The 57,671-nt window shown below is 43.8% G+C and carries 53 protein-coding genes and 1 tRNA gene (1 of these 54 running past the window's edge); 30 read left to right on the top strand and 24 right to left on the bottom strand.

The genetic code is table 11. The features are described from left to right. The 3 genes from E8M12_RS10450 to E8M12_RS10440 all read left to right on the top strand — a co-directional run. On the top strand, positions 1-211 hold the end of the coding sequence (locus E8M12_RS10450) for a hypothetical protein (RefSeq protein ID WP_136736101.1). Its footprint begins 227 nt before the window's first position; the window shows 211 of its 438 coding nt (coding positions 228-438); the start codon falls outside the window, past its left edge; it ends in the stop codon at positions 209-211. A 484-nt stretch (positions 212-695) separates the two neighbouring features. Then, positions 696-1,880 (top strand): tetratricopeptide repeat protein, encoded by a 1,185-nt coding sequence (locus E8M12_RS10445; protein ID WP_169303118.1) that lies wholly within the window; start codon positions 696-698, stop codon positions 1,878-1,880. A 10-nt stretch (positions 1,881-1,890) separates the two neighbouring features. After that, complete coding sequence (locus E8M12_RS10440) at positions 1,891-2,796, top strand: M20/M25/M40 family metallo-hydrolase (protein ID WP_136736099.1); 906 nt, start codon at positions 1,891-1,893, stop codon at positions 2,794-2,796. 53 nt (positions 2,797-2,849) lie between these two features. Here E8M12_RS10440 and E8M12_RS10435 read toward each other — a convergent pair whose 3' ends face one another. Beyond that, the gene (locus tag E8M12_RS10435; protein WP_246034103.1) at positions 2,850-4,799 is read right to left on the bottom strand and encodes a DUF3604 domain-containing protein; all 1,950 of its coding nucleotides are present in this window, start codon (positions 4,797-4,799) and stop codon (positions 2,850-2,852) included. 691 nt (positions 4,800-5,490) lie between these two features. Here E8M12_RS10435 and E8M12_RS10430 point away from each other — a divergent pair. From E8M12_RS10430 to E8M12_RS10395, 8 genes are all read left to right on the top strand, one after another. Further along, the gene (locus tag E8M12_RS10430; protein ID WP_136736098.1) at positions 5,491-7,932 is read left to right on the top strand and encodes a TonB-dependent receptor; all 2,442 of its coding nucleotides are present in this window, start codon (positions 5,491-5,493) and stop codon (positions 7,930-7,932) included. A gap of 157 nt (positions 7,933-8,089) precedes the next feature. Further along, the gene (locus E8M12_RS10425; protein ID WP_136736097.1) at positions 8,090-9,673 is read left to right on the top strand and encodes a tetratricopeptide repeat-containing sulfotransferase family protein; all 1,584 of its coding nucleotides are present in this window, start codon (positions 8,090-8,092) and stop codon (positions 9,671-9,673) included. A 294-nt stretch (positions 9,674-9,967) separates the two neighbouring features. After that, positions 9,968-10,537, top strand: coding sequence for a phosphoribosyltransferase (locus E8M12_RS10420; protein WP_136736096.1), 570 nt, complete (start codon positions 9,968-9,970; stop codon positions 10,535-10,537). Positions 10,538-11,047: 510 nt separating this feature from the next. Continuing rightward, positions 11,048-11,698 (top strand): class I SAM-dependent methyltransferase, encoded by a 651-nt coding sequence (locus tag E8M12_RS10415; protein ID WP_136736095.1) that lies wholly within the window; start codon positions 11,048-11,050, stop codon positions 11,696-11,698. A 161-nt stretch (positions 11,699-11,859) separates the two neighbouring features. After that, entirely contained in the window at positions 11,860-12,486 is a 627-nt protein-coding gene (locus tag E8M12_RS10410; RefSeq protein WP_136736094.1) for a paraquat-inducible protein A, read from the top strand. Beyond that, positions 12,479-13,123, top strand: coding sequence for a paraquat-inducible protein A (locus tag E8M12_RS10405; protein ID WP_136736093.1), 645 nt, complete (start codon positions 12,479-12,481; stop codon positions 13,121-13,123). Before E8M12_RS10410 ends, E8M12_RS10405 begins: the two co-directional genes overlap by 8 nt. Further along, a complete protein-coding gene (locus E8M12_RS10400) occupies positions 13,113-16,079 on the top strand; it encodes an MlaD family protein (RefSeq protein ID WP_169303117.1) in 2,967 nt (988 codons plus the stop codon). Before E8M12_RS10405 ends, E8M12_RS10400 begins: the two co-directional genes overlap by 11 nt. 498 nt (positions 16,080-16,577) lie before the next feature. Beyond that, positions 16,578-17,861 carry a tyrosine-type recombinase/integrase gene (locus tag E8M12_RS10395; RefSeq protein WP_136736091.1) on the top strand — a complete coding sequence of 428 codons (1,284 nt, stop codon included), beginning with the start codon at positions 16,578-16,580 and terminating at the stop codon, positions 17,859-17,861. A 115-nt stretch (positions 17,862-17,976) separates the two neighbouring features. Here the strand turns inward: E8M12_RS10395 and E8M12_RS10390 are convergent, their stop codons facing one another. The 4 genes from E8M12_RS10390 to yejK all read right to left on the bottom strand — a co-directional run bounded on the left by E8M12_RS10390 (position 17,977) and on the right by yejK (position 21,958). Then, positions 17,977-18,858: a M23 family metallopeptidase gene (locus tag E8M12_RS10390; RefSeq protein WP_136736090.1), complete on the bottom strand. Its 882-nt coding sequence runs from the start codon at positions 18,856-18,858 to the stop codon at positions 17,977-17,979. Beyond that, positions 18,851-19,729, bottom strand: a complete 879-nt coding sequence (locus tag E8M12_RS10385; RefSeq protein WP_136736103.1) for a 6-pyruvoyl trahydropterin synthase family protein — start codon at positions 19,727-19,729, stop codon at positions 18,851-18,853. The genes E8M12_RS10390 and E8M12_RS10385 overlap by 8 nt, the downstream gene beginning before the upstream one ends. A 34-nt stretch (positions 19,730-19,763) precedes the next feature. Next, positions 19,764-20,795 carry a dihydroorotase gene (pyrC, locus tag E8M12_RS10380; RefSeq protein ID WP_136736089.1) on the bottom strand — a complete coding sequence of 344 codons (1,032 nt, stop codon included), beginning with the start codon at positions 20,793-20,795 and terminating at the stop codon, positions 19,764-19,766. A gap of 125 nt (positions 20,796-20,920) precedes the next feature. Then, positions 20,921-21,958: a nucleoid-associated protein YejK gene (gene yejK / locus E8M12_RS10375; RefSeq protein WP_136736088.1), complete on the bottom strand. Its 1,038-nt coding sequence runs from the start codon at positions 21,956-21,958 to the stop codon at positions 20,921-20,923. Positions 21,959-22,036: 78 nt separating this feature from the next. Here yejK and E8M12_RS10370 point away from each other — a divergent pair, with 78 nt between their 5' ends. The 10 genes from E8M12_RS10370 (at position 22,037) to E8M12_RS10325 (ending at position 30,799) form a co-directional block, all read left to right on the top strand. Beyond that, the gene (locus tag E8M12_RS10370) at positions 22,037-22,252 is read left to right on the top strand and encodes a YejL family protein (protein ID WP_136736087.1); all 216 of its coding nucleotides are present in this window, start codon (positions 22,037-22,039) and stop codon (positions 22,250-22,252) included. A gap of 27 nt (positions 22,253-22,279) precedes the next feature. Further along, the gene (locus E8M12_RS10365; protein WP_136736086.1) at positions 22,280-23,956 is read left to right on the top strand and encodes a DUF3413 domain-containing protein; all 1,677 of its coding nucleotides are present in this window, start codon (positions 22,280-22,282) and stop codon (positions 23,954-23,956) included. 98 nt (positions 23,957-24,054) lie between these two features. Beyond that, a tRNA-Pro gene (locus tag E8M12_RS10360) sits at positions 24,055-24,131 on the top strand. 226 nt (positions 24,132-24,357) lie between these two features. Further along, entirely contained in the window at positions 24,358-24,915 is a 558-nt protein-coding gene (locus E8M12_RS10355) for an NAD/FAD-utilizing enzyme (RefSeq protein WP_136736085.1), read from the top strand. A 187-nt stretch (positions 24,916-25,102) separates the two neighbouring features. Beyond that, the gene (gene coxB, locus E8M12_RS10350; protein WP_136736084.1) at positions 25,103-26,536 is read left to right on the top strand and encodes a cytochrome c oxidase subunit II; all 1,434 of its coding nucleotides are present in this window, start codon (positions 25,103-25,105) and stop codon (positions 26,534-26,536) included. Then, a complete protein-coding gene (locus E8M12_RS10345) occupies positions 26,533-28,302 on the top strand; it encodes a cytochrome c oxidase subunit I (RefSeq protein ID WP_136736083.1) in 1,770 nt (589 codons plus the stop codon). Before coxB ends, E8M12_RS10345 begins: the two co-directional genes overlap by 4 nt. Then, positions 28,299-28,973: a cytochrome c oxidase subunit 3 gene (locus E8M12_RS10340; protein ID WP_136736082.1), complete on the top strand. Its 675-nt coding sequence runs from the start codon at positions 28,299-28,301 to the stop codon at positions 28,971-28,973. The genes E8M12_RS10345 and E8M12_RS10340 overlap by 4 nt, the downstream gene beginning before the upstream one ends. 53 nt (positions 28,974-29,026) lie before the next feature. Further along, entirely contained in the window at positions 29,027-29,716 is a 690-nt protein-coding gene (locus E8M12_RS10335) for a heme-copper oxidase subunit III family protein (RefSeq protein WP_136736081.1), read from the top strand. A 23-nt stretch (positions 29,717-29,739) separates the two neighbouring features. After that, positions 29,740-30,054 carry a cytochrome C oxidase subunit IV family protein gene (locus E8M12_RS10330; protein WP_136736080.1) on the top strand — a complete coding sequence of 105 codons (315 nt, stop codon included), beginning with the start codon at positions 29,740-29,742 and terminating at the stop codon, positions 30,052-30,054. A gap of 46 nt (positions 30,055-30,100) precedes the next feature. After that, complete coding sequence (locus E8M12_RS10325; RefSeq protein WP_169303116.1) at positions 30,101-30,799, top strand: SCO family protein; 699 nt, start codon at positions 30,101-30,103, stop codon at positions 30,797-30,799. Between the two features lie 119 nt (positions 30,800-30,918). Here the strand turns inward: E8M12_RS10325 and E8M12_RS10320 are convergent, their stop codons facing one another. Further along, on the bottom strand, positions 30,919-31,866 hold the full coding sequence (locus tag E8M12_RS10320; protein ID WP_136736078.1) for an alpha/beta hydrolase: 948 nt from the start codon (positions 31,864-31,866) through the stop codon (positions 30,919-30,921). After that, positions 31,863-32,801, bottom strand: a complete 939-nt coding sequence (locus E8M12_RS10315; protein WP_136736077.1) for an alpha/beta fold hydrolase — start codon at positions 32,799-32,801, stop codon at positions 31,863-31,865. The genes E8M12_RS10320 and E8M12_RS10315 overlap by 4 nt, the downstream gene beginning before the upstream one ends. 336 nt (positions 32,802-33,137) lie before the next feature. Here E8M12_RS10315 and E8M12_RS10310 point away from each other — a divergent pair, with 336 nt between their 5' ends. Beyond that, positions 33,138-33,545: a type II toxin-antitoxin system HicB family antitoxin gene (locus E8M12_RS10310; protein ID WP_136736076.1), complete on the top strand. Its 408-nt coding sequence runs from the start codon at positions 33,138-33,140 to the stop codon at positions 33,543-33,545. Between the two features lie 8 nt (positions 33,546-33,553). Beyond that, positions 33,554-34,252 (top strand): dipeptidase PepE, encoded by a 699-nt coding sequence (pepE, locus tag E8M12_RS10305; RefSeq protein WP_136736075.1) that lies wholly within the window; start codon positions 33,554-33,556, stop codon positions 34,250-34,252. 57 nt (positions 34,253-34,309) lie between these two features. Here the strand turns inward: pepE and soxR are convergent, their stop codons facing one another. Beyond that, positions 34,310-34,771 (bottom strand): redox-sensitive transcriptional activator SoxR, encoded by a 462-nt coding sequence (gene soxR, locus E8M12_RS10300; RefSeq protein ID WP_136736074.1) that lies wholly within the window; start codon positions 34,769-34,771, stop codon positions 34,310-34,312. 85 nt (positions 34,772-34,856) lie between these two features. On the opposite strand from soxR, the gene E8M12_RS10295 reads away from it, so the two are divergent. After that, entirely contained in the window at positions 34,857-35,282 is a 426-nt protein-coding gene (locus E8M12_RS10295; RefSeq protein WP_136736073.1) for a VOC family protein, read from the top strand. Then, positions 35,282-35,779: a flavodoxin family protein gene (locus E8M12_RS10290; RefSeq protein ID WP_136736072.1), complete on the top strand. Its 498-nt coding sequence runs from the start codon at positions 35,282-35,284 to the stop codon at positions 35,777-35,779. Before E8M12_RS10295 ends, E8M12_RS10290 begins: the two co-directional genes overlap by 1 nt. Positions 35,780-35,839: 60 nt before the next feature. On the opposite strand, the gene bioD is transcribed toward E8M12_RS10290, so the two are convergent. The 4 genes from bioD to bioB all read right to left on the bottom strand — a co-directional run bounded on the left by bioD (position 35,840) and on the right by bioB (position 39,688). Beyond that, positions 35,840-36,556: a dethiobiotin synthase gene (bioD, locus tag E8M12_RS10285; protein WP_136736071.1), complete on the bottom strand. Its 717-nt coding sequence runs from the start codon at positions 36,554-36,556 to the stop codon at positions 35,840-35,842. 5 nt (positions 36,557-36,561) lie between these two features. Next, positions 36,562-37,395: a malonyl-ACP O-methyltransferase BioC gene (gene bioC, locus E8M12_RS10280; RefSeq protein ID WP_169303115.1), complete on the bottom strand. Its 834-nt coding sequence runs from the start codon at positions 37,393-37,395 to the stop codon at positions 36,562-36,564. After that, a complete protein-coding gene (locus E8M12_RS10275) occupies positions 37,389-38,531 on the bottom strand; it encodes an aminotransferase class I/II-fold pyridoxal phosphate-dependent enzyme (protein ID WP_136736069.1) in 1,143 nt (380 codons plus the stop codon). The genes bioC and E8M12_RS10275 overlap by 7 nt, the downstream gene beginning before the upstream one ends. 98 nt (positions 38,532-38,629) lie before the next feature. After that, entirely contained in the window at positions 38,630-39,688 is a 1,059-nt protein-coding gene (bioB, locus tag E8M12_RS10270) for a biotin synthase BioB (RefSeq protein WP_136736068.1), read from the bottom strand. Positions 39,689-39,806: 118 nt separating this feature from the next. On the opposite strand from bioB, the gene bioA reads away from it, so the two are divergent. Together bioA and asnS are read left to right on the top strand one after the other, a co-directional pair. Continuing rightward, a complete protein-coding gene (gene bioA, locus E8M12_RS10265) occupies positions 39,807-41,105 on the top strand; it encodes an adenosylmethionine--8-amino-7-oxononanoate transaminase (RefSeq protein WP_136736067.1) in 1,299 nt (432 codons plus the stop codon). 277 nt (positions 41,106-41,382) lie between these two features. Next, positions 41,383-42,783, top strand: a complete 1,401-nt coding sequence (asnS, locus tag E8M12_RS10260) for an asparagine--tRNA ligase (protein ID WP_136736066.1) — start codon at positions 41,383-41,385, stop codon at positions 42,781-42,783. A gap of 91 nt (positions 42,784-42,874) precedes the next feature. Here the strand turns inward: asnS and E8M12_RS10255 are convergent, their stop codons facing one another. Then, positions 42,875-43,426, bottom strand: coding sequence for an NAD(P)H nitroreductase (locus E8M12_RS10255; RefSeq protein ID WP_136736065.1), 552 nt, complete (start codon positions 43,424-43,426; stop codon positions 42,875-42,877). Between the two features lie 233 nt (positions 43,427-43,659). On the opposite strand from E8M12_RS10255, the gene E8M12_RS10250 reads away from it, so the two are divergent. Beyond that, complete coding sequence (locus tag E8M12_RS10250; RefSeq protein WP_136736064.1) at positions 43,660-43,938, top strand: hypothetical protein; 279 nt, start codon at positions 43,660-43,662, stop codon at positions 43,936-43,938. A gap of 156 nt (positions 43,939-44,094) precedes the next feature. Here the strand turns inward: E8M12_RS10250 and E8M12_RS10245 are convergent, their stop codons facing one another. After that, complete coding sequence (locus tag E8M12_RS10245; RefSeq protein WP_136736063.1) at positions 44,095-44,781, bottom strand: HvfX family Cu-binding RiPP maturation protein; 687 nt, start codon at positions 44,779-44,781, stop codon at positions 44,095-44,097. 261 nt (positions 44,782-45,042) lie between these two features. Here E8M12_RS10245 and sppA point away from each other — a divergent pair, with 261 nt between their 5' ends. Further along, positions 45,043-46,911: a signal peptide peptidase SppA gene (gene sppA / locus E8M12_RS10240; RefSeq protein WP_169303114.1), complete on the top strand. Its 1,869-nt coding sequence runs from the start codon at positions 45,043-45,045 to the stop codon at positions 46,909-46,911. A 35-nt stretch (positions 46,912-46,946) separates the two neighbouring features. After that, positions 46,947-47,981 (top strand): asparaginase, encoded by a 1,035-nt coding sequence (ansA, locus tag E8M12_RS10235; RefSeq protein WP_136736062.1) that lies wholly within the window; start codon positions 46,947-46,949, stop codon positions 47,979-47,981. A 75-nt stretch (positions 47,982-48,056) separates the two neighbouring features. On the opposite strand, the gene E8M12_RS10230 is transcribed toward ansA, so the two are convergent. From E8M12_RS10230 to E8M12_RS10185, 10 genes are all read right to left on the bottom strand, one after another. Then, complete coding sequence (locus tag E8M12_RS10230) at positions 48,057-48,713, bottom strand: biosynthetic peptidoglycan transglycosylase (RefSeq protein ID WP_169303113.1); 657 nt, start codon at positions 48,711-48,713, stop codon at positions 48,057-48,059. 279 nt (positions 48,714-48,992) lie between these two features. Then, positions 48,993-50,345, bottom strand: coding sequence for an amidohydrolase family protein (locus E8M12_RS10225; protein ID WP_136736060.1), 1,353 nt, complete (start codon positions 50,343-50,345; stop codon positions 48,993-48,995). 127 nt (positions 50,346-50,472) lie between these two features. Further along, entirely contained in the window at positions 50,473-50,811 is a 339-nt protein-coding gene (locus E8M12_RS10220) for a zinc ribbon domain-containing protein YjdM (RefSeq protein WP_136736059.1), read from the bottom strand. 440 nt (positions 50,812-51,251) lie between these two features. After that, the gene (locus tag E8M12_RS10215; protein ID WP_136736058.1) at positions 51,252-51,680 is read right to left on the bottom strand and encodes a hypothetical protein; all 429 of its coding nucleotides are present in this window, start codon (positions 51,678-51,680) and stop codon (positions 51,252-51,254) included. 143 nt (positions 51,681-51,823) lie between these two features. Then, the gene (locus tag E8M12_RS10210) at positions 51,824-52,438 is read right to left on the bottom strand and encodes a hypothetical protein (protein WP_136736057.1); all 615 of its coding nucleotides are present in this window, start codon (positions 52,436-52,438) and stop codon (positions 51,824-51,826) included. Between the two features lie 126 nt (positions 52,439-52,564). Next, positions 52,565-54,196: a WG repeat-containing protein gene (locus tag E8M12_RS10205; RefSeq protein WP_136736056.1), complete on the bottom strand. Its 1,632-nt coding sequence runs from the start codon at positions 54,194-54,196 to the stop codon at positions 52,565-52,567. A gap of 5 nt (positions 54,197-54,201) precedes the next feature. After that, the gene (locus E8M12_RS10200) at positions 54,202-55,137 is read right to left on the bottom strand and encodes a hypothetical protein (RefSeq protein ID WP_136736055.1); all 936 of its coding nucleotides are present in this window, start codon (positions 55,135-55,137) and stop codon (positions 54,202-54,204) included. 265 nt (positions 55,138-55,402) lie between these two features. Beyond that, positions 55,403-55,894: an arsinothricin resistance N-acetyltransferase ArsN1 family B gene (locus E8M12_RS10195; RefSeq protein ID WP_136736054.1), complete on the bottom strand. Its 492-nt coding sequence runs from the start codon at positions 55,892-55,894 to the stop codon at positions 55,403-55,405. A 152-nt stretch (positions 55,895-56,046) separates the two neighbouring features. Then, positions 56,047-56,643 (bottom strand): hypothetical protein, encoded by a 597-nt coding sequence (locus E8M12_RS10190; protein ID WP_136736053.1) that lies wholly within the window; start codon positions 56,641-56,643, stop codon positions 56,047-56,049. A 471-nt stretch (positions 56,644-57,114) separates the two neighbouring features. Then, positions 57,115-57,426 carry a hypothetical protein gene (locus E8M12_RS10185; protein ID WP_136736052.1) on the bottom strand — a complete coding sequence of 104 codons (312 nt, stop codon included), beginning with the start codon at positions 57,424-57,426 and terminating at the stop codon, positions 57,115-57,117. Positions 57,427-57,671: the final 245 nt, after the last annotated feature.

The raw sequence follows: 57,671 nt of genomic DNA, 5'->3' as shown, positions 1-57,671 counted from the left end.
ACCGTTTTTTAAGAATCGTCACTTATCTAAAGCGTTAACCTGCTTCCTGCTCACCATTGTATTTGGCAGCGTTGCCATCAATACGGTTACCTCATCCGCACATATTGTGTTTAAAGGGGTGTCTATCGTTTTGGCGTTATATTTCACCTTAAGTACGCTCGCCTTTGCTGCCTATTTCACCAATGATGTTTGTGATACCGCTGATCACTAGGCGCATCCATCGTGAGATCGACTCCGGGTCCTATCGAACAAATGCAGATACCTGGAGTCGTTTCAGTCTTCTTATGTAACTCTTTCCATAAATCGCTTTGAGTGGATATTCATGTAAATATGCGGGTAACCGCCTTAAAGATTGTTTGACACTCAAACTCGAGCGTATCCGCCAGGTAAATTTGCCGACAATTTAATCAATATTGCGTAACGCGTAACCATCCTGTCTGAACTATCGGCGGTTACGTTTGTCAAAGCATACAACAATCAGCAAACCTAACCTTCTGTCATAACTAGTAATTTAAGCTGGCTTGGTGATTCTGAGTAAGCAATTAGCTTTTTGTATCAGAGGTGGAAGCCGTGCCGGCATCAAAGATACTTTTCCCGGCTTAAATCTGATTGAAATGTAAACAGTTATTTCTGGAGGCGGGTCATATAGGTAAAAGCATCGATCATTAGTTATGCTTATAGAAGGAGGTAGCGACATGGTGAATCGTTATATTGATTGTCTCGTTCGGACGACGTTTATATTATTGCTGACCGGATTGTCAGCCTGCACAGTTGTGCCAGAAGTAGAGTCGAATCGAATGCCCACCTCGCTGTTGATCCACGAATCCTCCTTCCCCAAACACAAATCCCTACAACTCGTTAATGAACAGGACATCTTTGCGCTGAATAAAGAGATGCGCGATTTTGTGCATTTTAACCTGCTTCGCATTGAGGACCCGAAAAAACGGGCAGAGGTGTTACTTGAGAAGCTTCTGAATCGCTCCGAATCTATGATGGTGTACAATCAGGGAGCTAATCTTACCGCTCAGCAAACGTTTGAGCAGCGGGCTGCCAATTGCCTGTCATTGACGATTTTAGCCTATGCTTTGGCTCAGGAAGCGAATTTAAAAATAAACTTTCAGGAAGTAAAGATACCTGAATATTGGGTGCGCCAGGGGGATTACAATATGCTGAGCCGGCATGTTAACCTAGTGGTCGTCGGTGACAGCAAGACCCAGTTTCAAACCATTTGGGGTAATCGTGAGACCACCATTGATTTTGACCCCTATATCGTCAAAAAACATTTCACCCGTGAAGTAATCAGTAAACAACGGGTCACATCGATGTTTTACAATAACCTTGGTGCAACGGCCCTTACTCAGGCAGATTTTCCTCTTGCTTACGCATATTTCAAAAAGGCGATTCAAATTGATCCTGAATACAGTGCGGTGTGGGGCAATCTCGGTTTTCTGTACAAAATTCACCAGTACGAAAATCTGGCTCGGGAAAGTTATTTAAGGGCCATCAAGTTTGATGCAGGCAATTATAATGCCTGGAATAATCTGGCGATCTTGTTAAAAGATCAGGGCGAACTTAAAAAATCTGAAGAAATTAGTGAATTCATCGCCAATATCAGGGCTAGCAACCCATATTATTATGCGGTGCTAGCGGATGAAGCTTATCATCAGGGAAACTATCAGGAAGCGATTTCGCAATACAACAAAGCCAGTAAGATGCAACCTAATGAGGACCAGTTTTACTTTGGTTTAGCCAAGACCTACATGAAACTAGGAGATTATGAGTTGGGAGAAAAGTATCTCAACAAAGCGAAAGAGGTTGCTGACTTTCCCGATGTACAGCAAAGATATGCTCAGAAGCTTCGCTTGTTAAGTAAAATTTAATGGCTTAACCATGACCGTTCGACAGTCTTTGTCTGCTCTTATTTTGCTGCTAGCGCTTAACGCCTGGAGTTGTGAAAATATCGGCCGTAATGCCTGGCAGCACTTAACCCAATTGACTTCACCGGATTGGGCAGGGCGGGGACCTGATCAACCCGGGCATTTATTGGCGCAATCCTATATTTTTAACACTTTGAATTTACTCTACTCAACGTCGGTTAGCAGGCAGGAGTTTTATTTTAGTAGCGGTTTTAGTGAAAAAGCTGGGATTAACTGGGTAGCCGAGCGTACCGGCACTGACCCAAAGCTTGGCTATATTGCCATTACCGCACATTACGATCATCTTAAAAGTAAAGGTAATAAACACTACCCGGGTGCTGACGATAATGCCTCTGGGGTTGCTGCTATTCTGGCGTTAGCGGCGTGTTTTGACTTGCATCAACCCCGACACAATATGCTAATCATTGCTACCGATCGTGAAGAACAGGGTTTATATGGGGCGAAAAGCTTTTTAAAAGATAACCCGAAGCTCGTTAAACAGATCAGGCTAAATATCAATCTCGACATGGTAGCTCACGGAAACGCCAATAAGCATTATTGGGTTACCGGTAAACAGCCATCAGATTCGATCGTTGCAATTATTCATGAGACTAACAAAAAGGTTATCGTTCCATTTAAATATGGACGCAAACTCAGAGGCGAGGGTCGAGAGTTAAGGCGAGGAAAAATTGACCTGCATCGAGCCAGCGACCATTACGAATTCTACAAAGCTGGCATTCCATATGTATTCATTACCGGTGAAAATCATCGCCACTACCACCAAACTCATGATTCCGTCGACACCATTAACCAACCGTTTTACCAGACTGGTATCGCTTCTATTGCCAGTCTAATTCAGGAAATCGACAAAACGCTATAATTGTACACCGCAAACGGCCTGGATAAGGCACATGATGCTGGTTATCCATTGATTTAATTTGCAGAATACCAAATCGGAGATGTGTAGCCTCGCTCCTGATGAACTAATGTTGCTTCTTTAGGTATGTCCGTGCCAAAGCGCACTCGGTCGTATAGTACCCAGCGCGGTGTTGGAATTTCAATAACGCGGGCATAATAGAATGCGTTTTGCTCAGCATCAAAGTCCGGGTCGGTCCAGACCGTAGCCAATTCGGATGCACCTATGGTGTTAAGCCAATTGGCCGCCTCTTCATCAACCGTGTTGCCCACGGACGGCAATTTACCATTTGAATCTGGTTGGCGATCACCGGACCAGACCACGTCGTAAACCTTCTCGTGGGTTTTTCCTTTGCTATCCATCCAGCCTTTTACAATTTGAATACGATCGAGGTTAGCGCCAATCGGATCACGCAATGCGTACACCATAAACGTAGGCGCATCACTGGTAGCGGCGCGCAGATCACCTCCCATAGGAACGCCTTTCTCATAACCAACAAAAGCCGGGGCACGACTACGTAAATCATCCTCAGTGTATTCCCAACCACCAAAAAAGCGGATCATCATGCGTGGACCGGTGGTGGCGTAGGTTTCCTTGCGCATCATCGCATCAAAGATAGCTTCGCGAGTATTTTCATAAGCCCACACCGCCTGGTAACCCGAAGCTGCTAATTCATAGCCCTGAATGGAACCAAGTTTAGATTCAATAAAAGGGTGGTTGATACGCTCTTTAGAAGGCTCAACAGACGTGGATTTACCAAAATAGTTTTCTTCTTCAGCCGTCGATAATCCAGTATGACTATCAGTAGCACCCACCATGCCAAACTTGTACGGATTGGTGCCAAGTTCTTTTTCTAAAACCAGGCCATTTTTTAACGCTTCCCGTGCGTATTCTCGTTGCAGCATGTCATCTTTTTTTAGTTCGGTTAAATCGAGATTCCCCTTATCTAATGTTTCATAATCGGCAAATTCATCGCTTGGCGATAAAAACGGGTGCGTTTCACCATCGCCTTTAATTTGCGTGACTTCATACAAGGGTTCCCACTTAGCGCGCAATTGCACGTAATTTCGGTTTACGCGACCACCAGCATAAGTCTTGTCGATGGGAAACATCCAACCATTGGAAAGGTTGCCGTTGTGGGCGAGTGCCAATGCACGACCTCCGGTTTTGGTTTCATAATCTTCAAGCCATTTGTATAAATCCAGTGGGTCGGTTGTTCCTAAAGGGGGGAGAGTCGTAAGTGGAATTACCTGCCTTGCTTTTTCTCCGCCATCGCGCAATACCACATTGCGGTGGAGGTTGAATCCTTTTGGTACCGAAGTCCATTCAAATCCAATCAGCGCCGTAAAGGTGCCGGGGTCGTTAAACTGGTCGGCAGTTTTGGTAATGTCTTCCCATACATTATTGTAGATTGACGAGCCAGGAGAATATTGTTCCATTAATTCTTCCGGTACTTTGTTTTGGGCAAAATGAGTGATTAGGTCAAATGCCGCTTCGCCCGCTTTCTGGCCACCAGCCTGAAAGCCTTCCGCCCATTCTTTACCTTTCGGGTTGGCCATAACGTTTGGTGCAGCGTTTTGAATGTCGGTGGCAATACCCATCATATCGCTGTGATCAGTAATTACAATCCAATCGAGAGGGCGGCTAAGTTTCACTGGTAAACCGGATGACGACTTTATTTCTTCGCCCCTGGCTAATCGATAGGCATCGGCATGACCGAGTACATTACCAAATAAGCCCGCGTCTAAAGATAAACCGGTGTGCAAATGAGTTTCACCCCAGTAGAGATTTGACGGAAACGATCGTTGGGCGTAGGGCGAATAAGCCTTACCTGGGTATAAACCCCCAAGAATTTTGGCATCAGGCGTACCAATATCATTGGCCATTGACGTCATCGAGAAAGTGACTAATGCTACGACTATAGTGGCATTGATATGTTGACAGGGTCGGTTATTGCTAATTGCCATTAGTTAACTCCACTTCGATCGCTATATCTATATTTCTAACATTTTGAATCTATTTGTATTGCAAATGGTAAGTTGATGCAGACTTTGAATAACCACAAATTATAGATGGTTATTTCAGTTTGGGTGGCAATAAACGAGAGAAATACTTCGCCCTGGCTGATAAATTTCTACCAATTCAAATTCTTCAACTCGTTGCTGCTATTACTTTTTTCTAATCGTGTTGAAACAATCACCCAGTGGTCACATCAGACGCTGTTTAATCGATTTAAGTGATAGTTAACCTGCTTTCAAATCTAAATGAAGATGCATAAATATACATAATTTACGAATTGTTATTATTTTTTACTTTAAAAGTGATAAAAACTTATGCTATTCTCCGCGGCCGTTGTTGGTAGGTCTAATCCCTTCCTGCATATGTAGTTGTTATCTGAACGCTCACGTATCAATTCCAACAAACTCAAAAATATGCATGAGAGCTTTTGCGTACTTATGCGCTGGGTAGTGGTTTGGAACCTGATTGGCTTGATACATACGGGTGCTCACCTGCTAAGCACTATGTGCCTGTGATGAAGACAATCTAATTATCCATAGCTGTTTCGGGCATTGGCACCAGTGAACTGAGTAGTGAACAGATAACCGGTTAACAGCCGCTTATTAATAGAAATTTGTAAAATCCTGGAGAAGTACCGTCATGACGGAAAAGCATTTACCGTTATTTAAAAAAACTGCTGTGTGTATTGCACTTAGCAGCGCATTGACAACACCAAGTTTGGTATTGGCAGAAGAGCAAACACAAATATCGCTCGCTGGTATTGAACGCATCGAAGTCAGTGCATCCCGACGTACCTCAACCATTCAGGAAGCGCCGATGAATATTTCAGCATTGGATGCTGATGTAATGAAAAACCAGAATATTTCCGCTGCAGAAGATGTTGCCCGTTGGGTGCCTGGCTTAACCATCGCCGATCAGGGGGGTCGAGAAGGTGCGTCTATCATCGTGCGTGGCTTGAATACCAATACCTCAGATCGAATTGCTGATGGTGGTACGGTTGCGACCTACGTTGGTGAAATCCCAATGACGGTAGATTTACGCTTAACCGATGTAAAGCGAGTAGAAGTACTAATAGGCCCACAGGGTACGCTTTATGGTTCAGGTACTTTAGGTGGCGCAGTCCGTTATTTATTGAATAAACCAGAACTAGATTTTGCGGAAGCGTCAATCTCTGGCGATATTTTCAGTGTGAGTCAAAGCGAAGATTTAGGTGGCGAAGCAGGGCTGATTTTTAACACGCCATTGATTGAAGACGAATTAGCGGTTCGGGTGAATGTAAATCACTATGATACCCCAGGCTTTGTTGATTATCGTTTTGCCGTATGTAAACCAGGGGAATCATTACCGGATCCGGATTGGTCGGATGCAGCCGCTGTTGATGCCAATATCTGTGGTCAGAATGATGTAAACGATGAGCAAATTACAACGTCAAGAGTTGCCTTGCGTTGGCAGCCAAATGACTGGTTCGATGGGACTTTGAGCTACTTTTATCAGACGCAGCATAATGGCGGAAACTCGATTGTTCAATATAATGCGATGGCGGCAGAAAACCCGTTAGGTGAGTACATTGGTAAGTACGATTCAGCCTATCGGGTGGTTGAGCCTAATGACAAAACCGATGAATTACTAAGTCTGGAAATGGAGCTAGATCTTGGATTTGCAGAGCTAGTTTCAGCGACTGGGGTGTCGGAATATGAACAAGAAGGGCAACGGGATCAGACGGATTTGTTATTTGGTTCTATTTGGAGCGGTTACGCCGATTTCCCTGCTTTTACCGCTTACACTAAGGATACCGGTAGCGAACAATCATTCACTCAGGAACTTAGATTAGTCTCGCAACTTGACTCGCCGTGGTCGTGGATTGTTGGCTTCTACTATAACAAATTAGAAGCAAGCTCTGATGATCGAGAGTACACGCCAGGCCTGACTGAATATTGGTTTGATAATGATTACCAGAATATTGAATATGATCTGGAATACATCGCATTAAATGAGCAGGAACTGGAAGAGTCGGCGCTTTTTGGTGAAGTGTCTTATCAATTTACTGATAACTGGCAAGTCACGGTTGGGGCGCGGGTTTATCAATATAAAGTCGATTCTCTTTCTGGGAACTGGGCGCCATTTTGGAACGGTGAAATAAATTCGGTTACGGATATCGAACTACAGGCATCGAGTGCAAAAGATGACGGACAGTTATTGAAATTCAATACGAGTTATCAGTTCACTTCCGATGTGATGGCCTATGTAACGTTAAGTGAAGGTTATCGGATTGGCGGCTCTAATGGTATTACACCATGCGCTGAAGATGGCTCGATTCAGGTTTGTGCGCTGCCTGATGAAATGAATTATGAACCGGATTTGACGACCAACTATGAACTTGGTTTGAAGAGTTCCTGGTTCAATAATCGGTTACATGTTAATGCTTCGCTGTTTAATGTTGACTGGGACGACGCGCAAATTCAGACGGCGACACAAAATGGCCAGGAATTAATTACTGCCAATGTAGGCACCGCAAATTCCAAAGGTCTGGAGTTAGCGATACGTGGAGTTTTAACAGAAAGCATCACGAGTTACGCAACCTATGGTTATGCCAAGGCCGAGTTAACGTCGGATGTGCCTTACTTATTCGGTACGTTTGATGACTTAGGTTCCGAGGTACAAGATTATTACAACGGTGCCGCAGGAGACCGTTTGCCTGGTGCTCCACAGCATCAGTTTTCCATGGGCTTAGATTATCAAACGGAGATACTGGACGACAAGTTACTCAACGTGTATTACGGCATTACTGCGCAAAGCGATGTGATGACAAAAGTTGGTTTAAAAGCGGACGGTGAATCTTTACCAGGCTATGCGCTAAGTAATATCTCTGCGAAGATATCCGGTGATCTGTGGTCAGCAACCTTATATGTTGACAATTTGTTTGACGAGTATGCGTTTACCTCTACGCGTCGAGATAAATCCTGGGCGGGTATGGGCGAGTATGTCAATAAAGATCTTCCCGAAATTGAACGGGTATACGGTCATTTTATTACCAAGCCACGTACTATAGGTATTCGCTTTAACTACTTGTTTGAACTTTAATTTTAAGTTGTGATTTCATAGCAAAGTTTAGGAAGAAGTTATCTTATAAACATAAGTGCAAATTGGCGGCAACGATTATCTGGCAGTAACGATTCGTGGTAACGTTAGCTTTCATGTTGTGAACAAAGATGATGCATTATACAGGTGTCGAGTTGTAATGAGTGATATCAAACAACTTTATGAGCAGGCAGAGCAAGCCTTGCGAAATAAAGCTTACCAACAGGCACACCATTGCCTGTTGCGCATTTTGCAGCAAGACAGACATTATGCCGATGCCTATTATTTGTTGGCGACAATTGCCACTGAGCACAATAATGTTCGCAAAGGCCTGGAACTTATCCAAAAGGCACGAACGTTGCAAAATCGTCCATGTTATGGTGTTTTGTCAGCCAAACTTCAACTCAGTGTGCTTAACCATGTTGCCGCCAGGCAAATAGCCGAGCAAACATTAAACCTTATACAAGCAATGCCTGCTTCATCTTCCCTTACCGCGCAGCAGTGGGATGACTTAGGCGTTATCTTCAATCAAGTTGGAAAACAACGGATGGCGCTGCGCTGTTTTCATAGCGCCATTGACTTCTATGATTGTCAGCACTCCGTGCCATGGCAGTTACACAATCATCTCGGCGCCACTCAAAAATATTGCGGTGAGTTTACGGCTGCCAAAGACAGTTATTTACGCGCCCTGGATTGTAATCCCGATGCTTATGAGGTTCACTGGGCGTTGTCAGCGCTGGCACCAGAGGCAGGCGAAACAATCGAATACCTGAAACTGAAACTCGCTGGCTGTCACAACCCTGATCAACAATTGTTTTTGGCCCACGCAATAGCCCGCAAGCTCGAACATAAAGGGCACTTTGAAGAGGCCATGGCGATATTGGCACAGCCTAAACTGGCGAAAAAGACCCGGCTCGGTTATCGTGTTGACGATGATATAAAGCTATTCGATACCAGCAAAGCGGTAAGTGAAAATCTCGTTGGGCAAGTGTCTGGAACGGTTGATGACGCTCCCATTTTTATTGTCGGCATGCCTCGTACGGGAACTACACTGGTTGAGCGTTTGCTATCCCAGGCGCCGCAGGTAATATCGGCGGGGGAGTTGCCACATTTTGCCCTAGCATTTAAACAACAGAGTCACGTGCCATCACCAGCAATACTTGATACCGATACGATTCTTGCGGCAAATCATATTGATTGGACCGCACTAGGGAGAACGTATCTCGCTAAGACTCGAGAACTGGCTTCTCCAGCCAAGCGTTTTATCGATAAAATGCCCATTAACTTTTTCTATATCAGTTATATTACCCGGGCATTACCAAACGCGAAAATTATTTGTCTCGATCGCGATTATAAAGACACGATTGTCAGCAATTACCGGCAACTGTTTGCGGGCGATTTTGCCTTTTACAATTACAGTTACGATTTAGTTGACTGCGCTCTCTATCACCAGGCTTATCAAAAGTGGCTCGACTACTGCGAACAGGCCTTTGCTGGTAATGTATATCGGTTAAAATATGAAACTCTGGTGAATTATCCGGAGCAACAAGCTAAGGCGTTGTTCGACTTCATCGGTGAGCCCTGGCAGCCGGATTATCTGGATTTACGGCTTAATAGTACGCCCGTTGCTACAGCCAGTGCAGCGCAAGTCAGGGAGGCTATTAATAACCGTTCGGTTGGAAGTTGGCGTCGTTATCAACACACCCTTAATGTCGCATTACAATCGGTCTCAACGCCGCGTTGAAATAGATTCAGCTTCTATATTTTTACAATCAATGTATTAGTGCCGACGCTGTCACCATGAAGTTAGCTTCACTTTTCGATCGAAACTTGCTGTATAAGTCGCACAGAAACCTAAACCTTAGTTTTTAAATCCGTTATAATTGTCAGTTAATTCACATGGTCGAATCACCGTAAATGGTCAAAAGCAGGAGGTTAACAGGCTTCCGAGCCGATCTAAGGTGTCATTATCGCCAGTGGAGTTCTATTAAAAAAACATATAACCGAATCCTTCCGGTTATTATCCAAGAGGCAAGTAATGGATAAAAAATTTATTAGCGCTCAGGATCTGTTAGAAGATTCTTTTCGTGTTGCGGCTAAAGTCTATGAAGATGGTTTTCGTCCCCAGTTTATCGTTGGTATCTGGCGTGGCGGTGCGCCTATCGGTATTGCAGTGCAAGAGTATTTTGACTTTAAAAAAGTAGAAACGGATCACATTGCGGTACGCACTTCATCGTATTATGGCATCAATCAACAATCCAAAGAAATTAAAGTCCACGGCTTGCATTACCTGATTGAAAACGCCAATGCCGATGATGGACTGTTGATTGTTGATGATGTATTTGATTCGGGCCGGAGTATTGACGCATTAATCAAGCAGATTCGCGAATTAATGCGATTAAATACGCCGAAAGACATTCGCATTGCTTGTCCCTGGTACAAACCCAAAAATTCAAAAGTCGATTTGGTTCCAGATTACTATGTCCATGACTCTGACGAATGGTTGGTATTTCCACATGAATTATCGGGTCTGACTGCCGATGAAATCAGAAACGGCAAGACCGATCTGGTTAATATCATGGATATTCTGGTAGACGACCAGGAATAACAAAAATTACGTTAAACTAAGGGAAAACCACTTTCACCTGAGTTATGCCCGATCATCAGAATCATTGCACAGCCTGGCTGTCAGGTACAATAACACCCGGCTACCAAATTGCTTCGGGGCGCTGCAATGATTCTCCGTTCGGGCAGGGGAGTCTGTTATTACAACTCCCCTTGTTCATTCAACAGCGACTTCCGTTTGAAAATATTTACCCGGGAACCATTAATTTAGACATCGCGCCCAATAAGCTGCAATGGTTACGGCCGTGGAAAATCATTAAAAACCTCAGGTGGCACCCGGAATTTCATCGTGAGACCTTTTCTTTTTGTCCTTGTTTATTGAAAATTTCAGGAAAAGAACATCGAGCATTCGTCTATTTTCCGCATCCGGAAAGTAAAATAGGGCATCATCACAAAGACACGACGATAGAAATCATTAGCGAATTTATCCCCGAAATAAAATATCATGATAGGATACAAGTACGATTCCCCGGTCAGTATCTAAAAATCAAACGTGGATAAGCAACAACATTGGCAACAGGTATTTGTTGATAAAAACGCTAAGCAAATGAGTTGGTCACAAGATTGCCAGGACACAAGTTACCGTCAACTCAACGCATTACAACTGCCCAATAGCGCAACCATTCTGGAGGCTGGCTGTGGTATTTCAGATTTTTCTATTGAAGCGCTAACGGCCGGTTATGGTAATTTGGCATTACTGGATATTTCACAACAGGCATTAGCCATACAGCAACAAAAACATATTGATAAAAAACTAGATAGCAGCAACTGTCAGTATATTTGCCAGGACCTGGGCGAACAAAACCAACCGCTGATGACGAAAATTGAAAATCGTATCGATTGTTGGATAGATCGCGCTGTATTTCATTTTCTCATTGACGAAAAGCAACGGCAGCAATATTTCAATTACCTGTTATGCGCTCTTAAAAGTCAGGGATATTGGTTACTAGCAACGTTTTCTGAACGGGGACCTGACAAATGTTCAAATTTACCGGTGCAGCGATACAGTCATATACAACTAACCGATTATCTACAAACCATTGCTAAAGATGAGTTTACTTGTCGGCAGCAATGGCAGCAAACCCATGTCACCCCTTGGGGAGCCGAACAGCATTTCAACTGGTGGCTATTACAGCGTCGCTAGTCTGACTTTACGCTATATTACTGGAAATTATCTGAATTACTTGTATGTTTAACTAGAGGTTGTTGGTTACAGCTTCTGGCAGACAGATAATGATATGAGTTCAGGACGTCCATTTATTATTTGCAGTTTTTTGTAAACTTTATCAATGAATTACAATAATAATGACAGTAACTCTCTCATCACAACCGAAAGTTCTGGCTTGTCGCGAGTGCGACAACCTGATGTATTATCCGCTGTTACAGGAAGGGCAGCAGGCTCGCTGTAAACGGTGCCGTCATGTCATTTTATACCGAAAGCCGAACCCAATTGATCGTAGTATTGCCATTGCGTTGGCGGGTTTAATTCTCGCCATTCCCGCCATTTTTCTGCCAATCATGTCGATGAAGCTGTTTAGTATTAATAGTACCGTCAGCTTATCATCGGCGATTGTGGCTTTATGGCAAAACCAGCTTTATTTCGTTGCCCTGGTGACGAGTTTTTTCTGCATACTCGCGCCTTTGAGCAAACTATTCGTCACTCTAATCCTCAGTTTTCAGGTGAAACTGGATCGTATTCATCATCAAAGCTACGTGCCATTGATTAAATTTTATCAGCGCATCGATAGCTGGGAAATGCTGGAAGTATTCATGATTGGCATATTAGTCTCAATATTTAAACTTAGGGATGATGCTGATTTGTTCTTTGATTTCGGATTGGTTAGCTACATCCTGTTTATGATCTGCATCGTTGCGCTAAAGCTGAGTTTTGATAATGAGCTTTTATGGAACAAGGTAGAAATCGATGATTAACCCTGATGCCATAGACTTTTCAAAAAACGGTCAGCAAAATCATTTAGCCAGCTGCGATACCTGTCATTGGGTCAGTCCTTATATTGTTGGTCAAAACAATCGCTGCCAGCGGTGTCATGATGCATTGGTGCAAAGAAAACCCTTTGCGTTTCAAAAAACGCTGGCGTTAACTATCTGCTCGGTTATCGCATTTTTCCCTGCTAACCTCTATCCCATAATGACCATTTTGCAATTCGGTAAAGGCCAGGGCGATACCATATTGTCCGGTACTCTTTATATGTTCCAAAATGGTATGGTACCCATTGCGTTAATCGTGTTTATCGCAAGTTTTATATTTCCTCTGGCGAAAATATTAGGTTTACTTTACCTCCTTTATTCCATTCGTTACTCGTCAAAATTGTCGCGTCGCAAGCGCACCCATATGTATCGATATATCGAACTATTTGGCCCCTGGTCAATGTTGGACGTATTTGTAGTTGCATTACTGGTTTCGCTGGTTGAAATTGGCAATGTGCTTGAAGTGGTTGCAGGACCGGGCGCAACTGCGTTTGGGGTAATGGTGATTCTCAGTATATTCGCGGCGTCTAGCTTTGATTCTAAGTTACTCTGGGATGAACGGGTTGACGATGAGCGATAATACCTTTGAGCAAACGGTTATAGAACCTAAACCCAGGTTTTCCTTCATCTGGATTTTGCCCATTCTTGCTGCGTGTATCGCCACTTATCTGTTGGTGCAAGCCTATTATCAATCTGGCGTTAATATTGATATTTTCGTTACCGATGCAGAAGGTATCGTCGAACAGAAAACCGAAGTCCGTTTTAAAGGCCTGCCCGTTGGATTAGTGCGCGAACTGACCATTAATGAAGGTTTAGATGTGATTTCCGTCAGAGTGGAAATGGATCGAAAAACCAAAGATTATCTAAATAGTAATACTCAGTTTTGGCTGGTAAAGCCTGAGATCAGTCTATCCGGTGTATCAGGGCTGGAAACCGTAATTACCGGTAACTATTTTGAAATGCTGCCGGCCTTAGAAGGTCAGAGACAAAGACAATTTTACTCGCTCGACACGCCACCTGCCATCCCCGATGATTCTCCGGGATTGCATTTGACCTTACATGCTCAGTCACTTGGTTCGTTAAACCGCGGAAGCGGGGTCTATTTTAAACAAATTCAGGTCGGAGAAGTTTATGACTATCAATTAGTTAAGGATAATGGCTACGTTGCAATTAAATTGTTAATTGATGACAAATATAAAGACCTGGTGAAATTCAATAGCCGTTTTTATAACGCCAGCGGTGTTGAAATCAGCGGTGATTTATCTGGATTTAAGCTAAGAACCGAATCTCTGTCGTCAATTATAGGCGGTGGCATCGCGTTTCATACCCCGAAATCAAACAAACAGTATCCAGATGTAGAAAATCATACCAAATTTAATCTTTATGATGACTTTGATGCTGCCCAGGCCGGTATTAAAGTCACCATGAATTTTCCTAAAAACAGCGGTGTAAAAGCCGGTGAAACCAAGGTCATCTTTGAAGGTGTTGAGCTCGGGATTGTTGAGGATTTCACCTACAATCAGGAACAGGGCGGTCTTACCGCAAGCGTTAATTTCGATCCGAGAATGGAGCCTTATTTACTGTCCGGCATGAAATTCTGGTTAGTTCGGCCGAAAATCAGCTTTTCAGGGATTTCGAATCTGGATCGATTATTAAGTGGTCCGTATGTGTCATTTCGTCTGGGTAGCGGCGATCCAAGTCGTGAATTCGACGTGTTACCGAAACCACCGCCTCTAACTTACGATGAACCTGGATTGCATATTGAGTTACAAACCTCTGACATTGACTCACTGGCTTTCGATACCCCGGTATTTTATCGCAATATGAAAATTGGCAGGATTCAGGGGCATGAGTTAAACGAGGATAAAAAAGGCTTTTCTGTACACGCGTTTATTGAACCCCATTATCAGCACTTAATTAATCAAAGCAGTCGGTTTTACAAACTTGGCGGGGTTGAGGTTCAGGCAAAATTGCCACAGGTACGAATCTATTCAGGCACACTAACGAATATGTTCGTTGGTGGAATAGGGGTGATGACCGAGCATTTTGATTACCCGATGCTTGAAAATGGCTATGAGTTTACTCTTGCTGCGAGTAAAGCGGAGTCAAGATACAGTAAACGACTGAACTTATCATTTCCCGGTATTATTGATATTGAGAGCCATTTAACAAAATTAAGGTACGCTCAACTCGAAATTGGCCAGGTAATTGACGTATCTCTTAATGAAACACTGACGAATACTAGTGTGACTGTCGCCTACGATCCTAAATTTAACTCCCTGTTTAAATCCAGCAGTGAGATTCGCCTGATCACGCCAGGCTTGGGTAATAAACGTTTAAGTGCAGCTTTCGCAGGCAGTTATCTTGATGTCGTGCCCGGTACAGGCACGTTTCAAACTACCTTTGAAATACTTGCCCCGGGGGGTCAGATTAATGCAGCATTACCAGGGTTACAGTTACGTCTTACCAGCAGTCAGTCGCACGGTTTAAGTCCGGGGGCACCGGTATTTTTTAAAGATCTCAATATTGGCCAGGTCGAGGCGGTAAACCTGAAAGAACGTGGCGAGCAGTTTGAATTCATTATTACCATCAACAGTGATTATCATGCCCTGGTTTTTACCAACAGCGAGTTCTACCTGGCAAGCGGTATCGATATCCAGGCCAGTTTACAAGGTGTTTCCATGACTTCGCCGAATCTCGATCGGCTGGTAAACGGCGGGATTTCCCTGGTCAATCCTTTACGGCTGGATAAAGTGCAGACTCAGGAATTGAGTCATTATCCCTTATATGAGTCATTACAACACAGTGATTTCCAGGGACCAACCATAGAAGTCGTGTTTGCAGACATTGTCGATATAAAGCCAGGAGCAAAGCTTATCTATCAAGGACATGATGTTGGCGTGATAACTCAGGTTGATTTAGCCGAGCAACTGACTCATACCCGGTTGACGGTTAAAGTCAGCGAAGCATTTCCAAGCCTGACTAGTGCAGGTGCACAATATTATTTATTAGAAGCAAGTATTGGTTTAACCCAAATTAAAAATGCATCGGCTATTTTATCTGGAAATCAGTTGGCAGTAGTTCCTGGAGATGGCCCACAGGAAACTAGCTTTATTGGTAATTTGCGAGCGCCTGTCATCAAGCGGCTAAACCAGGGATTAAATTTAACCTTGTCGGCTCTTAATGTCGGTTCGATTAACAGTGGCCAGAACGTGTATTTCCGTCAGGTTCCAGTTGGTCGCGTCTTGGGAACCGAGTTAAATGATGAAGGTACCGGCGTACTGATTTATATCAACATTGACCCTGAGTTTGCATCATTAGTTCAGCAAGGCTCGGTTTTTTACAATGCCAGCGGCATTGAAATCGATGCGGGTCTTTTTTCTGGAGTTTCTATTGCCACCGAATCGATGGCGACCATTCTTGCCGGCGGCGTTGCATTTTCCAATCCCAGTACGGTAAATTCAAAACCAGATGCGACATTGGTGGCTGATGGATCCGTTTATGTTCTTAATTCAGAATTAAAAAGGCGGAACTAGAGGTTCATTCTGCTGAAATTTTGTGGATAATCCCTCGGAAATATTGAAATAATTCACGTAGCGCACCATGAAATAACCAAAATAAGAGCTTAACGCTATATTTTTATTGGCCTGCAGAGGTTTTTGTTGTAAAACGAATGGCATCGGTTATGCCCGTAATAGTGCTCACAGGCACTGAAAACGCTGATAATAGTCAGAATGTGCGCTAATTTTCATAAACGCTGCAATCAGGGGAGCCACTCTCATACATTCACCTATAGCAAATGTCCGATAATGTTAATTAGTGGACATATCGTATAAGGGCGTTTAAACTAGCTCTTAACCTAGTTTAACCATATCGATTAACCATGAATTGTATTTGTTTTCATGTTGTTATGTACCAATCTTGATGATGACTTTGGCATCTGTTTCATGAAACGCTCTTTATGCCAATCTCCGATACTTGGTTAATGCGTGGTAAATAAACATGTATGGTTCTAATAAAAAACAATAAACATTATGAATAATCCAGAAAACTTTAGCGCTGAACCCTTATTTGATTCTCACCGTCACTTTCAACAGTTACACCGCAACCAGTTGTTCAGTGATGACAATCAATCGGTTAAACGATTCGTTGAAACCATCAATCAAAATGTTTCCGGCGCTTTAGATGATTACCGGTTCACCAAAGAGTTTCTACAATCTAAAGGTCGCCGCAATGAAGCGACGTATAATCTGTTTCGTTCAGAGACCGAAAAGTTTTTGCTATGGTCCTGGTTATTTGCACAAAAATCTATTGTCACGTTAAAGCGTCGTGACCTTGAAACCTACATTGATTTTGTTCACAAACCACCAGTAACCTGGATTTCCAGTTACGTCTATCGTCGTTTTGAAGATCTCAACGGCTATCGTCAGGTAAACCCTGACTGGCGTCCGTTCACAATTAAAATTCCTAAATCTCAACGCCTGGATAATATCGACTTTAATCAAAAGAAACGAAACTATCAGTGCTCGCAAGATGCGATTAAAGCAACATTTTCTGTTTTGAATGTGTTCTATGATTATCTGGTCACTGAGGACTACGCCTTTGGTAATGCGATAGCGTCGGTTAAAAAAGACAGTCCGTATTTAATAAAAGATGCATCGGTTGTTGAAGTAAAACGTTTATCGTCATTGCAATGGGACTATATTCTCGAAAGTACCCAGAAACTGGCGGATTCGGACGAAAATCATGAGCGAACTTTGTTTATTGTCGCTTGCTTAAAAACCTTGTATTTGCGTATTTCTGAACTATCCGAGCGCCCTGTCTGGTCGCCGGTAATGGGACATTTCTGGACCGATAAAGATAAAAACCACTGGTTTAAAGTGTTTGGTAAAGGTAATAAGCAACGCGATGTGTCGGTACCCGACAGCTTTTTGCCCTATCTGGAACGCTTTCGCCAATATCGCGGTTTATCAGGTTATCCGTTATCGTCCGAAACCGACCCATTGATCAACAAACTTAAGGGCTTTGGCGGGATGACATCACGGCAACTCAGGCGTATCGTTCAACAGGCGTTTGATCATGCTTTTGAGCAAATGACTCAGGAAGGATTTTCTCATGAAGCGCAAACATTAAAAGAAGCGACTACACACTGGCTGCGACATACTGGCGCATCGATGGATATTGCATCACGACCACTTAAGCATATGGCTGATGAACTGGGTCATGCCAGCATGGGTACTACTGACCGGGTTTACGTACAGTCGGATCACCTTGAACGGGCGAAATCCGGTAAAAAACGTAGTATTGAGAGCAATTAACCAAGCTTTAAGCGGTAAGCCATAAGCTTTAAGAGGTAAGCATAAATCTTACAGCTTGTATCTTACAGCTTGTATCTTACAGCTTACAGCCAGGAGCTCAACAAAGTTGAGCTCCTTAGTTAAACGTCTGCATATTGGGTAAGGTTAACACCAGTGCCGGATCCAGTTTGACATTAAACCAGTTTACCCGCCAGTCCAGATGCGGTCCGGTTGAGCGCCCTGTCGAACCAATTTTTGCAATCTTCTGACCTTGTAAGACGTTATCGCCTTCCTTAACCAGGGAGCCTGACAAATGCAAAAAGGTAGAAGTGACGCCATGACCATGATCGATGACCAGGGTGCCGCCAGAATAAAACATATCCGGAACCCACAAGGTAACTACTCCTGCAGCTGGAGCCTGAATCACTGTCCCCGTTTTACCGGCATAATCAAGGCCATAATGTGGATTGCCTGGTTTGCCGTTGTATACTCGTTGACTGCCATAAACACCGGTAATACGACCCTTGCTCGGTGCAATAAAGCCGTGAGCAAAATCGATATTATCAGCTGCAACACTGCGCACTTTACCAATTTGTTTACTATCCTGACGCGCCCGCTCGATATCTTTGGGATCCGGGTTCATGATTTTTTTGGCAATGCCATTCACCCGTTGAATGTTGTATTCGCGCTTTGCTGGTTTCAGGCTTTTTATCAGTTGTTCATCTTCGCTTTTGATTTTTAGCTGATAATTCGTATCGTCGTCTCGGCTAAAACCGAAGGTAAACAACCCGTGGCGAGAGACTTTTAATGCCCGATCATCTAAATATACCTGATTGCCCGGCTGGGTTTTGCCAACCATTAAGCTACCCTGAGTAACTTCTCCTTGTAATTCAAGTAATAAAGCGGGGTTTGCAATACTAACAGGACAGGTTGTGGACAATAACGCTAGTGCTATTAAGCGAGTTCGGTTAATCGTGAATCCTAATACTTTGGAAATTCCGTTTCCTGGTTTAAACATTACCTATTGCTCCTTTACCGACACCTTCAAAGGCGACTACTTTGTAGTCATTATCAGGTCGTTCGGCTTTTAACTGCCGAGCGATATAATCAGCCAGTAATTCAACCGTAGAATCACAATCAACCACTTCAAGGTTATCTTTGATGGCGATATCAAAACGTCCTTGCGGGGCATAATAGGAAAAACACTGATGATCTGCCGTCAAGTCCTGCAGGCCTCGTTTCGATAGTTCAACCTGCTGCTGACTAATAGCATCACTATCGGTGGCCAGATAAATATCCTGCCAGCGATTACACCATTGCTTTTCAAGGCTCAGCGAGCGAATGTTATTTTCATACAAATTGATTTTCGAGCGGTGTCCATGGGCAATGCGCTGACAATTACCGTCATGCTTTTTGAGGCCATGGGTATAGTGATAGTAAAAACCATCGATTGCTTCCGGACGAAGCGTTAATTCAATACCTTTTACATTTTCAGGTAATTGCGCCTTAATAACGGCCTGTAGGTAACGCGTTACCGCGCTTTCAGTAATCTGTTCGTCAGGTATCTCGGCAAACGCACATTGCGGGGATTGCAGATGAATACTGGCCAATTGTTGCGGATAAAAATCGACATACACGTGATTATCCCGCTCGGAGTCGCTGATAATCAAGTGGTTGTCAGCAACCGGTAACAATAGTTTGTGATCGACGGCATCATCAATAATGGCCTTGATTTGCTTTTTTACGATGCCAAAATCAAGGACCATGCTTTCTGCATTTAAATCACCGGATAGTATTACATCAACAATCCAGCTTTCACCGACAACTCCCCTATCCCGACAAAGATAAGAGAAGTCAATGACGGTCAGGTCATTGACGAATAACTGCATGGTTTTAAGACTCATTAATCAACCTATCCGGAAATTAAGCTTTCACTTGCCATTGAATATCTTCACCCGCACGGATAGGAACCACGGTATCGCTGCCAAACGGCATGGTTTTTGGAACCGACCAGGATTCTTTTACCAGGGTGATGGTATCAGTATGGCGTGGTAATTTATAAAAATCAGGGCCATGGAAGCTGGCAAAGCCTTCAAGTTTATCGAGCGCATTTTCCTGTTCGAACACTTCAGCATACAATTCAATTGCTGCATGTGCGGTATAGGAACCGGCACATCCACAGGCACTTTCTTTTGCTTCCTTAGTGTGTGGCGCAGAGTCGGTGCCCAGGAAGAATTTTGGACTGCCACTGGTTGCCGCCTCAATTAGCGCCTGTTGATGAATGTTGCGCTTAAGTACAGGCAAACAGAAATAATGTGGACGAATACCACCGACCAACATATGGTTGCGGTTGAATAATAAGTGATGAGCGGTAATCGTTGCCGCGACATTGGCACCTGCCTGATTAACAAAATCAACCGCATCTTTAGTCGTGATATGTTCCAGTACAATACGTAATGTTGGGAACTTAGCTACGACTGGCTTTAAAATACGCTCAATATATTCCTTTTCGCGGTCAAAAATATCGATGTGACTGTCAGTGACTTCACCATGAAGTAATAAAGGTAAGTCTTCTTCCTGCATGGTTTCTAATACCGAATAGATATTTTTAATATCAGTAACACCAGATGCAGAATTGGTTGTAGCACCGGCTGGATATAGCTTGGCGGCAAACACTTTGCCGGAGGCTTTGGCCTGGCGAATGTCTTCACTAGTGGTATTATCGGTAAGATACAACACCATTAACGGCTCGAAACTGTCTGACGTATTGACTGCCTGAATGCGTTCGTAATAAGCAATGGCCTGATCGGTGTTCATTACCGGAGGCACCAGGTTCGGCATTACGATAGCGCGACCGAAATAGCGGCCGATATCTCTGACCGTATCGGTCAGGACTTCACCGTCTCGTAAATGCACATGCCAGTCATCCGGGCGGGTAATAGTAAGAGTCGTCATTGAAAATTCCGTGTTCTGTAAATTACTTGTAGCTGTTTATTCGATGCCTGCAACAGCAATGTTATGGCACCGACAAATCAACCTTGGTTAACTATCGTTAAGTCAGCTATTGCGCCTGTATTCGATCATTCATCATTACTGGATAGCAGTTTTAATAATTGATCTTTTAAATTTGGTGGTACGCGATAAATCGTCAACGATTCATTTTCCGGATTATACACTACATCCTGGCCAAAGTGACTACGTTCGAAGCTGATACTGATGCCGGCACCATAGCCGGAATATTTAGTGGCTTTATTAATCGTTGCCTGATCGTGCGGAAACGACTCTTCCAGAGGGTAATCATTTTGCTTGCAAAACTGATAAAACGCATCGCCATTATCTTCATTGGGTAAGGACTCGGATAATTCCTGCAGTTGCACGTCCTTTCCTAACGCTTGCTGTTCTTTACAGTAACTCAGCATTTCTTTACGGGTCTGTTGTTTCTCTTCAGCATTTAATTGCTGGACGTTAACAAATTCTTCAACCGCATGGATAAGAACCTGACTTTGTTGTTTCGCATCGATACCTTCTTCGCAGCCTAAAAAGTCGAGGAAGAAATCAGCCACTTTGCGACCGGCACGACCTTTGATAAACGAAATGTAACGTGACTTGTCCGGATTGTCGGCATAGTCAAATAAGTCAATTCTGACAGCAAGTTGTAACTTAGAACTGTCGATATGCTGATCCGAGGAAATGTTTAGTTCGCCATCCACATAAAAATGCTCGGTGACTGGTAACATAGCGACCAGTAAATAACGACCCGACAGCATTTCATAGTGACAGGTCAGCAAATAACCGGTTTCTGCAAGATCGTATTTTTCCAGTTCCGCAGCCAGGCCTTTGCTGATTCGGTTACAAAATTCCGAAAATTCCAGCTGTTCATTTAAATAATCATCAAAACTGTGATGAAATGGCGCCAGCTCCATCCCTTCCTGGTTGGCCTTAAAACCACCATAGGCTTTTGAGCCCTTTGCGTTGTAGATGCTATGTAGATCTTCAATGAAGGCATTGATTTTAGGCGTAATAGCAACAGGAGCGTCACCGGTGGTAATAGTTACCTGAGGTTCATTTTCAGGCTTTGCAACAAAGCGCAAATCGATTTTATTAATAATTAAACTCATAATCAGGTTCAGTTTTATCTTGAAGAAGCTTTTGATAAACTAAAATTAATTTTCAAATTCATCGGTTTTTATAAAATAATGCCTATTGTATCTAAGTATTCGAACGAACGTGTAGAAAAAATTGTCCAAAGTCTGCTAGACACTCTGGTAGACGAGGAAGTGTCTACGGATTTAGCCTTAATGTGCCTGGGTAATACCCTGTCTGGCATTATTAACAATCAGGTACCTGAACAAAAACGCGAAGCCATGGTCAAAAACTTCTGTCAGGCTTTGACCCAATCTGTTAAAAAATAACAATAATAATAAAAAGATTCTGCCAATATGGTCAGCACAAATAATTCAACCTACAGTAAACGCCTGTTGCAGTTAATCAGCTGGGGCCACTGGTTTACGTTTTTTAATATCATTGCGGCGATAGCGATTGCGGTCAGCTATCTGGTCGTTGAAGGTATGCCCGATGGTTTTGTCGCCAGCGTGTATATGTTGACTACCTGGATCAGCCACATGGCGTTCCTGACCTTTCTTGGCTTTGTGTTGCTGGTATTCCCGCTGACCTTATTGTTTCCAAGAATTCGGTTTATCCGCGGTGCGGCATCAATCATTTTTACCCTGGTTCTAACCTTACTGGTCATCGACAGTATTAGTTATAGCCAGTTGGGTTATCATCTCAATCTGGATTCCAGTGGCAAAATCCTAAGTCTGTTAAAAGAGCAGTTTCGTGATTATCAGGTGCCCTTTTACTGGATCGTCGGTGTTTCGCTGTTGGTCATTCTTGCCTTTGAACTGATCATAAGTAATTATGCCTGGAAACATCTGAAGCAACTGCAGCAAAAGGCGTTTGGACGCTATTTTACCTTAGTGTGGATTACCTCGTTCTTCATTAGCCATGTTACTCATATCTGGGCTGACGCCCGCTTGCAGTACAGTGTGTTAAAACAAGATAACATGCTGCCATTGTCGTATCCAACAACGGCCAAGACCCTGTTGACAAAGTATGGACTGGTGAATAAGGAAGGTTACATTAACACCTTGAATCAGCCGATGTCGTTCAGTGTCAAGGTTCCTCAATACCCAAAAGTGGACAGCCAATGCCAATCACCGGCGGCGCCGACGCAGTCAGTGTTTATTCTGTTGAATGACTCGCCATTGACATCCAAACAGAGTAAGCGGTTGTTGCGTCGCTCTGTCGATGGTGGACAATTGGTTACCAATCAGGTTGATGCCTCAACAACCAACGATGCCTGGTTTAATTTACTGTATAGTCTGCCAACCGTATACCAGGAAGGTATTTTAAAACAGCAACAGGCACCGGTATTATTCCAGGCTTTGGCCAATCAGGAACTTAACCGATCTTTAGCGATCATCGGCGACGAAGTGCAAACCCTGCCTGTCTGGCTCAGTGATTTATTTGCCCAAACCCGTTATTTTGCTGATATTTCCCCGTTTGTAACGGCCCAAAAATTAAACAATTTACCTACCGGCTTATACGTGTTTTATTTTGCTGAACCGGGAGATTATCAGTTCTCATTATTTAGCGATGCGCTATTACTGGCTCAGGAGCAAAAACAAAATAAGGATATTATTGTGGTAAGTTCGCTGGGTAATAAAATAAAAGAGTCGCGATTTATTTCCAAACCTGGCGTAATTATCTGGCCCGAGCAAAAGAAAAACTCAATTACCGAGCTAGCATCACATATGGATATCCAACCGACGTTAATGCGACGTTGGCTAAATTGTGAACTTCCCTACGATGCCTATGCAAGTGGCCGTGATCTGTTTGACTTACCGATCGATCGGGTACTGGCGAACACCCTGTCTGATGGCATAGTGATTTTCCAAAAAGACAAAACCGTATTCGTCGATCAGAAAGGAAATTTTGAATCCTACTCCAGTCAACTTGATACGGTGTTGTCCGATGCGGATGATATTCCTCGCCTGATTGAAGGGGTTAAATTCATCAATCAGTTCAGTAAACGTAACGAACTGAATAATAAATAATCGGTTGCACTAAATACTGAATTTAATGATTGCATTCAAATCGAATTCCATTAACATACCTAAGCAATCGAGCCGGGTTAACCGCTTGATTTATCCATCGGGGTGTAGCGCAGTCTGGTAGCGCGTGCGTCTGGGGGACGTGAGGTCGCAGGTTCAAGTCCTGCCACTCCGACCATACCTTATACAAAGGCTCGCAATCGCGGGCCTTTGTTGTTTCTCACCTTAGAAAATGACAGTACTTACTGTTTTTAAACCCCTTTTTCATCCACTGCTATACTGATATCAATTACGACTAAGTCTGTTTTACCAATTTAATCAGCGCAATACAGCACTTGGCTTAGATTGGAGGCGAGGCTCATGCTTGCCAAAGCGTTACTTTGTTAGCCTGAAAGGAGGATAAGATGATTCGTCACTATTACCTTAGCGATGATTTGGACGATCTGGCTCGTCTGGAGTCTGAATTACTGGCTAAAGGATTCTCTCTGCCGCAAATCCACGTATTGAGCGAAAATGATGGAGCGGTACAACGACGACATTTGCATGAAGTCGAGTCCGTTCTGAAAAAAGACGTTGTCCATTCTACCGAAGTCGGTGCCATAGTCGGCGCCATCGGAGCAATTCTCGTTTTACTCTGCGCCTATTTCTTCGACTGGTATCAGTCCGCTGCGGGTTGGATTCCCTTTATCTTTCTTGCCATAGTTGTACTGGGATTTTGTACCTGGGAAGGTGGTTTTATCGGTATTCAAAAGCCCAATGTCGAATTCGAACGCTTTCAAGGACTCCTTAAACAAGGCAAACACATTTTTTTCGTTGATATCGATAATGAACAAGAATCAGAACTGATGAAGGTCGTTAAGAAACACCCAAACCTGATCATTGAAGGCAAAGGTGAAGGGACACCAGGCTGGGTGGTGCGAAGCCAGGAAAAGTTCCGTCAATTTATGAAAACCATGCCGTAAAAAAGTACGCTAACTTATTCGCAAATATCACAATTTGTTCTAAGGTTAACATTGGCAAGGAAGCGTGTGAACGCCGTATTTCGTGTCGTTTTAGTAAATATGATTCACTGACAGTACGCCTAAGATACTGGGCATCAGGAATTGTTAGAAACAGTGTCGTTGCACGAAAACGAAATGGGTAGTTCTAATGGCGATTGCTATCGTTATTCTTATTCTGGTGGTTTTAACCGTTGTTTTTCACTTTGTCAGCCCCTGGTGGTTTACCCCCATTGCCTCAAACTGGACCTTTATTGACACCACGATAGATATTACTTTTTGGGTCACTGGTATCGTTTTTATTCTGGTCAACGTCTTTCTCGCCTATTGCGTTTACCGGTACCGCTACAAAAAATCTCAACAGGCCGCTTATGAGCCAGAGAATCGAAAGCTGGAAATCTGGCTGAGCGTAATCACCACGATTGGTGTTATTGCTATGTTAGCACCAGGACTTTGGGTCTGGAGCGAATTTATTAATCCTCCTGAAGATGCTCATGAAGTAGAGGTTATTGGTCAGCAATGGTCCTGGACATACCGCTTTCCCGGCGAGGACGGTATTTTAGGTAAAGCCGATAGTCAGTTAATCAATGTTGATAATCCATTTGGAATATCTGCCGATGATCCAAATGGATACGATGACATCCTGATCAACAGTAATGAACTGCATTTACCGGTAAATAAACCGGTTAAGCTATTACAGCGCTCTAAAGACGTGCTCCATAATTTTTCAATCCCACAGTTTCGGGTCAAAATGGACCTGGTGCCCGGGCTTACCAGTTACTTCTGGTTTACACCAACAAAAGCCGGAACCTATGAAATTTTTTGCCAGGAATTGTGTGGTGTAGCCCATTACCTGATGCGCGGCAGTATTGTCGTAGAAGAACAAGCTGATTTTGAACAATGGTTACAGCAACAACCTACGTTTTTAGCCAGTCGCCAACATCAACAAGCTGACCTTGTCGCCGGCAAGGCACAATACCAAATGTGCACGAGTTGTCACGGCAGCGAAGGCCAAGGCGTAGAGTCATTAAATGGCCCTGCTATCAGTCACCTCGCCCCCTGGTACATCAAACGACAACTGGTTTATTTCAAACACAAAATACGCGGCGATCAATCTTCCGACCCGATAGGCGCGCCAATGGCTGCCATTGCCCAGACCCTGGTTGATGAACAACAAATTAAAAACCTAATTGCCTATATTGAACAATTACCTAAACCCAACAAGGTATCGATTGCTCAGGGCAATATCGAAAAAGGCAAATCCCTATATAAAAACTGTGGCCTTTGTCATGGCAGTGATGGCCAGGGAAATTACGCCCTCAATGCGCCAAGGTTGGCGGGCCAACACGACTGGTATTTAAAACGGCAATTACAGAATTTTAGCGAGCGGGTTCGTGGTGCACATCCACAGGATATGTTCGGAAATCAAATGTTACTGATGGTGAAAAGCCTTAAAAACGAGCAGGACCTGAATAATATTGTTGCTTACATTGGCTCCCTGCCGTTCTCCGGGTCCAGCCAGGTACAAAATTCGCAACCGCTCCCTGAACCGGAGCTTACCGCCCGCAACGAGGAGGTTGAATGAGCCACGTCGCTATTGCTGATCAGGTTGATAACAGCCACCACCCAAAAAGTTTTATCACCAAATATATCTGGAGCCAGGATCATAAAGTCATTGCGATTCAATATGGTATAACGGCGATTTTTGTCGGCCTTGTCGCCTTGGTATTGTCTGGTTTAATGCGCTTGCAACTTGGTTTTCCAGATACGTTTTCGTTTATTGATCCCGCATCTTACCTGCAGTTTGTCACCATGCACGGAATGATAATGGTTATTTACCTGCTTACCGCATTATTGTTGGGAGGATTTGGGAATTACCTGATCCCGTTAATGATAGGTGCTCGTGATATGGTCTTCCCTTACCTGAATATGCTCAGCTACTGGACCTATTTGTTGAGCGTGATCATATTATTGGCCAGTTTCTTTGTCACTGGCGGCGCATCGGGCGCTGGCTGGACCTTATATCCCCCGCAGGCGATCCTTTCCGGTACCCCCGGCGGCGATGCCGGCATTATCCTGATGCTGATATCACTTGCAGTATTTATCATAGCCTTCACCATGGGCGGACTGAATTATGTCACCACCATTTTGCAGGCGAGGACTAAAGGCATGACCTTGATGCGCATGCCGCTGAGCATTTGGGGGATTTTTGTTGCTACCATCTTAGGCTTACTGGCGTTCCCGGCGTTATTAGTCAGTGCCATCATGATGTTGCTCGATAAGACACTGGCGACGTCATTTTTTATGCCTGCGGTCGTGTCCCTGGGCGAAAACCTCAGTTACGGCGGCGGCAGTCCAATTTTGTTCCAACATTTATTCTGGTTTTTTGGACACCCAGAGGTGTATATCGTTGCCCTGCCCGCGTTTGGCATGGTATCTGATGTTATCGCAACGCATGCGCGCAAGAATATTTTCGGTTATCGAATGATGGTTTGGGCAATCGTAGCCATTGGCGGACTAAGCTTTGTCGTATGGGCGCATCACATGTATGTGTCGGGAATGAATCCTTACTTTGGATTCTTCTTCGCCACAACCACCCTAATCATTGCCGTACCGACCGCATTAAAGGTTTACAACTGGGTCTTAACCTTATGGCAAGGCAATATTCGCTTGACCGTACCCATGTTATTCGCAATAGGTTTTATTTTTACGTTTACCCATGGTGGCTTGACCGGGCTTTTCCTTGGCAATGTTGTGGTTGATTTACCGCTTTCAGATACCTACTTTGTGGTCGGTCATTTCCATATGGTAATGGGCGTATCACCGGTGATGGTGCTATATGCGGCTATTTATCATTGGTTTCCAAAAATCACAGGCCGATATTTAAATAATCGCCTGGGTAAATGGCACTTCTGGTTAACGTTCCTGGGTACGTATGCGATCTACCTGCCGATGCATTACCTTGGATTCTTAGGGGTACCAAGGCGCTATTTTGCCATGGGAGACAGTGCCCTGATGTCTGAATCGGCAGCATCGTTAAACGCCAGCATAACCGTATCTGCAATTATTGTCGGGGTGGTTCAATTGGTCTTTATCTTTAACCTGATTTGGAGCCTGAAACACGGTAAAAAGGCACCGGCAAATCCGTGGGGCGGTACGACATTGGAATGGCAAACCCCGCAAACACCGCCTCAGCATGGCAATTGGGGGCCGAATTTGCCGGTAGTATATCGCTGGGCTTATGACTTCAGTGTGCCAGGCCATACTCGGGATTTTATCCCTCAAAATGAGCCTAAATCGACAGGCGATGAAAATTCTTACGAGCCGGATTTGCAGGAGCGCGAAAAATGAGTGTGATCAAGCAACTGGTAAGTAAACCCTGGGAATCGGTCGACACGCAAACATCCCTGAGCGAAGCTAATGACATTACCCTCGCCAGATACACCGCTTTAAAATGGTTGTTAGCTGTAATCAGCGTGATGTTTATGTTGTTTTTTATCACCTTTATTTCTCGTACTCAGTTTACTGATTTTCAGGCGCTGGCGGGTGAACCATGGTTGCCTTTATCCGACAAAACGCCATTGTGGATCAATACGGCATATATCGGACTAGCTAGCATTATCTTACAGATTTTATGTAAGCGCTTCTCGCGACTACCAAGGTGGAAAGTGAATAGCCTGTTGTTGTTAACGCTACTAAGCTCAATGTTGTTTTTATCCGGACAATTAGCGGTTTGGAATAATTTAATGGCCCAGGGATATTACTTACAAACCAATCCGGCAAACAGCTTTTTCTATTTATTAACCGGCTTACATGGATTGCACCTGTTGCTGGGCGTATTGATTTTAACAGTTACCCTGATCCAGTGCCTGTTAAAGCCTGTGTCCGACAAGATGTCCAGGCGAATTGATTTAACCCGAATTTATTGGCACTACCTGCTACTGTTGTGGCTGGTATTATTTTTTTTATTAACCAGTTCAACCGAGACATTTAAAGCGATTGCCGAATTTTGTGGCTTGTAAATAAAAACGCAGACCAAAGTCTGTGGCGGTTGAGCATTTAAGCGTACGCAATTATGGCTAGAGATGTAGAAGATATGGTGGATAATAAGCGGGATCCGTCCGGTTGGCAGTCTGTTGTTAAAGACTGGTCTGGCGAAAAAGAAACGTTTCACATGCCCTGGGGCAAGGTGATGATGTGGATCTTTTTGCTCAGTGACACATTCATTTTCAGCATCTTTCTTACCAGCTATATGAATGTGCGGATAACGACTACAGAAGCCTGGCCCAAGTCCGATGAAATCTTCGCACTGACCATTGCTGGTCATCATATCCCACTGGTGTTAATCGCGATTATGACATTTATCCTGATCACCAGTTCAGGGACGATGGCAATGGCGGTTAATTTCGCTTACCGAAAACAAAAGAACAAAACCTTTTACCTGATGTTGGCAACGGCTCTACTCGGGGCGACGTTTGTCGGCATGCAGGCTTTTGAATGGACAAAACTCATCGTCGACGAAGGGATACGCCCCTGGGGTAATCCACTCGGCGCTGAACAATTCGGGGCCATTTTCTTTATGGTTACTGGATTTCACGGCCTGCATGTCAGCTGTGGTGTCATCTATTTGATATACATAGCAATGAAGGTCAGGCGCGGTGATTATGAAAATAAAGGCTACGATAATGTTGAAATCGCCGGTTTGTATTGGCATTTCGTCGATCTGGTCTGGGTTTTCATTTTTGCGTTCTTTTATTTGTGGTAATGAAATGATTTAAAGAGGTAGTCATGACAACTGAACATACGCAACAGCACCCTATTGGCTTGTACGTAAAAGTCTGGATCTGGTTGTTTGTGCTAAGCACCCTTTCCTACCTGGTGGACTTCTTTCAGCTGCAAGGCTACTTGCGTTGGGGATTGATTTTACTGTTTATGTTTCTCAAGGCTGGACTGATTATTTCCGTATTTATGCACGTTAACTGGGAGGCATTGGCGTTAAAACTGGTGTTGTTCTTGCCACCGATAGCCATCCTGGTGTTAATTGCATTAATGTCTATCGAGGGGGATTACACCTTTTTAAACCGACAGATTTTCATTCCCTGACATGAGATTAAATCGACTTAGTTATATTGCGGCAGGTGCCTTACTGATGTTATTTGCAACCCTGGGCTGGAAACTTTACCTCCAATTTAATGGACTAAAACAATCTTCGGCTCCCCCAAAAATACAGGGAAAACTATTTAGTGCGATACCTCTGGGCGATTTTCAATTGTTAAATCAACATGGCGACCTCATTGGCAATGAGGTGTTATACAACCATTGGACATTGCTAAGTTACGGATATTTGCGCTGCCCCGATATCTGCCCGACTACACTAATGGTAAAGCGGTCCGTACAAACTTTGCTTGCGGAACAGAATCAGGCGCTTGACTTAATGTTTCTGTCCATTGATCCCGTCCATGATCGCCCCGAACAGTTAAAACAATACCTGAATTACTTTGGCGAGAACATAACCGGGCTAACCCCTTCGCCGCAGGACGACCGCTATCAGAATTTACTTGAAGATCTTGCCATTAGTGCAAACACCATCAAAGACAATCGATTTTTAACCGCATCAGAACTAAAACTCCGTGACGAGTCAGAACAGGCCCCGGTGAGTCACGGTATCTACCTGTTTTTAATTAACCCGGATGGCGAGTTACAAGCGGTTCTCTATCCAAAAGTAGTGCCTACCATGGCAATACCACAATTTAACGCCGCGCAAATCAGCAATGATATAATCATCGCGATAAGTTATTTTAATCATCAGCAGCAAGCAGAAGCAGATATGTTGAGTCGATTACCTTAAAGCCTGTTAACCGGGTCAAAATTCCAATGGTTTGATAAACCTTTTCTATTCGACAAGGTTAAGCAGTCAGAAAAGAAAGTATTGGACTAATCCATAGCAATCAATTGCTCTAACCGTCGTTAGTTATCCGTATTCGATGTAGCTAATAAAAATATCAGGGGCACATCCAAGCGCTCACGCCAAGCATTTTCACTATGGTTCTTGCCTGGATAGGTACGGGTCATCCAGTTATCCTCGCTATACCCGTGTTTGGCCATGATTTTGTCAACTTCCTGTTGTAACTGCGGATACATGGCATCGAGTGTCTGATCGCCATGATCAAAATAGAGTTTGTGTGATTCAGGCTTGGGTAAGTGACCATCCAGATATTGATAAAACGCCAACGGTATTGGATTATTCTCCATTGAGAATATGCCTGGCCAATGGGTTGATAAACAGGCAGCACCACCAAAAATTGACGGGTATTCCATTAGCGCATAGGCGGAGATCAATCCTCCCATGCTCGACCCCATAATAAAGGTATTGGCTCTGTCCGTAGCGACACTATAGTTTTTATCAATATATGGCTTTAATTCATAAACAAGAAACTTGAGATACTTGTCAGAAATAACCGCTTGCGAAAACACCTGCGTGCCATTGTCCCGGGCCGCCTGGTAAATACGTTGTTTATCCGCGTCGGTCAGGCTTTCAAAAGGAGCCTGTGGAAAATATTCGCTATGCCTTAACTTATCACCGTTATCAATCGCGACGACAATAAACGGACGTGTCGTGCCATCAGCGATTAATTGCGAGGCAGTTTCGTCTACCCCCCATTCCTGCTTGTTCCAGGTATTTGCGGCGTCAAACAGCATCTGCCCGTCATGCATATACAATACTGCGTATTTCGTGCTGGTGTTGTAACCATCCGGCTTCCACACCTGTACCCGCCGGTCTTTAATAAATTTTGAGTTAAAGTTGTCGATAGTGTCGAGACTACCGGAACTGACCTTATCAACGGCCAAAGATACCTTTAATGGCAGTAACAGTAGAACCAAAGCTAGTGAAGATAATAGGTTATTGGTACTCATGGTGTTTCGGATGCTCCAGAGGTTGACAGAAACTTTACAATTAACGGACTAACTTGTTCGGCACGTTCATAATGAAGAGCGTGTCCGGCATTGTTTATGGTAATGCTTTTGTTGTGTTTACCCAGCGCAGTAGCGACTAAAGGTTGATTGGTTACTGAAAAGACTCTATCTTCACTCCCCCACAACAGCAGGCTTTTGATATTAAATTGATTAACGGCACGAAAGTCGGCCATTGGATCACTCTGCAGATAGTCTCTGGCGGTCGTTAACAATGCTGCACGAAAACCCTGATATTTCATCTGGATCTTATATTTTTCGCTCCACAATGGATAATTTTCGGGTTCAATGAAGTCGTCATATTGATTGTCACTCATATTGGGAATCATGAAACTGTAAGCAACAAAGTCCCCCAGCAATGGATAGGCCAGTATGCCGATATCTACCGGTTGATGAAATGGTGCTAATAATACTAACTTGTCGACTTTGTGAGGATAGTCAGAGGCAAACGCACTAATGATCGCCGCTCCCATCGACAAACCAACCAGGTTTACTTTTTCATTGATATTCAACGCCATTAATAAATCGTTAAGTTGATTGACAAAAAGCGCCCTGTCGTAGCGTTGATGAACGCGCGAAGAATAACCTCGGCCATAAAGATCAAAGGTCAGTACCCGATAGCCTTGTGAGGTAAGAAATGGAACGGTGTTGTCCCAGGTATACGAAGGTACACTGAAACCATGGACCAGCACCACCAGCGGATCGGTTTCCTGGCCATAGAGGTTGTAATGGATAAATCCACTTTCTGTCTCGGCTATTTCCCCAACGGTAGTCAGGTTTCCGCTTAACAGCTCTTCATGCTCTTCATTCAGCAAATAAGGCAGGCTTAGCAAACTGAGCAAACCTGTCACCAGAGTTATCCACAAAATATTTTTCATGATCTTTGTTCTTTCCCTGTTTATATTTCAATCTACCAAAAGCTCTGCAAATAGCAAATGGCACCGCTAAATCACGCCGCAACGCCTTTATATACTTATACCTTTATAATTTTAAAGTTACTGGAGTTAGTAGCTCAAGAAAAGGATCATTAAGGATCCTTTCTTGTCTGAGAGAATAATTGATATCGAATTATATAGCCTTATACACATAGTGTGTACTCACACGGAGTTATTGGGGTTGCATTTATTTATTGCGTAGGGTTATAAGGGTTATCTTGCGCATAGCGTGTGGAGTTGTTAGAGTTATCGTAATTTCACCTTATATGCGGAGGATGCATGCGATATCCAGTCGTTTTGCTATACCTGAGTCACGAACAAAAATACTTAATTCAGGTGCCCGATATTCCGGGCTGTCAGTGTTACGCCACGTCGATGGACCAGGGGCTCGACGATATTCTTTATGCCATCGAAGACCACCTGACGATAATGGCGGAATACGGTCAGTCCGTCCCTACTCCTCAGTCTTTTGAATCCCATGTTGGCAAACATGATTATCGTGGCGGGATTTGGGCAATCGTGGATATCGATATCACCCCATTTTTAGGAAAGAGTCATAAAATTAATGTTACCCTTCCGGAATTATTAATTAAGAAGATAGACAATCAGGTAGCTTCGAATCCGGAATACAAAACGCGCTCTGGATTTCTGGCTAAAGCTGCAATCAATGAATTACAGAAAAATTGAGGAAAATCATGAAAGCAAATCTGCTGTTATTAAGTAGTTCCAGAGTCGGTTCTACAGATTACCTTGCTCACGCGAGAGAATGGATAGCCGCTCACCTTGGAGATATTAAAGAATTGCTGTTTATCCCTTATGCTGGGGTTTCCATCAGTTATGATGAATACACCCACATGGTGCAATCGGCATTGCAACCGTTAAACATTAAAGTAACCGGGATCCATCAGGCCGAGGATGCAAAAATTGCAGTAGAACAGGCACAGGCCATTGCCATCGGTGGTGGAAATACTTTTCACCTGTTAAATGAGTTATATGCTCAGCAATTAATCCCTGCAATTCAGCAACGCGTCAATGATTCAGTGCCCTATATCGGCTGGAGCGCTGGCTCCAATGTTGCTGGGCTGACTATCCGCACTACCAATGATATGCCAATTATTGAACCTCCCTCATTTGCTGCGTTGGCACTACTACCTTGCCAGATAAATCCGCATTACACCGACTATATTGCGCCAGGTCATAATGGAGAAACCCGGGAGCAACGACTTCAGGAGTTTATGGTAGTCAATCCTGATGTTCCGGTTCTTGGCATCATCGAAGGTACCGCATTAAAACTTAACCAAGGCAAGTTAACCCTGCTGGGCACGGAAGATGGTTGGTATTTCAAGGGCGGTCACAAAATTGCAATGAAATGTGGCGAGGAAATTAATTTCTAGACCGCAAGCAAGCTTAAGACACCTCAGTGATATCAAGGGGGTCAGAGTCGTTGATTTTCAACAACCCTGACCCCTTGATTTTTCGTTTAGAATTACCGGGCCTGGACCTTCCTGTGCCAGTTTATCGTCAGGATTGTACAACGGACATTTCGTCAGCGATAAGCACCCACAACCTATACATGAGCCTAACGAATCTCGCAGATTTTCTAATTGCCTGATCCGTTGATTCAGCATCTGGTGCCAACTTTGACTGATTTGCTGCCAATCCTGAATCGTGGGCGTTCGATTATCCGGTAAGGTTGCTAACGTAGTTTTAATCTCTTCCAGGGTGATGCCGAGTTTTTGCGCTGCCTTAATCACCGAAATTCGCCTTAGTACATCCGGTCGATAACGCCTCTGGTTACCCTGATTACGCCAACTTTTTATCAGGCCTTTTTGCTCGTAAAAATGCAATGTAGAAACCTTGATACCGCAGCGTTGAGCGACACGCCCTACTGATAATGTTGCTTCATTAGACATAACTTAAAAAAACACTTTACCTAAACTTAACTTGAGGTTTTATCATGTTTCTCGCTTAAAGAAAATATTCAGGAGAATAAACAGCATGATGACACTAGAACATTTAAACCTTGTTGTTAAAAATTTAGACCAGACGCTGAACTTTTATCGGGCGGCATTTCCTCACTGGAGGATTCGTGGTCAGGGAGAGGGAGACTGGTATGGAACCTATCGGCGATGGCTGCATTTTGGTGATGATTATCAATATCTGACTTTTAATGACAATGGCCTGGGTGACAATAGAAATCTACATAGCAACAACATAGGGTTAGCCCACTTTGCTTTTATCACCGACAATCTGGATAGTGTTATCGCCAGACTGGCTGAGGCTGGATTTAGCGTCGATAAAAGCGGTGCCAATGCCAGGTTCCGCAAAAATTGTTACTTCATCGATCCCAATGGTTATGAGGTGGAGTTTGTGGAATACCTGTCCGACATTCCAGTTGAACGTAATTTATACGAGGAGCAATAATGAAAACGGCAATCATCCTTGGCTCTTCGCGATCTCATGGCAATACAAGTCAATTAGCCCACTATGCAAAACAGGTTATTAATGCCGACTACTTTGATTTAAGGAATTATGAGATTTCGCCATTTGACTATAACAACCAGTATCAGGATGATTTTAATCAGCTGATATCTACGCTATTACAATATGAGCAGCTAATATTTGCTACCCCCATGTACTGGTATTCTGCCAGCGCACAAATGAAACTTTTCCTGGACCGGCTTTCGGATCTGCTAAGTTTTGATAAAGACAAGGGGCGACTTTTACGGGGAAAACAAGCAGCCCTGCTCGCGACCGGTAGTGATATTAAACCACCGGAATGCTTTGAGCAGGTGTTTAAACTTTCATTTAACTATCTTGGCATTAACTACAAAGGCATGAGTTATTGCAGTTGCCCTGGCGATATTGACCTCGACAGCCATCGAGATAACATCAATGCCTTAATGAATAAGCTAGGTTAACGCGCTATCGATTCAAAGCAGCACTTAACCGGTTAAAGAGCCATTGTTAAGAGCATAGCTTTAAAGGCAATTCGTTGTTGCCTCGCACAAATGCTTCATCGGAACTAATTCCGTTAAGGTTGATTGTGCCAGGCAACTATCATCTTCACCGTAACCAATCTCAGCAAGACACGGGGCTTTAATTGCCTGCTTTAAATAAGCCAGATTTTCGTCATGGTTTTGCATCTTTACAGATTGCGACTGATTAGCAATCCAGCCAATCACTTCGACACCGTCGTTTAGCAAGGTTTCATAGGTTAATATGGCATGATTTAAGCAGCCAAGTTTCATACCAACCACCAAAATTACCGGTATTGATTCGAGGCGAACAAAGTCCGAAAAATACTCTTTATCGTTGAGCGGCAAACACCAGCCACCTGCCCCTTCTATCAGGCAAATATCAACATTCCGTTTTTTTACTTTCTGATATTCTCTCGATAATTCAGCAACACTTAAAACTTGTCCCTGCTCTGCGGCGGCGATGTGTGGTGCAATTGCCGGTTCAAAGGCAATGGGGTTAATCTCTGACAAGGTTTGTTCGCTATTGGCAACAGTTTTTAACCTCAGCGCATCCTCATTTTGTAACACGCCATGTCGCCAGGTGCAGCCCGCAGAAATGGGTTTAAATGCCGCGACTTTATTGCCATTGTTCACGAGCCCTTTAATCAGTTGTTCACTGACATAAGTTTTACCTGCGTCAGTATCCGTGGCGGTTACGAAAATTGATTTGACCTTCATTAAAATTAATCTCCCGGCGGTTTGTTAAGGCAAACTGTATATAACTGATAGGTCGCATGAATCTGACTATTATGCGTATTCGTTCCTGCATTGCAGGCCGGGGGCTGAGGGTATGCCGCGACCATTCGACGCCATTTATCTTTGCCGGTCAATCCTTTCTGGCTTTTATCGCTTACCAGGCTCGCCCCCAGGTGTTTTAACTCGCGTGCCAGGTGATTGACGTCAGTATACGGAAATTCAACGCTTTCTGTGTGAGCAAAAACCTGGGTAAAACCTGCCTGCAACCAGGCACAATCAACTTGTGCAGCCGTTAAATAGTCAATAACGTGTCTATCATTGTCCACCGTTGCCCATGCCTGCTTAAGTTCATCCAGAGTACCTTGGATCAGGGTTGAGAACACCATATGGCCCCCGGGTGTTAATACCCGGTAAGCTTCTTTTAAGGCCAGAGTTAACGGCTTTGTCCACTGTAACACCAGGTTGGAAAAGATCAGGTCGTGACTATTGCCAGGTAGTGGCAGCGCATGTGCATCACCACAAATCCAGTCCGGCTCTGTTGCATAGTTACGTTGTTTGGCAAAGCTCAACATTTCAGGCGACAAGTCCAAAGCGGTAATACCCGATAAAGCTCTTTTGGCAAGCTGTTGAGTGAAATATCCGGTCCCACATCCGAGATCGAGCATGTAGTTATGTTGCGATGACTGGCGATTGCCGACTTGCGCAAGGTACTGACACAGTACATTACCTGAATAACGCTGTAACCTGGCATTTTGATCGTAACTGATACTGGACTGGCCGAATGTTTTGGCGATTTTTTCACGGCCTTCAAGGGTTAACACGCTAATGATTCCTTTTCCATGATTTGATTTAGGTTGTAGGCTAACGCTTTGATATTTTTATCATTATGATTGGTGCTTAGCGTAACGCGTAACCGTGAACTACCAGGTTTTACCGTTGGCGGCCGAATTGCTGACACGAACAAGCCCCGTTCTCGTAAACATTCAGCAATGGCCAGGGTTCGCTCTTCTGAACCCGTGTATATACCGATGATCGGTGAATCTATACCTGTGGTGCGAATCTCTTTGGCAAGGCTGTCTGCAAACAACTCTTGCAACTCTCTCAGTTTTTCACGACGCCAGACATCGGTTTGGCAAATCTCAATGCTTTTTGTAGTGGCCTTCGCGTTTGCTGCCGACATTGCCGTACTAAAAATATATTCACTGCACACATTGGTTAAGTATTCAATCAAATCTTTTGAACCCGCAATCGCCGCGCCACTGGTTGCCAGAGCCTTACCAAAGGTGAACATCTGTGTGACATTGTCCGGGACGTCAGAGAATACCGTTGAGCAACTGCCCTGCCCATATGTGCCGTTAACGCCGATTCCGTGTGCGTCATCAATATACAGTGCGGCGCCATGTTCTATTGCCTGCTTATGTAAGGCCGAGATATTACCTTGATAGCCATCCATGCTGTAGACTCCTTCAATGGCCACAACGACATTTTCAGCGTCACTTTTGAGCAGGCGTTTTTGTAGATCCAGAGCATCATTATGCTTAAATCGCTGACACGATTTAGGATAATGAAACATCTGACTTAACATAGATGCGTGGCAAAGCCTGTCGAACAAGACCTCGACCTGACCAGATTTCAATAATGAAGCGAAAAAACCTGAGTTTGCCGCGTAGCCACTTGAAAACAACAGGCATGCTGATGTGCCTAGCCACTCACAAATCTGATCCTGAAGATACTGATGGGCACGGGTATGCCCACTAATCAGCGATGCCGAACAACTACTGGTTCCAAAATCAGCCAAGCCAGACTGAAATGCGTCGACAATATCCGGATGGCCATTGAGCCCGAGATAATCATTACTGGCAAAGTTAACTAACTGAGAATCCGCAACTCTAACTTGCCGATATTGCCCAATGTTACGTTTGTTCTGAACTTGTTGGTTAAGAAATGTAAAGTTCATACAGGCTTGCTCTCCAGCTCAATTCGTTGGTCAGATTGATTCTTTTCGTAACCATCGCTATTGCATACCATAAAGCGAGTTCGCTAACGTTTAAAACATTATGCCTGTGTCGCGTCGTAGAATAAGTCAGCATTTTCCTGATTAACAATTTGAGTCTGCAACGACTGTTCATGCTGATACTGCTCTTCTGCCGTTTGCGCCTGGCCGCGTTCGGTATTAATGCCAAGCTTGGCGAAGAGCTGCATATCAGCATCAGCTTCCGGATTTGCAGTGGTTAGTAGTTTACAACCATAGAAAATTGAATTAGCACCAGCCAGAAAGCAGAGCGCCTGCATTTGTTCATTCATGGCCTCACGACCTGCTGACAATCGAACATGGGATTTTGGCATCATGATACGCGCTACGGCGATACAACGAATAAACTCAAACGGGTCAAGATCGTCAACATTCCCTAACGGCGTCCCTTCAATTTTTACCAGCATATTAATTGGTACGCTGTCGGGTTGTTTTGGCAGGTTTGCCAGTTGCATTAACAACCCTGACCGGTCGCTTGCCTGCTCGCCCAACCCGACAATGCCGCCACTGCATACTTTTATTCCCGCCTCGCGGACATTCTCTAGGGTATCCAGCCTGTCCTGATAGGACCGCGTGGTGATAATCTGGTTGTAATGCTCTTTCGACGTGTCGAGATTGTGATTGTAATAATCAAGACCGGCTTCTTTTAACGTTTGCGCTTGCGATGGTGAAAGCATGCCTAAGGTCATACAGGTTTCCAGGCCCAGTTCGCGAACGCCTTTTACCATATTGACAATATGTGGCATGTCTCGCTCTTTTGGATTGCGCCAGCCGGCACCCATGCAGAATCGCGTTGAACCCTGGGCTTTGGCAATTTGTGCTGCTTCCAGCACCTTGTCGACAGCCATTAGCTTTTCTTTTTCGATATCGGTGGCGTAACGAGCGCTTTGCGAACAATATTTACAGTCTTCCGGGCAGGCACCGGTTTTAATGGATAACAGTGTACTGACCTGAACTTCATTTGCATCAAAATGCTGACGATGAACGGTCTGCGCCTGAAATAGCAGGTCATTAAAAGGTAACTTAAAAAGACTATTAACGTCGTCTAACGTCCAGTTATTGCGGATGGGCGCTTGATTCATTGGTACTTCCATGAAATTCTCACTAGCGTACTTACTACGATTGCATTGTTGTATATTTGTCGGTAGTCTAGCCAGCGCCCCTTACCTGTCAACATACCAGATACTATTCGGTTTACTAATGGATAAAATACATACTAATGATATCGAGTTTGATCAGCAACATATCTGGCACCCATATACGTCAATGACTAAGCCCCTGCCCGCATATAAAGTTACCCGGGCAGAAGGCGTCACTATTACTCTGGAAACCGGTGAGCAGCTTATCGATGGTATGGCATCCTGGTGGTCGGTTGTTCATGGTTATAACCACCCTGAGATTAATCAGGCAATGCATGCACAAATTGACGCTGTGTCGCATGTCATGTTTGGCGGCTTAACCCACCAACCGGCGATCGATCTCTGTCGCCGACTCATTGCCATGACTCCGGATGGCCTGGATAAAGTTTTTATTGCAGATAGTGGCTCGGTTGCCGTTGAAGTTGCCATAAAAATGGCGCTGCAATACTGGCACAGTAAGGGTAAACCGGAAAAAAGTAAGTTAATGACGGTACATGGCGGCTATCATGGTGATACATTCGCGGCCATGTCTGTATGTGATCCGGTTAACGGTATGCATCAGCTGTTTCAGGGGTTTATGGCCAAAAGCGTATTCGCACCAAAGCCCAAGCAGGGTTTTGACCAGCCATGGGACGAGCAAGACAGTATTGTGCTGGAACAATTATTTGCAACTCATCACCAGCAAATCGCCGCGTTTATTATTGAGCCCATTGTACAGGGTGCCGGCGGTATGCGTTTTTATCATCCACAGTACCTGAAACAGTGTCGATTATTGTGTGATAAATACGATGTCCTGTTGATTGCCGATGAAATCGCTACCGGATTTGGTCGCACCGGTAAATTGTTTGCCTGTGAACATGCCAATGTTAGTCCCGATATTCTATGTCTGGGTAAAGCGCTGACCGGCGGTTACCTGACTCTGGCGGCAACGTTATGTACAAAAGAAATTGCCGACACGATAAGCCAGGGTGAAGCTGGTGTTTTTATGCATGGTCCGACGTTCATGGGTAACCCACTTGCCTGCAGCGCAGCTAATGCCAGCCTGGCGTTATTGTCTGCCGGTGATTGGCAACATCAGGTCGCCAGTATTGAAAGCACTCTACAGGCACTGTACACCCTATCCGATCACCCTGATGTGGCGGACGTAAGAGTGTTGGGAGCCATTGGCGTCGTTGAGATGAAGCGCCCGGTTGATACCGCAAGCATCCAGGCGCATTTTGTAAAAATGGGAGTTTGGATCCGACCTTTCGGCAAACTGGTGTATATCATGCCGCCTTATGTCATTAGTCAGGATGAACTACTAACTTTAATCCAAGCAATAAAACAGGTTATAGAGTTTTCCGATATCTGGGCTGAATAATCTAACTATATGCGAAACAAATCTGTCTTTACTTTGAGTATTCGTAGCAAAGGCTGATTAAATAGGCATTTTTGTCAAAAATTCCCGGAATTTAGCAAAGTTTTACTTGAGTCTAGATTTCTCACAGGTAACATAGCCAATCCAAGGTCAGATCCCGGGTTTTAACGAATACGGCAAATACATCCGTCGCCCGTTATACTAGTTTTGAATCACTCAACGTCAAACCCGAAGGCCTAAAGATAAAAAACGTATTTTTGTGTTAATTAAGAGGTTAATAATGTCAGTTCCTGCGATTACTGATGTACTAACGGGTAAACACCCGGTTGGTGAACCAATCACTGTTCAGGGTTGGATCAGAACTCGTCGAGATTCCAAAGCCGGTATCTCCTTTCTCGCTATCCATGATGGATCCTGTTTTGATCCGATTCAGGCGGTTGTGCCCAATGACCTCGAAAATTACCAGGATGACGTTTTAAAGCTAACCACGGGTAGTTCCGTTAAAGTGACCGGAACTCTGGTTGAGTCCCAGGGTAAAGGCCAGTCCTTTGAAATTCAGGCAACCCATGTTGAAGTACTTGGTCTGGTTGAAGACCCAGATACTTACCCAATGGCAGCCAAGCGCCACAGTATTGAATACCTTCGCGAACAGGCGCACCTTCGTCCTCGCACCAACATTGGTGGTGCTGTTACCCGGGTACGTAACACCCTGGCTCAGGCTGTCCACCGTTTTATGCATGAAAAAGGTTATTACTGGATCAGCACGCCTTTAATTACGGGCAGTGACTGTGAAGGTGCTGGTGAAATGTTCCGGGTCAGCACGTTAGATCTGGAGAACCTGCCAAGAGATGATAAAGGTAGCATCGACTACAAAGAGGATTTCTTTGGTAAAGAAACCTTCCTGACGGTTTCCGGACAATTAAATGTTGAAACCTATTGTTGCGCCTTGTCTAAAGTTTACACGTTTGGACCAACCTTCCGTGCGGAAAACTCAAATACCTCTCGCCACCTGGCTGAGTTCTGGATGGTAGAGCCGGAAATTGCTTTCGCCGACTTAGGTGATGCAGCAACACTGGCCGAAGAAATGTTGCGCTACGTGTTTAAAGCCGTTCTCGATGAGCGTGCCGATGACATGCAGTTTTTCCAGCAACGTGTCGATAAAACCGTGATCGAGCGTCTTGAGTCTGTTATCAATAGTGAATTCGTCCGTATGGATTACACCGACGCGATCGAAATCCTACAGAACTGCGGCAAGAAATTTGAAAACCCGGTATCCTGGGGCGTGGATTTAAACTCAGAGCACGAACGTTATTTGGCGGAAGAGCACGTTGGTGGGCCGGTAGTACTGCAAAACTATCCGAAAGATATCAAGTCGTTCTATATGCGTCTTAACGATGACGGCAAAACCGTTGCCGCAATGGATATTCTTGCGCCTGGCATCGGTGAGATTGTCGGTGGCAGTCAACGGGAAGAGCGTTTGGATGTGTTAGACCAACGTTTAGAAGAAATGGGCCTGGATAAAGAAGATTACGGTTGGTATCGTGACCTGCGTCGTTACGGCACCGTGCCCCACTCTGGTTTTGGATTGGGCTTTGAACGCCTGGTTGCTTATGCGACCGGTATTGCTAACGTTCGCGATGTCATTCCATTCCCTCGCACTCCTAAAAGCGCAGCGTTTTAACGAAAATGTGTGCTAAAAAATAAAGGCGCCGTTATGGCGCCTTTTTTATATCCGTCGACATTGCTTACCAATTGAACGACGAAACTAGCGTTTAATCCCAGAACGTTACTTTTTCCAGATAATCACGACGACGCTTTTCCGGGATCTCCCGGGCACTGCTACCAACATACAAAAAACCGACAATATCATTTTCTGCTGATACACCTAATGCATCTTTAACAATAGGATGAGAGGCCAGGTCTCCGGTACGCCACATTCCCTGGTAACCCTGGGCCACACATGCCATTTGCATCGCCTGAAGCGCACAGCCGGCAGTAATCATCTGTTCATGCTTAGGAACTTTGGGGTGTTCCTGATAACAGGTGGACACAACAATAATCATTGGTGCCCGAAACGCCATTTTCGTCGCTTTCTCTATTTTAAACGACTCCTCGGTCATGGCTTTGGTTGCTTTAACCAAAGCAGTGGTTAATCGATCTAGTCCATCACCTTTAATGACATTGATAGAAAACGGTGATAATCCGCCATGATCTGGAACGGCCATCGCCGCAGATAATATATTCTCCAGTACTAAACCACTTGGAGCGGGTTCAGTCAGGTTAGGGTTAGAAAAACGTGTCAGTAGTAATTCCAGAGCGGTCATGGTGAAATCTTGTCGTTTCCATCTAAAATATGCTCGTCAAGATAACACAAAATATAACCCTGAACATATCTCTTTAAAAAACTTTAACTACTTTACGAACGAGACAAAATTAATAGTCTATGCTTAGCTTAATGGTTAGTTTTCGCATCGTTTTATTCTTCGCCTTTAATTGAACTTAAATGCCCGCTGTTAACCACAGGAACGTGAAAAATTAATAACAGGTATGGTTCACAATGAAACCTCTCACTTTTATTTTATTTTTAAGTGTGTCATTTTGCCCGTGGGCTTATGCTGGCTCGAAACACGACTTGCAACCATCTAAATTAGTGAAGCTGCCAAATGGTAAGGTCATGCCCTTGATAACTGCGGATTCAAAGTCATTAGAACGCCTTAAAGTTGAGTTGAAATCAGACAAAGTAGCGCTAACGAGCATTTCTAAAAACGAGTTAGATGAAATGATGCATAAATATGAATTAGAGGTTGTAAGGATGTTGGAGTATTCAAAGCTCTAACAGTTGTACTCACAAAACAACATGCAATAAAGACATCTTGGTTTAATGCTAGCTGTCGCCTTTTTCTTTCTTATTATCGATCAATTAACGTTTATTTCAGGTAGAACATACCCAGCAAAAAAAATCAGGTTGAACACTCCAGACAATTGAATTTCATTATTCGGTCTTAGGTTGATGATTACTGCCTTGTAAATACCAGTAATCCAGGCTAAACCATCGACCCGGGCCAATAAAGAATAACGCCATCAACATAATGAAATAGGTACTGGCAAATTCAATCCCATTATTCAATATCACAATATTACCCTTACCGTATAACCATTGGGTATTACCATGTTGTTCCAGGATGGATTTCATTCTGTCTAATCGCTTGCCCGCTTCCCTGCTATTTTCCAAACTATCTTCGGCTACCGCAAATCCAGCCCAGTCAAGCACCTTGGCGGCGCTGGTATCCGGATTAGTTGGGGTAATTGCGAACCAGCCATTTTCCATATGCACGGTTAATGCGGCGACGAACATAGTAACCATCAATGGGATAGATACCAGACGAACCGCAAGACCTACTACCAACAACCAGCCACCAAGAAACTCGGTCCAGGCAGCAAGATTAGCAAGCAGCTCCGGGTAAGGTAACCCCAATCCCCATTCCTGATTACCGAACCAGGCAATAGTATTTGGATCTGCCTGTAATTGTTGTAATACGGGCAAATCGCTACTGCCCAATTGCAGTTTATTGTAACCGGAAATGATTAACACGGGAGCGAGAAATAAGCGGATAAGGAGTGCGGGAATAAAGTCCATTTTTAAAATAAAGTTAACCACCGCTGAGAAAAGGCTAGTCATTTGTTCTTCCTGAATTTTAATTTTTGTTATTGACTTATAGGAACATTTTAGTTGATAAATTCTTATGTGAGTAAAATTTAATCAAAAATATCAGTAACTAAGAATAACTAGCATAGGTTTTAAGGATAAAACTTTAATGATCAGTGCAGGCGCCCCATAAAAGAATTGTAAGCAATAATAAATAGTAGCCTTTGCTTGCAGAAATTAATAAAAAGACGTTGTATGATTAAAAACAATAGTGAACTTTAGACGTGAGGATATATGTCTGATAAACCCGGTATTATTAAAAGGATATTTTCCAGACTTTGGAAAATCATTAACACTTCGCGGATCATATTTTTGAATCTGGTGTTTTTCCTGTTTGTGGTGATTCTCGTTTCTGCCCTGCTGGATGACTCCGATCAGGTGAAAGTACCTGAATCAGCGGCTCTGGTTCTAAACCTTAAGGGAGACCTGGTAGAGCAAAAACGTTACGTAGATCCTATGGATAAATTGTTACAGGAATCTATGGGTCAGGAAGAAGACCGGCCAGAAATCCTGATAACGGACGTTATCGAGGTCATCAATAAAGCGAAACGCGATGATCGAATTAAAACGCTGGTAATCTACCCACAAAATCTCACCCGAGCTGGGTTACACCATCTGCAGTTGATTACTGATGCCGTTGTCGAGTTTAAAGAGTCGGGCAAGGAAGTGATAGCGTTTGCCGACTATTATAGCCAGGATCAATACTATCTGGCGGCTAGTGCCGACAAGGTATGGATGAATCCAAACGGTATGATGTTGCTTGAAGGCTATGGCCGCTATCGGGTGTATTTTAAAGAGGCACTCGACAAATTAAAAATTACTCAGCATGTATTTAAAGTCGGCACTTACAAGTCAGCGGTTGAGCCCTATATTCGCAATGACATGTCCGATGCAGCCAAAGAAGCGAATAAAGCCTGGTTAGATCAGCTGTGGGGTAACTACAAGCGAGATATTGCCAAATTCCGCAATCTCAATGTTACTGAGTTTGATGAGAAGGCTGGCCAATTGCTGGAAAAACTGAATCAGGCCAATGGCAGTTTTGCTGAATATGCTTTACGTGCTGGTCTGGTAGATGAACTTCGCACTCGCGAAGAAATTCGTAAAGACATGATTAGTAAGGTGGGCCAAAGTTCAGAACATTCATCATTCAATCAAATCAGTTTTAAAGAATATTTAGCCGCCACCAAAGATCCCTTCCCGATGGAAAATCCAGCGACCGATAAAGTCGCTATCGTTGTTGCCAAAGGTACTATCTTAAATGGTCACCAAAAACCCGGTACCATTGGTGGCGACAGTACCGCAAAGTTATTAAGAAAGGCGCGCCTTGATAAGCAGGTAAAAGCGGTTGTTCTTCGCGTTGATAGTCCAGGTGGTAGTGCATTCGCGTCTGAGATTATTCGTCAGGAAGTGGAATTGTTAAAAGCCGCCGGAAAACCAGTGGTTGCCTCTATGGCCAACTACGCAGCATCAGGCGGTTACTGGATCTCGGCTTCGGCAAATCAAATATGGGCATCTGAAAACACGATTACCGGTTCCATCGGTATTTTTGGCATGTTTATGACATTTGAAAAGTCCCTGTCTGAACTTGGTATCAACACAGACGGTATCGGCACCACGGATTTTTCAGGATTCAGCCCTACTCAAGAGCTGAAACCGGAAATTGGCGCCATTATTCAGACCAGCATTGAACGTGGTTATCAGGATTTCCTGACTTTGGTTGCTGAAAATCGGGACATGACGACCGAGCAAGTCGACAAGATCGCTCAAGGTCGCGTATGGACTGGTGCTAAGGCTAAGGAACTGGGCCTGGTAGATGAACTTGGCGATCTTGACGATGCCGTTGCCGCTGCCGCTAAACTGGCGAGCCTGAAGCAATACGACCGTAAGTTGATCGAACGTGAATTATCACCGAAAGATTTGTTTTTACAGAATCTGCTTGATAATGCCGATGCCTTATTACCTTCAGCTACAACAGATACCTTCGAAGGTAATAAAACATTGCAGAGCATGATCCACAAATTAAGGACCGAGTTTGAGCGGGTAAATCAACTCAACGATCCACAAGGAATTTATTCATTTTGTTTGACTTGTGAAATTAATTAATTATCTTAGGGCTCCGACAACGGGGCCCTTTTTATATGACTCAGATAACACCACAAGAAAATCATCGTAAACGCATATACATTGCCTATACCGGCGGAACTATCGGTATGAAGGCTAGCGATAGTGGCTATATTCCGGTAAAGAAACACCTGACCGACTCGCTGGCTAAAATGCCTGAGTTTTTTCGTGAAGAGATGCCTGAATTTACCATCAATGAATATGATCCACTAATTGACTCGTCGGACATGACGCCAAAAGACTGGCAACGTATAGCCGACGACATTCAGAAAAACTATGCCGACTATGATGGTTTTGTCGTACTGCACGGGACCGATACCATGGCCTACACCAGTTCGGCTCTGTCGTTTATGTTTGAGAACCTGACCAAGCCAGTGATTGTAACGGGTTCTCAGATCCCGTTAACGGAACTTCGTTCAGATGGTCAGGAGAACTTATTGAACGCCCTGTATATCGCGGCCAATTTTCCAATTAATGAAGTTGGGTTATTCTTCTCGAACAAACTGTACCGGGGCAATCGTAGCTTTAAGGCATACGCAGACGGATTCGACGCGTTCGATTCTCCGAATATGCCACCGTTGTTAGAAGCAGGTATCAACATTAAAGTCATCGCAGGAAAAGTCTGCGAACAGCAATCCTCTGCCCTACAGGTAAGTAAAATTAGCGAACAGCCAATTGGCGTGGTTCATTTGTATCCGGGGATCAGCGAAAAGCTCATTCAAAACGTGCTGCAACAACCCGTTAAGGCATTAATTCTATTAAGCTACGGGGTCGGAAATGCTCCCCAGAATCCGGCACTGTTAGAACAGCTCGAAAATGCCCGACAAAAGGGAATTGTCGTCGTTAATTGCAGTCAATGCGTCAAGGGGCGGGTCAACATGGGGGGGTATGCAACGGGCAATGCATTGAGTCGTTGCGGCGTCGTCAGTGGCGCAGACATGACCCTGGAAGCTGCACTGACGAAGTTACACTACCTGCTAAGTAAAAACCTCAGTGAAGATGAACTGCGCATCGAGATTACTAAAAACCTGCGTGGTGAACTTACCCCTTAATACTCAGGTCAGTTGCTTTTTGGCGAAAAATTTCTGCGCTAACTCACTGGCATTCGTTATCAGCAGGTTTACTGGCTATATTTCCTGCTGGTAATAAATATCCGTTAAACTTTTAGGTACGTATTCGCCGGCCAGCAACTTCTGAATACGTTTAACCCGTTCTTCATTTTGCGTTGGATTGGTTTTTATATTGAAACCATTCGGTGCCACAACCATGGCGACTAATGCCAGAAACTGTTGATCCGTCAGGGAATTAAATTCGCTTTCAAAATATACCCTGGCGGCATTAGCAAAGCCATAAATGCCCCTACCGTTGATATGACCCATATAAGCGGTATTCAGAAATATGTTGAGTTGCTCTTCTTTACTAAAGTGCTGATCAAGGACCAGGACGGAAATTAATGTTTGTTCAATTTTAGCAAACCCTGGTTTGAAATTGTCAAAGTACATGGCTTTACATAGGGCCTGGCTAATCGTTGTGTAGCCTGCTCCCGGGGTTTCAAAGTCAACGCCGTTATGTTCAAAAAAACCCGGGTCTTCGACACTTAACAACATATTGATTCGTTCGGTGGGTACATCCTGAAAGCGAATCTTAATCACCTGGTCGTTTAACCAGTGGCGTTTAATTGTCTGGGTGTTTTGGTAGGCTTTTAACACCATTGCGCTTTCATAGGCGCTGAATAACAATATTGCTAACGTTAGTACAACAAACAGGATCTTTAAGGTTTTCATAAAGTCTGGTTTTCCTGGTAGTGTGTAATGTTGGTATTTTTTGCGAATCATCAACAACCATATACATCTTCGCCATCCATGACAATCTACCAATACTGACGATCGAAAAACCTCTGTGCAGCCGCATATAGCTAATTCAAGAATAATTTTTCTATGGCGTCAATTTACCTGTTAATAAATTACGCTGTAGGAATGATGACTCAGTGTTAACCAATGAAAAAGATATGCGATCTTTTAATAGCGTAATGGGTTTTATTTTTACGCTTTACTGCACACGCCCTAGTGTTTGTCTCTGATTTTCTGCAATCTGCTATCAATTGCACTTTTTGGTAACCAATGACCTCGTGCCATTACCCCTGAAATTGAGCGTGTATTACTAATATCCAGCAATGGATTTGTGTCTAACAGCACCAAATCGGCAGACTTACCAATCTCAATAGAACCAAACTCGCCGGCCTTTTCGAAAAATTTAGCCGGAGCTATCGTCGTGGCGGCCAGTACCTGTAGCGGTGTCATTCCTGAGCGCTGCATCAGCGTCATTTCCTGATGAAGAGAATATCCGGGCACATTATAGACTTGGGGAGCATCAGAGCCGGTCAACACAAGTCCATGATGTTTTACAAACTGCTGTAAGAACTCTTGTCTGATACGCAATAATTTTTTTATGTTTTGCGGTGAATACCAGCTAGCCTGTTGCATTTGCAAACGTGTTTGTCGCCAGTTTTCGACAACATCACCAGGCATCAGTGCCAGCACCTCAGGATCTACTTCCTCGCCAGTCAGAAAACCATACATCAAGGTTTCCGTCGCAACCATGGCAACCGAAGATTCCGCCAGTTCTTTAGCCAATGGTTCAATGTCCTTTTCATTAATTAAGTCAACAATTGCTGAACCGAAAAATCCGGTTTGCTCTGGTAGTGTCTTTCCGGAGCGGCCGGCCAACTCTTCAAGCACACCATCAAGGTGATCAACCGTGGACTGTCCAGACGTTATCGACTCGACAATACCCACGGATGCACTGACATGTCCGGCAAAAGGGATATTTATTGCTGTCGCCTCCCTGGCCATCGCCTGAAACACCGTCGCCGACAATCCTGGGTGGATTTTAATAAAATCAAACCCCTGCTCTGCCTGTCTCTGCACGCTGGTTTTTGCCTGCTCCGCAGATTGAATACTATTGCCGTTAAATGATGGACCCGATGTAATCAGGCGCGGACCGTTAATTCGATTCGCTTTAAGCTGCTCCTGCAATGCTATGTGTGAAACATGACCCAGCATACTGCGAATCGTAGTTACCCCGTAGGCATTAAACAAAAACAACAGGTCTTCGATATTTTCGTTATCGGCGCTGACTGGCGGCACATGGGCATGCATCTCGGTCAACCCAGGAATTAAATATTTACCTCTGGCATCAATTATTATGGCGCCATCCACATCAATGCTGGACTTAATTGCCGAAATTTTACCATCCGACACCGCGACATCCATGGTCGGTAAAAACCCCTGCTCTGCAAACGAAAGCACGTTGACCTGTTTAAACACATAATCCTGGGCGAATACAGAGCAAGAAAGGAACGAAGACAGGACTGACGCCAGTACGATGGGCAGAGATGAAACCGGCGTTTTTAACATATTTTAACCTGTATCATTAGTAACCAGTGGTAAATACAGAATACGCTAACTTTACCGGTTTCGCATAAATTTTATTTAATACAGCGGGTTAAGCCGGTTTGTAGAAAAGATGTAACAAGCCAGACCCTTAGCTTCCGGCTTTTTTAACAAACTTAGCGGTCACCATCATTTCTCCAATGCCATCGACTTTGCAATCCAGTTCGTGATCTTTTTTGTCTAACACACGCCTGACAATTGCTTTCGTACCAATTTTGATGACTTGTGAACTGCCTTTAATTTTTAAATCTTTCGCGATGGTCACCTTATCACCGTCGGCAAGCAATGCTCCGTTGGCATCTTTAATGTTTAAGGTATCTTCTTCGATATCGGACGGATTCCATTCATGCCCGCATTCTGGACATACTAATTGATTTTGATCAGCATAAACATATTCGGATTTACATTGGGGACAGGGAGGGAACGACATAACAGCTTACTTTTGAAAATGAATTTGCGGCTATAGTAATTGTTCTGGCAAAACTATGCGAGCGTCGGTTGGAAATTTTCTAATGTTAACTTAGCCCTACCATCTAATCCGCCATCCAGGACATACGATGCTCATAGCAGGATGGCAGAATTTTAGTGTTCTGCCTTTTTGTTAGCGTGTTCAGTATCCAAGACCTCCTGCCGACGACGTTGATACTCTGCAAACGACAATTCGACATCTTTTAGACATTCCTGGGCTTGCTCATAGGGGTACTGATAACAATGATTCTTATTGCCCGTTTGAATGCCCTCATACACTTGTCTGTAACTGCAACCAGCAATGATGAAAACGGTAATGAACAAAAGTATGTGCCGATATCGCTTATCTTTGCTTTCTGACATTTAAGTTATCCTGCTTGTAATTGAGAATCTTTTTTATAACTAATTAACGGCTTTGTCTGCACGCATCAGCAGCGTTACATAGATAACTGGCCAGATAATTATCAATAGTAAATAGGTCAGGGTTGTAACGTTTACTGAGTTTGTTGTGAGCGGCTCAAAAAAAGACAGCACGCCATTTACGTCCCACAAATCACTTTGACGATTGCCGACAACATGTACTGCAACCAAAATGCTTAAACCACTGACCAGCCATTTATGTGATCGGGCATACAAAAATGCACAGGTGAAAGGAATAATGCCGGCGGCTAATACTCCCAGAAATAACTTCCAGGGTATTTGTTGTTGATTCATCTGGCCCGCCAGCCAGTTTTCCATCTGTTTTACCAGGGGTAAATCAAATGCCATGATAAGGTTGGCATAACAATAGCCAAGACATAAACTCAGGATAAGGATACGAAAGATTTTCATGATTATTATTCTCTGCTCAACGGCAACTACCTGATTGCCAAAGCCTTTAAAATAATAAAAACGACAGGGCTAAGCAAATTTAAACGACGAGTAACAACCAAACACATGGCAACTAAGCGCTAGCCACCTCAAATTTGACGGAGTTAGTTTTGGTATTGTGGAAGCTGGCAATTCGCCGGTAACGTTTTTTTCATCTCAGCAAGACGAAAAGGAATAGGATCGGTTTCAACGACCTGCCCGTTTACTTCAACAACGGGGATCTGCAACGTGAATTCACTGCTATTCGTAGCAAATTGTTTGGAAATGTTGATCCGATATCCCAGGTCAACGTCGCGAATTTCCTGGAAGTACTTAATTGGGATAGTTCTGCCGGGCAGCAATCCTTCAATGGATTGCCTCTCAACCTGTTTAGTCCCCATAAAGCGGAACACCTGGTTCACCTCGAACCGCTTATTCAAATTATTCGCACCAAGCAACAACACCGTTCTATCGACGAACTTAAGGGTATGTTCTTCCGGTACAAAATACGAAATATTAGCAATAAAGTTACCTTCGGTTACCTGTGAAAAATAGGCGGTAACTTCAACATAGGCATGTTGATGCAGAGGGATACGGATATGGTCATTAGGGCCTTTACCATTGCAGCTACTGGTAAACCTGTCTGCCATCGCATATTCTGGCTGATAATAATTAATCGATTGTCTGCTGCAACCTGTCAGCAACAGGCTAATGATGCAAAAAATACCTAACGTTTTCACTGAGGCGACCATTTCGAAACTGTTTGTTTATCACTTATCAGCAGGAACCATTATCGGTGTACCTGATAATTGTTAAGTGCTCTTCAGTCAAAGTTTAGGCAAAAGCCTCGAAAAGTCATCCCCGGGTTATTTTAACAGCGCCTGCACAGAAGGTCGGCTATTCCCTTCGCTTTGCGTTTCTTTTATCAGGGTGCCTTCTTTATTGATCAGCAGCCATGGCGATTCTTGTTTAGTTTCGCGCATGATAATATGACCATTCTCTACGTATCCCGCTTCTTCATAGCGAGCTGGTACAATCCAATTACCCTGTTTATTTATTACGCCATAGCGGCCCTGATATTTGACTCGGGTAATGGCGGAAGAAAAGCTTTGCATTTCTTCAAACTTAGCCGGAACCACGACATTAAACTTGGAATCCATGGCACCATATAGCCCGCGTTTGTTACGGAAAATAATTCTCTGGTTATGAAAACCACCCTTAAAGTCAGCGACGTCTGCTAACGCTTTTATCGTATTAAATGCGCTGGTCACTACCTGCCATCGACTATCATGCAACTGCACCGCTGCCAATCCCTCTCGGGAAAAACCCGATGTATCCAGATAATCTGCATCGCTTACGGCTGCGCCATTCTTTAATGATACAAACTGCATTAACGGTGCCGCACAGTAAATCGAACCAGTTTGCATCTCAATTGCATCAGGCGATAAAGCGCTAACATTTTGACTGTCTTCAACATTGGAATCTAAACCTGCACACTTATCGGTCCTGACGAAACCAAAATCAGGTTTTTTCTGGTGGCATTGCTGCACACGCTCAAACATTGCCGTTCCACTGGACCAATTCCCGGACAATGAACTCAGCTCTTGCGAACTCACACAGGTATGGTTTTTCAGCAAGGCTGACGTCGCTGCCAGTTGCTTGTCAAACTGCTGACTAATTCGAGTCGTTGCCTCATTGATGCGTTTACGCTCGTATAAACTTTGCACGAAAAGATCAAAATTATTGTCATCGAAGCCGGAATTTTCAACGTAAGCGAGTTTTTGTTGCTTTGCCTGTGACTGCAAAAGTGCCGAGTCTGGTTGTATATTTTGATGTGCCATTTCAGCCAACCAGGATTGTAGCGCGCTAAAATCAACCTTCGCAGAGACAACTTCTGGCGCATGCTGAGCAATTTTGGCGGTGGCATCTTTTCGAAACGTAGATACGAAGCTGTAAATAACATCTTTTGCCAGAGTCTGGTTAACAAATTGCTTATCAATACCATTAACAATTAAATTGCCCCATGCCGGAATCATAGGCATGCTGTCGCTAACCTGCTCAGATGCAGATGGTGCGAACTTACCTAAATCACAGTCGAGGGCAAAATTACCATTTTTATCAAGCGCAAACTGAGCTCTGATGTTATTTAATTTTATTCCGGCCAATGTGGTATGCGGTAATGCATTGACATCAAGTTTGCTGTCTACGCCTGCTAACTTGGCATCTGCTTCAGGAATCGTTATTTCAATCAGCCGCCAGGTACCAGAACAATAAAAATAGGGATCGCCTTTTAACACTCCAACACTTAACTGGCTATCCACATCCAACACGTATTGATAGCCAGTAAGGCTGTCTACGCCCTGCCAGGAAGTTGTCGTATAGCTAATTTCTTTCGGTTCAATGGTTTTATCTACGGATGCATGCGCACTAACAGAAAGTAATCCGCCAATACATGCCAGGGCAATGGCACCTTGTTTAAATTTAAAGTTAGACGACATTAATATCACAGCATTGCCCTCGCCTGGTGTAAATACTGGCTATGATTTTTGCCACCCAGGTACTTTTTCGCATACACGCGGGCATTTGTTTGATCTCCAGCCATTAAATACATGGATGCCATGTGGTAGTAGAAGGAATCAGGCAGGCTTTCTCCACTTTGTTCAATGGACTGCATTTGCTCAAGCGCGCATGGGATATCTCCTGCCGGTAAGCAGGTCGCTAATCTATCTAACCACTCTTGAACTTTACTTTCTTCGTGATGCCAGTGGGAAGCGGATAAACCAAGTAGTCCGAATATATAGTCACCGAATACCACTTTATGCGTTTCCTGATAATCGGGATTATGATACTCGACCAGCAAAATCGCTTTTTCCGGTTGAAACGGGGCATTCAAAAGAGCATCTTGCAATTCAATATATAACTTTTGATTTTTGACTTGCCATGTTACTGGAACACTGGTGATCTTCTGGCCCTGGCGCACCTGTAATTTTGTGGATATTTGTCCAAAATCTTCTCGATATGGCATCGTCTGTTTACGGGTTTTCTCGGTAAAGCCAACAAATGTTTCTTCACCTTCTACGGCTTTCCAGTCGATGGATTGTTGATCACAATTCACCGCACGTACCGCACATTTGGTCTCTGCTAATACAGAATCGAGGGTAAACGGCTTGTCCGTACCGTAATATTCAATTCGTTGTTGAAATTTCTGTTCTTTTATCTGTACCGAATAAGATAAATCTATTATCCAACGATTATCCACCAGGCGTCCATCTCTGAAGTCGACATCGACCACGTCTTTGGCACTAACCTTGGATATTGGTTGCCAGCTAACTCTTTCTTTTAGTTCAGCTTTATAGTGTTGTGGCGATTCTGTTGAAGCACAAGCAAACAATAGTTGTGTTAAAACAAAAATGCCTATTAGTTTAATTGATTTAGCCATGCCCAGAAACGATATGAGATATATTATTAGTCCGGTCCACAGCCTACCATAGCGAGTAATTCGTGCCAGCGATATCTGCAAAAAATACTGAAAATTAACGCCTCATTTACACTCGGATGACAAGCAGTAAACCAATTTAGATAAATTAACGATTTGCTAACCATCAGCCAATCGCATTCTGTGAATATTGTGCCAGTTTACGACTATTAAGCATACGGTCAGTTTTTAATGGGATCTTTTGTGTAGATAGGGTTAACTGGCACCGTCAGTCAAATATGATTTGCCAGTAGCCGACATCCTGCCACTGCTCGAATTTATATCCAACCTGCTCGAAGTGCGCTACCTTTTTCATACCAAGTTTTTCGTGTAAGGCTACACTCGCTTCATTGGGTAATGTAATTACCGCCAGTGCGCTGTGAATATCGCTGTGTTGCAATAAATTAAACAATTCTGCGTACAGCTGGCGACCAAGACCACGACCTTGATATTCTGGATCCAAATACACAGACACTTCGACCGAAAAACGATAAGCTGAGCGTTGTTTCCATTGACTGGCATAGGCATATCCAACCACCCTACCCTCGAACTCACAGACCAGCCAGGGAAGATTTAACTCATTAGTAATCGAGAGAATGCGTTCCTGCAAATGCTGCGCATCTATGGTTTGCTCTTCAAAGGTAATACTGGACTCTTGAATGTACCAGTTATAGATATCAACAATAGCCTGGGCATCAGTGCTGCAAACGTGTCGGATCATATCGGGTTAACATGTTGGAGGATTCTGGCGGGCAAAAATACTGCATCTATATGTTAATTTCAATGCTTGTGAATAATAACGGTAAAAACAACAATGTCGCCCAACGTTAAGACACGAATAGCAATAACAGGCTTTTCAGTGACTTTAGCGAATCAGGTTCGGCATCGCGCGAAGTTAAAATACACATTTTCCCATGCCATTTCCTGTTCGAATGCCGGTAACTCTTCTGATGGAATCTGCAGGTGTAACTGGCGGCTGCTTAGCGGGTTTTCATAATTAACCATATAATCTGGCTGATAGGTGGGACGCCCTATTCCTCGTAATGATGAACAAAGAAATTGCCGTTCATCGTGATTACGGAATTTTAAAACTAATGACTGGCGTAATAAATCCAGCTGCAGCGCATCGAGTTTGTTTAGCGCTCTAATTCTCGTTCTTGCAATAGCATGATGACGTATTTCACCAGAAACCCGCATCGAGTCGAACTTACCAAATGACATGGCAATAAACATGAGTTCGGCGGCACGATGATATTCCTGCATTTCAACGCAGCGCACGACGCGGTTGTAAATCACACTTGGTTGATCCTGATTGGTAAGAGTTTCGATACCGGGGCATTGCCATGACGGCTGACTGACTGGCATTTCGCTTACCTGGGCATGGTCTGCCACAGGCACGCTTTCACTTGCCTGTTGGGCGTAAGTGATGCTGGAAACCAACATTAAAGACACTAAGCCGAGTTTTGCCATGAAAACATCCTGTAATGGTTATTATTTAGCCAGTAGTACTAACTATAAATGAAAACCAACCGGTTGCAAAATAAGAGTTTTTGGGGAAGAAACAAGAAACAGTTTTCTTGTTTCTTAGCTGCAAGCTTCAGGCAGTACGCGGCAAGTTGCTGCTTCTTTGCCCATGACGGGAGTTGAAACTCCCTGAGCACGTATCGACAAGCAATACTTCGAGAACGTGACGTAGAACGTCACTTCGAGTACACAATCAAAGATTGTTCCGAGTACGCGACTCAAAGCGTCGCTCCAAGTGAAAAGCAAAAACCTTGAGTCATTCCCTGCCACGACAGGGAATCTTGGCCAACCATGAATGACCGAATTGTGCCAAACTCGGCCCGTTAGCAATTGCTAATATACGCTGATTTCGAAGTATTAACGCATTAATACCAGGCAGCCTAGGATTTTATATCTTAGGTGATTACCTTGTTAGTTTTACTTATGCTGCAGGGCAATTTCTTTTGCTTGTTCATAGCTATTACAATTAAAGTCTGCAAGTTTTGTAATAACTACCCACGTAGTTTTTTGTGAGAAGTCGTGCTCTGAGAACTGCTGTATAAAACTATTACCCAACGCCTTTATAGTATTTGGTATTTCTAATATCTCAGCATTACCAATTGACTCACAATACAAAGCTACTTCTTTTTGATAGTTATAGGTATCTTGTGCCGCAGATTCCTCTTTAGCCCAAATTTTTTCAATGAGGTTTAACTTTCCACTTAGGAGTTCTTTCAACTCATTTTTCATTATCTCTGAGGTTTTTTGAATAGCCTGAGTAGAGTTTCTTGGAAGCTCAATCTTACTTTCTAGTTCGTTGAGCAACTCAGCAAGAGAAACTGGCTTTTTAGGATAGTCTGCATCAGGCTTTCCAATTACACACCAATATTCATCGTTATAACTACTGTGACAAAAGACAACTGAATCGCCACTAGTTCCCTAGACACCTCTAAGTTAGATAAAATGACTAAAAAGAGAGGTGCATATGAGCGGTA

This window comes from Thalassotalea mangrovi (genome assembly GCF_005116735.1).
Classification (GTDB): domain Bacteria; phylum Pseudomonadota; class Gammaproteobacteria; order Enterobacterales; family Alteromonadaceae; genus Thalassotalea_A; species Thalassotalea_A mangrovi.
Note: the sequence above shows the minus strand (reverse complement) of the source record. Positions and strands in the feature narration are given on the sequence as shown.

Excerpts from the sequence above, each read along its gene's own strand:
- E8M12_RS10215 (WP_136736058.1), bottom strand. The coding sequence starts at position 51,680 with ATGAAAATCTTTCGTATCCTTATCCTGAGTTTATGTCTTGGCTATTGT.
- E8M12_RS10315 (WP_136736077.1), bottom strand. The coding sequence starts at position 32,801 with ATGAAAAATATTTTGTGGATAACTCTGGTGACAGGTTTGCTCAGTTTG.
- sppA (WP_169303114.1), top strand. The coding sequence starts at position 45,043 with ATGTCTGATAAACCCGGTATTATTAAAAGGATATTTTCCAGACTTTGG.
- E8M12_RS10445 (WP_169303118.1), top strand. The coding sequence starts at position 696 with ATGGTGAATCGTTATATTGATTGTCTCGTTCGGACGACGTTTATATTA.
- E8M12_RS10440 (WP_136736099.1), top strand. The coding sequence starts at position 1,891 with ATGACCGTTCGACAGTCTTTGTCTGCTCTTATTTTGCTGCTAGCGCTT.
- E8M12_RS10395 (WP_136736091.1), top strand. The coding sequence starts at position 16,578 with ATGAATAATCCAGAAAACTTTAGCGCTGAACCCTTATTTGATTCTCAC.
- E8M12_RS10320 (WP_136736078.1), bottom strand. The coding sequence starts at position 31,866 with ATGAGTACCAATAACCTATTATCTTCACTAGCTTTGGTTCTACTGTTA.
- bioD (WP_136736071.1), bottom strand. The coding sequence starts at position 36,556 with ATGAAGGTCAAATCAATTTTCGTAACCGCCACGGATACTGACGCAGGT.
- yejK (WP_136736088.1), bottom strand. The coding sequence starts at position 21,958 with ATGAGTTTAATTATTAATAAAATCGATTTGCGCTTTGTTGCAAAGCCT.
- coxB (WP_136736084.1), top strand. The coding sequence starts at position 25,103 with ATGGCGATTGCTATCGTTATTCTTATTCTGGTGGTTTTAACCGTTGTT.
- E8M12_RS10425 (WP_136736097.1), top strand. The coding sequence starts at position 8,090 with ATGAGTGATATCAAACAACTTTATGAGCAGGCAGAGCAAGCCTTGCGA.
- E8M12_RS10355 (WP_136736085.1), top strand. The coding sequence starts at position 24,358 with ATGATTCGTCACTATTACCTTAGCGATGATTTGGACGATCTGGCTCGT.
- E8M12_RS10435 (WP_246034103.1), bottom strand. The coding sequence starts at position 4,799 with ATGGCAATTAGCAATAACCGACCCTGTCAACATATCAATGCCACTATA.
- soxR (WP_136736074.1), bottom strand. The coding sequence starts at position 34,771 with ATGTCTAATGAAGCAACATTATCAGTAGGGCGTGTCGCTCAACGCTGC.
- E8M12_RS10335 (WP_136736081.1), top strand. The coding sequence starts at position 29,027 with ATGGCTAGAGATGTAGAAGATATGGTGGATAATAAGCGGGATCCGTCC.
- E8M12_RS10385 (WP_136736103.1), bottom strand. The coding sequence starts at position 19,729 with ATGCAGTTATTCGTCAATGACCTGACCGTCATTGACTTCTCTTATCTT.
- E8M12_RS10370 (WP_136736087.1), top strand. The coding sequence starts at position 22,037 with ATGCCTATTGTATCTAAGTATTCGAACGAACGTGTAGAAAAAATTGTC.
- E8M12_RS10205 (WP_136736056.1), bottom strand. The coding sequence starts at position 54,196 with ATGTCGTCTAACTTTAAATTTAAACAAGGTGCCATTGCCCTGGCATGT.
- E8M12_RS10225 (WP_136736060.1), bottom strand. The coding sequence starts at position 50,345 with ATGTTAAAAACGCCGGTTTCATCTCTGCCCATCGTACTGGCGTCAGTC.
- E8M12_RS10255 (WP_136736065.1), bottom strand. The coding sequence starts at position 43,426 with ATGACCGCTCTGGAATTACTACTGACACGTTTTTCTAACCCTAACCTG.
- E8M12_RS10295 (WP_136736073.1), top strand. The coding sequence starts at position 34,857 with ATGATGACACTAGAACATTTAAACCTTGTTGTTAAAAATTTAGACCAG.
- E8M12_RS10290 (WP_136736072.1), top strand. The coding sequence starts at position 35,282 with ATGAAAACGGCAATCATCCTTGGCTCTTCGCGATCTCATGGCAATACA.
- E8M12_RS10190 (WP_136736053.1), bottom strand. The coding sequence starts at position 56,643 with ATGGCAAAACTCGGCTTAGTGTCTTTAATGTTGGTTTCCAGCATCACT.
- E8M12_RS10245 (WP_136736063.1), bottom strand. The coding sequence starts at position 44,781 with ATGACTAGCCTTTTCTCAGCGGTGGTTAACTTTATTTTAAAAATGGAC.
- E8M12_RS10310 (WP_136736076.1), top strand. The coding sequence starts at position 33,138 with ATGCGATATCCAGTCGTTTTGCTATACCTGAGTCACGAACAAAAATAC.
- E8M12_RS10330 (WP_136736080.1), top strand. The coding sequence starts at position 29,740 with ATGACAACTGAACATACGCAACAGCACCCTATTGGCTTGTACGTAAAA.
- pepE (WP_136736075.1), top strand. The coding sequence starts at position 33,554 with ATGAAAGCAAATCTGCTGTTATTAAGTAGTTCCAGAGTCGGTTCTACA.
- E8M12_RS10420 (WP_136736096.1), top strand. The coding sequence starts at position 9,968 with ATGGATAAAAAATTTATTAGCGCTCAGGATCTGTTAGAAGATTCTTTT.
- bioA (WP_136736067.1), top strand. The coding sequence starts at position 39,807 with ATGGATAAAATACATACTAATGATATCGAGTTTGATCAGCAACATATC.
- E8M12_RS10230 (WP_169303113.1), bottom strand. The coding sequence starts at position 48,713 with ATGAAAACCTTAAAGATCCTGTTTGTTGTACTAACGTTAGCAATATTG.
- ansA (WP_136736062.1), top strand. The coding sequence starts at position 46,947 with ATGACTCAGATAACACCACAAGAAAATCATCGTAAACGCATATACATT.
- E8M12_RS10325 (WP_169303116.1), top strand. The coding sequence starts at position 30,101 with ATGTTATTTGCAACCCTGGGCTGGAAACTTTACCTCCAATTTAATGGA.
- E8M12_RS10410 (WP_136736094.1), top strand. The coding sequence starts at position 11,860 with ATGACAGTAACTCTCTCATCACAACCGAAAGTTCTGGCTTGTCGCGAG.
- E8M12_RS10200 (WP_136736055.1), bottom strand. The coding sequence starts at position 55,137 with ATGGCTAAATCAATTAAACTAATAGGCATTTTTGTTTTAACACAACTA.
- E8M12_RS10400 (WP_169303117.1), top strand. The coding sequence starts at position 13,113 with ATGAGCGATAATACCTTTGAGCAAACGGTTATAGAACCTAAACCCAGG.
- E8M12_RS10405 (WP_136736093.1), top strand. The coding sequence starts at position 12,479 with ATGATTAACCCTGATGCCATAGACTTTTCAAAAAACGGTCAGCAAAAT.
- pyrC (WP_136736089.1), bottom strand. The coding sequence starts at position 20,795 with ATGACGACTCTTACTATTACCCGCCCGGATGACTGGCATGTGCATTTA.
- E8M12_RS10430 (WP_136736098.1), top strand. The coding sequence starts at position 5,491 with ATGACGGAAAAGCATTTACCGTTATTTAAAAAAACTGCTGTGTGTATT.
- E8M12_RS10340 (WP_136736082.1), top strand. The coding sequence starts at position 28,299 with ATGAGTGTGATCAAGCAACTGGTAAGTAAACCCTGGGAATCGGTCGAC.
- E8M12_RS10275 (WP_136736069.1), bottom strand. The coding sequence starts at position 38,531 with ATGAACTTTACATTTCTTAACCAACAAGTTCAGAACAAACGTAACATT.
- E8M12_RS10185 (WP_136736052.1), bottom strand. The coding sequence starts at position 57,426 with ATGAAAAATGAGTTGAAAGAACTCCTAAGTGGAAAGTTAAACCTCATT.
- E8M12_RS10390 (WP_136736090.1), bottom strand. The coding sequence starts at position 18,858 with ATGTTTAAACCAGGAAACGGAATTTCCAAAGTATTAGGATTCACGATT.
- E8M12_RS10220 (WP_136736059.1), bottom strand. The coding sequence starts at position 50,811 with ATGTCGTTCCCTCCCTGTCCCCAATGTAAATCCGAATATGTTTATGCT.
- E8M12_RS10345 (WP_136736083.1), top strand. The coding sequence starts at position 26,533 with ATGAGCCACGTCGCTATTGCTGATCAGGTTGATAACAGCCACCACCCA.
- E8M12_RS10195 (WP_136736054.1), bottom strand. The coding sequence starts at position 55,894 with ATGATCCGACACGTTTGCAGCACTGATGCCCAGGCTATTGTTGATATC.
- E8M12_RS10365 (WP_136736086.1), top strand. The coding sequence starts at position 22,280 with ATGGTCAGCACAAATAATTCAACCTACAGTAAACGCCTGTTGCAGTTA.
- E8M12_RS10250 (WP_136736064.1), top strand. The coding sequence starts at position 43,660 with ATGAAACCTCTCACTTTTATTTTATTTTTAAGTGTGTCATTTTGCCCG.
- asnS (WP_136736066.1), top strand. The coding sequence starts at position 41,383 with ATGTCAGTTCCTGCGATTACTGATGTACTAACGGGTAAACACCCGGTT.
- bioB (WP_136736068.1), bottom strand. The coding sequence starts at position 39,688 with ATGAATCAAGCGCCCATCCGCAATAACTGGACGTTAGACGACGTTAAT.